This is a genomic window from Anaerostipes butyraticus (genome assembly GCF_016586355.1).
GTDB classification, from domain to species: Bacteria; Bacillota; Clostridia; order Lachnospirales; family Lachnospiraceae; genus Anaerostipes; species Anaerostipes butyraticus.
The window spans coordinates 1-57,671 of the sequence record NZ_BLYI01000035.1 but is presented as its reverse complement, the minus strand read 5'-3'; the positions used below and the strand labels follow the sequence as shown (position 1 = coordinate 57,671).

The following is a 57,671-nucleotide window of genomic DNA, read 5'->3' as shown; positions in this document are numbered from 1 at the left end:
AATTCTATTCTCCGACATCTTTTAAAAGTCATGGAGAGTATGTGTTTCTTCCATCAATTCGGTTGATATTCCAAAGTTTGATGAATAAATATGACAGTTTTTCAACAGATACTGCAATTGGAAATGATGAAATTCTGGATCAGATAGAGGAAAATGTAAGAATAACGGGTTACCGGCTCAGAAGTGTAAAATTCTCTTTGGAGGGAATCCGGATTCCGGCTTTTATGGGGACAATTACCATGTATATAAAGGGACCGCAGCAGCTGGTAAATTTAGTCAGAATGATGGCAGAGTTTGGACAATATTCCGGGATTGGAATAAAAACGTCTCTGGGAATGGGTGCATATAAGATAAAGGAAGGATTTAAGAATGACAAAAGATCAAATCAGAATCGTTGCAGGAGCACTGCTTCATGATATAGGCAAAGTACTGTATCGGAGCAGCGATGGAAGAAATCACAGCGAGAGTGGATATGATTTCTTAAAAAAAGAAATACGAATAGATGATACAGAAATATTAAATCAGATTCGATATCATCACGGGAAAAATCTGGGAGCAGCTTCGATACAGCCGGATTCACTCGCTTATATTACATACATTGCAGATAATATAGCCTCTGCAGCGGATCGGAGAGAGAAAGATCAGGGAGAACGGGGCTTTGACCGGAAAGTGCCTCTGGAAAGTATTTTTAATATTTTGAGAGGCAATCACCAGGATTTTTGTTATCAGCCGCGTATGCTGGGAGATGAAAGCGGTATTAACTATCCAACAGAAGACAAAATTGAATATCGGGAAAATTTTTATACAGAGATTTCTCAAAAAATAAAAGAATGTCTGCAGGAGTTTGCTTACGATAAAAATTATTTAAATTCATTGCTGGAGATCCTGGAGGCAACATTATCGTTTGTACCATCTTCCACATCTCTGCAGGAGAGAGCAGATATTTCGCTGTACGATCATGTCAAGCTGACCGCAGCAGCTGCAAGCTGTATTTATTTATATCTGCAGGAAAAAGGAATCAAGGATTATCAGACCGTTTTATTGAAGGAAGCAGAGCAATTCTATGAAGAAAAAGTCTTTATGATTTACAGCATGGATCTTTCAGGTATTCAGGACTTCATTTATACAATAACCAGTAAAGGTGCATTAAAAGGTTTAAGAGCCAGATCGTTTTATCTTGAAATCATGATGGAACATATGATAGATGAATTGCTAGAGAAAGTTTCTTTGTCAAGAGTTAATCTGCTGTATTCCGGAGGCGGGCACTGTTATTTACTGCTTGCCAATACAGAGGAAACGAAGGGACAGTTAGCAGTATTTGAGAAGGAAGTAAATCAATGGTTTTTGGAAACTTTTCAAACAGATTTATTTGCAGGATGCGGATTTGCAGGATGCAGCGCAGCGGATTTGAAAAATCAGCCGGAAGGAAGCTATCAGAAAATTTTCCGGACAATTACGAGGCGAATATCTGATCAAAAAATGAATCGATATACATATAAGGATTTATTGTATTTGAATCAAAAAGAACAAATTTCGGGAGAAAGAGAATGCAAGATATGTCATAGAACAGATTTGCTGCGGGAGGATAATCAGTGTGAAATATGCTGGTCATTGGAACAAATGGCAGTACAGATTATGGAAAATCAGTTCTTTATTGTATCATCAGAGAAAAAAGGAGTCTCTCTGCCTCTGCCATTGGGACGCTATTTGACAACAGAAAAGAAAGAAGAAGATGTGAGACAGAGGATGAAGGAGGATTCGTCTTATATTCGAACGTATGGGAAGAATAAATTTTATTCAGGATATTCTGTTGCAACAAAATTATGGGTAGGAGATTATCATTATAAAACCGGATGCAGTTTTCAGGATCTGGCGGACTGTGCCCAGGGAATTGAAAGAATTGCAGTTTTACGGGCGGATGTCGATAATTTAGGAGAGGCATTTGTTTCCGGCTTTGCGAATAAGGAAAATCATAACAGATATGTTACATTATCCAGAACATCTACTTTTTCCAGAAAGTTATCTTTGTTTTTTAAATATTACATTAATAACCTTTTGGAGCAGGGATCATTTTATTTGAAGGAAAAAGAAGATAAGAGAAGAGCTGCAGTTATCGTATATTCCGGCGGTGATGATTTGTTTGTTGTGGGAAGCTGGGACGATATAATCGGCTTTGCTGTTGATTTGTACTACAGCCTGAAAAAATATTCGCAGGGGACGCTTACGATATCAGGAGGAATCGGAATCTATCCTCCTAAATTCCCGATTTCTGTAATGGCAAAACAGACAGGAGCATTAGAAGATGCAGCAAAAGAAGTAGAGGGGAAAAATGCGATTACTTTATTTGATGAAAGATATTCCTTCCATTGGAGTGAACTGATTCAGGAAGTCATAGAAGAAAAATTACAGCTGATACAATCTTATCTGGATGAGTTTGCGGCAGAAAGAGGCAAAGCGTTTCTGTATCGGGTATTAGAGTTGGTGAGAGCCAGATGGATGGAGGAAGATGGTAAAATCAACATTGCCAGATTCGCTTATCAATTATCACGGATTGAACCTTCAGAGAATGCTTCGGAGGAACAGAAGGAACTGTATCACAGATTTTCAAAATCTATGTATCAGTGGATACAGGACGAGAAAGATTCCAGACAATTAGAATTGGCAATTTATTTGTATATATATCAGGCAAGGGAGAAGGAAGGAGAATACAATGGCGAAGATTGATAAATTAACGTATGTGGATCAGGCAGAAAAAGTCATAAAAAGCATGAGGGAGAAGAATAGAAATGGAGGATATAGGATAAGCTTGACAACGTCTAAAATCAGAAATATTCTTTCTCTAGTTACAGCGATATATAATCAGGTAATCCATGATCCTAATCCTGAATTATCAGAAGATATTTGTCAGGAAATCCAGTATTTAAGATTAAGGATTATCTATGAAGCAGGAAGAGATGATAAGGATAAAGACGTTATGAAATTTGTGAAAAAAGCAGAGTTAATTGAAAACATACAGAGTATAGGGAAAAGCAGAGAGCAGTTTCTGTTGTTTTGCAGATACATGGAAGCGTTAGTTGCATATCACAGATTTTATGGCGGAAGAGATGCATAGGAGGATAGAAAAATGTATGGTAAGATAAAAATTTCTGGGACAATAACAGTTGAAACTGGGATGCATATTGGAGGATCTTCTCAATTTGCTGCGATCGGAGCAGTGGATTCACCGGTGATTCGGGATCGCCAGAGTGACCTTCCGATGATACCAGGGAGCAGCCTGAAAGGGAAAATGAGGACGTTGCTGGCAAAACAGTATTCAAAGACAGCTATTTTAAAACAACACGATGAGGATCCGGAAATCGTATTAAGGTTGTTTGGAAATTCGAAAAAGGGAGATGGAAAACGAGCAAGCCGGCTGATCTTTTCTGATATGATTTTGAGCAATATGGACGAATTGAGAGAAATGGAGATTCATTCTGCGACAGAAATTAAATTTGAAAATACAATTAATCGTGCAACTGCTATTGCGAATCCAAGGCAGATTGAAAGGGTCATCAGAGGGTCCAAATTTCAATTGGATTTGATTTATGATGTCATGAAAGAAGAGGAAATTACAGAAGATATGGCTGCAATCAAACAGGGATTTGAACTGCTTCAATATGATTATCTGGGAGGAAACGGAACGAGAGGATATGGAAAAATTAAGTTTTCCGATTTATCAGCGAAATGTGTTGTAGGGAATGTATCAGCGGATATTATAAATCAATGCAATGAAATTATGAAAGGTGAATAGAATGAATTTTAAAATATGTAAAATGCATTTTTCCACCGGGCTGCATATCGGCAAAGGACTACTGACAGACGGCGAACCTGTATTCTATGCGGATACGTTATTTTCTGCATTATGCCATGAGGCGTTAAAAATGGCGAGTCTGGCTAGACTGCTGCAGTATTGCGGAGAGGGGCGGTTGAAATTATCCGATGGGATGCCATTTATTCAGGATGAACTGTATCTGCCGAAACCTCTTTTTCGAGTAGAAACAGATGAAGAGGGAAACTCTAAAGTGAAAAAATTATTCAAAAAATTAAAATATATTCCAGTGGGAAAATTTGAGGAATATATCCAGGGAAATTTGGATGTCCAAAAGGAAAAAGAAAAATATGATGGTCTGGGGAAATTTCAGATGACGCAGAAGGTATCTGTGGCTCGCGAAGAAGAGCCGGAGCCTTATTTCGTAGGATCGTATCATTTTCAAAAAGATACAGGATTGTATGTGATAGTTGCTTACGACACGGAAGAAGTTTTTGAATTTCTGATGGAATTGATGAGAGCATTGGAGTATAGTGGAATTGGCGGAAAAAGAACTAGTGGATATGGAAAATTTCAATTGGAATGTTCTGATCTGCCATTGGAGCTGGAAGAACGAATCAATATTGAAAAATATTCTTTGAAAATGCTGGTATCTCTTGCATTACCAAAAGAGGATGAATTAAAAAAGGCGTGCAGCGACGCTAATTTTCAAGTGATAAAAAGAAGCGGGTTTGTCGCATCTGATACATATGCAGAGCATTTACAGCGAAAAAAAGATTTTTATGCTTTTGCAGGCGGATCTTGTTTTCATGACACTTTTGATGGAGATATCTACGATGTTTCTCTGGGTGGAAGTCATCCGGTGTATAAATATGCAGTACCTGTTTTTGTGGGGGTGAAATAATGGGACAATATTTGAAATCCTATAGGGTGATTTTGACAACCAAAAGCCCTGTGTATGTTGGTTCAGGAGAAAAAATAAAGAAAAAACAATATGTTCTGAATCGAAGCGAAAAAAAGATTTATTTGCCGGACATGAAAAAGGTATACAGTGCAATGCAGAGAAAGAAAAAGGGACAAGCTTATGAAAGATATTTGCTGAATCGAAATGAAAAAGATTTTGCAAGATGGATGCAGAAACAGAGGGTTTCAGAGAAGGAATATCTGTCGTGGATGCGGTATCGGTTAGACTGTTCTGATGTAGTATTGACTGATGAAACAAATGATTTGTTATTATGTGTAAAGGATCCTTACGGTATGCCATATATACCAGGCAGTAGTTTAAAGGGAGTGCTACGGACCATTTTACTGGCAGATGAACTGTTGTATGATCCAGATAAGAAAAGAAATGCACAAAGGATTATTAAAAAAGGGTTAAAAGAATCCAGGCCAGGTAAAAGGTATCTGGGAAGAGAAATGAAAGAAATTGAACAGCAGGTGTTTCATTTGCTGGATTATGAGACAGATCAGAGAAATTCTGTCCAGGATATTATGAGGGGTATCATAATCAGTGACAGCAAGCCGCTTTCCTTAAGTGATCTAACCGTTTGTCAGCAAATTGACAGTAATGTCAAAGGCACAAAGAAACGTCTTCCAATCATGAGAGAGTGTATACGTCCGGGGCGGAAAATAGAATTTACCATGACGATTGATGAGAGTATGAATCAGGCTACGGATGAAACGATTCTGACTGCGGTTAATAATTTTCTGGGAATTTACCAAAAGTTTTTGCTTAAATTTAAGATGCAGGACAATGCAGAAAATATGATTTACATTGGCGGAGCAGTCGGATTTGTAAGTAAAACAATTTTATATGATATCTTCGAGCAGGATGAAGCAGGTGAGTATGTGAGTGAGATTTTCGGAAAAACATTGGCAAAATCAATTGCCAGACAGCATAAACACTATTTGGATAGCAGACTGGGAGCATCGCCTCATGCAATACGAGGAACAGAGTGTGAAGGAAGGGAGTGTGAATTTGGAAAATGTGAGATTCAGATGGAAGAATTGTGATTTTGCGCCGATGCCCATAATTAGCGGTCTGGAGACAATTTTGGAAGAAAGTTTGAGAGGCAGACTTCGTTCATTTTGTTTTCAGCCGCAAAATATGGCGGCAGGCGGCGAAAACAGGGAGCTGCAGAGGGCAGGATTTAGATAATTAGAACCCCCGGCAGGGGACGAGAATAAACGTTGTATGGTAACTTTGCACCAGTCCGCACTTATAATTTAGATAATTAGAACCCCCGGCAGGGGACGAGAATCCATCCGGCTGGATCGCTGCATATTATAATAAATTTAGATAATTAGAACCCCCGGCAGGGGACGAGAAACAATTACATAACCGTTACCAGTATCTAACCAGGATTTAGATAATTAGAACCCCCGGCAGGGGACGAGAAGGGAAACAAGGAAACCTTTAAATTCAAATCTATAGTTGATTTAGATAATTAGAACCCCCGGCAGGGGACGAGAACTATACATTATAGTTACTATCTTTATAAGCATACAAATTTAGATAATTAGAACCCCCGGCAGGGGACGAGAACAATTTCATAACCTTCTATTTCTTTGAGATTATCCATAAAATTTAGATAATTAGAACCCCCGGCAGGGGACGAGAACCTGACTTAAAATGATTATACAAAAAAATAAAATGTTATTTAGGTAATTAGAACCCCCGGCAGGGGACGAGAAAATTTTTTGAAACAGTGAACGGGTTAGACAGTACATATTTAGGTAATTAGAACCCCCGGCAGGGGACGAGAACAAATTTTTGAAAAGATTGAAAAAAAGTTGTTGACAAGATTTAGGTAATTAGAACCCCCGGCAGGGGACGAGAACCCTAAAACTAAATTGAATAAAATTGCTCCAAAAATTAATTTAGGTAATTAGAACCCCCGGCAGGGGACGAGAAAAGAATATTTGATCTTATCGATCAATTCATACGTATCCATTTAGGTAATTAGAACCCCCGGCAGGGGACGAGAATGAATTTCCATCATTCCACTGAAAAATACTTTCTACTTATTTAGGTAATTAGAACCCCCGGCAGGGGACGAGAATACTATGTAACCTTTCTTCTCCAGTTTCTTAACTCTATTTAGGTAATTAGAACCCCCGGCAGGGGACGAGAATGTAAAATACCATTATATTTTCCTTTCTGCCTTGCTAGATTTAGGTAATTAGAACCCCCGGCAGGGGACGAGAACAGCCTTTGCTCTTTTAATTCATAGAAGTCTTTCTTTTAGATAATTAGGACCCCCGGCAGGGGACGAGAACTAATAATTCGCAAATCTTTTAAATTCATTCGGATCTTTATTTAGATAATTAGAACCCCGACAGGGGACGAGAACACAACTTCATTCGCATCAGCACATAGAGAAACTTCATAATTTAGATAATTAGAACCCCCGGCAGGGGACGAGAACTCCTTTCTTCCTGATCTCTATATGTAATCGTAAACAATTTAGATAATTAGACCCCCGGCAGGGGACGAAAACTTGCATAAAAATAAGACCCTTTAAGGCCTTGCTCTTATCTATTTAGACAATTAGAACCCCGACAGGGGACGAGAATTGAAATAAAGCATGTAGTGCCTCATATCTTTGTCGATTTAGGTAATTAGAACCCCGACAGGGGACGAGAAGAAATTAATATATTCTCTGACATTTGTATGCATTGTTTTATTTGGGTAATGAAAAACCCGGAAGGGGACGGAATATTTCTTAATGCGAAAAGGAAGAGAGGAATATGGAATCAGATATTTTGTATGCTATCGGTTATATTATTGGGGTTGCTGCAGCTGGATTTCTGATTATAGTAATATTTGGCTTTTTTTGTGTTTGGTGGTGGAGTCAATAAGTCATTGCTTGGAAAATGATAAGGAATGGACACTGGAAATCCCAAAGTGGCAATATTGCACCGCAGAATATGAAATGATAAAATGAATAAGAGGGAGGGGTTATATGACAGCTGTTAGGAAGATAATGACGGATATTATGAGTGAAAGAAATTTGATTTTGGCATATAAGTTGGAGGTATAACTATGTATAAATATGAAGTTATAATCTATTGGAGCCAGGAAGATGATTGCTATATCGCAGAAGTCCCTGAATTGCCGGGATGTATGTCAGATGGGAAAACCCAGATGGAAGCTTTGAAAAATTCTCAGGTTGTTATTTCTGAGTGGATTGAGACAGCCAAAGAGATGGGAAGAGAGATACCAGAACCAAAAGGTAAACGATTATATGCTTAAAATAAAAACTCCTGAATCTGCAGGAGTTTTTGTGTTTATAACAATTAAGAGGAAAGTAAAAAATGCTGTCTGAACGGAGGTGTGCTATGTCTTGCTTATATATTACAGAGAATGGTGCGAAAGTTGGGATTGAAGGTGGCAGATTCAGCGTCAAATGTAAAAATGGAATGGATCGATATATCCCAAAAGAATCGGTGGATTCAATTATAATATTCGGCAATGTAAATTTGACGGTACCATGTCTGCGGGAATGCATGGAAAGAGGAATTTCCGTTTCTTTATTTTCAACCACTGGAAGATATTTTGGAAGAATCGAGTCAACAAGTCATATAAATGCCAGACGTTTAAGAAGACAGGTCCATATGAGTGAGAATGAAGAGGATAAACTGATTTTCTCAAAAAAGATTATAGAGAACAAGATACATAACCAGAGAGTGTTGCTGACTCGTTATGCAAGAAATTCTGACAGTAATATTTCTGATCAGGTTAAAGCAATTAAAATTCATGAGAAAAAGATTCAGCAGTGTTCGAGTATAGAGCAGATTATGGGATATGAGGGAAACGCATCACGGCAGTATTTTTCTGCATTAAGCAATATGATAGCAGATGAATTTAAATTTAAGGGAAGGAGCAAGAGACCACCGAAAGATCCTTTTAATTCTATGATTAGTTTAGGGTATACAATTCTGTTGTATGAAATTATGGGAGAAATTGAAAATAGAGGACTGTCTCCTTATATTGGATTTATGCATAAGGATGCTGAGAATCATCCAACATTAGCCAGTGATTTATTAGAAGAATGGAGAGCTGTCATCGTAGATGCAACGGTAATGAGTTTAATTCAGGGTAATGAAATACAGCTGGAAGAATTTCAAAAAGATCGGGATACCGGTGCCGTCATTATAGGGAAAAAGGGTATTAATATTTTCTTGAAGAAATTAGAAAAGAAACTACAAAGTAATATGAATTATCTGGAATACCTGGAACACCCGGTTAGTTTCCGACGAGCTATCTGGTGGCAGGTCACGAAACTGATTCGTTGTATAGATAATGGAACTTTTGAAGAATATCAGCCAATAAGGATACGATAGATATGGATTTTTTTGAATTTGAAGAAATAGAAGAAGAGAGAAATATAAAATATCTGATTCTTATCATTTATGATATTTCAGATAATAAGCAGCGACTGAAACTCGCGAAGTATTTGGAGAGTTATGGAGTTCGTGTGCAGAAATCAGCGTTTGAAGCCCGTCTGGATAAGAAAAAATATAAACAGCTATTAGAGGGATTAGATAAAATTTTGAACAAAGAAGATAATGTCAGAGTTTATAAGATGAAAGATTATGAAGAAGTGCGAACATATGGTGATGAAGTGTTTGCGGATGATGGAGATTATATTATTATCTAATCCACTACAGATAAGGAAAAATGGGAAAGAAGAACGTCATCATGTGATTATGTCATTTTTTGGAACTGAGACCGCCAAAGAGATAGGAAGATCATATGAAAAGGGAGCCGCTGCTCCATAGATGATATTTCACCTGTTTCGCAGCAGCTCCAATGAAAGGGCTCTATTCATGATGATTTTTTCTACTGTTATGTGTACTCCGGGAATAACGTTCGCCGGAGTTATTTTGTGTGCTCTGGCGGTGATGACCGGAAGAAGTACTTTGCGTGTTTTGATGATGACGGCTGGTTGAGGCAGTATGTGTCTCCTGATGGTGTGTACTGGCCGCAGATGTATTCTGCCTGTTTGTCTGCTGTTCGGAATGATGCTGACCGGATTTATCCTCTTCGCCGGATAAGGAGTGTATGAGATCATGGATCTCTTTCATGGTCATGTCTTTGACCTCTTCTGCTGTGATGTCAGAGCCGAGAGACTGAAGTTTCAGGAAAGCCTGATATTTGCCGGAAGAAAGTCCCAGATGATGGGCTTCCTCTGTATCTTCGTGATCTGCCATGTAACAGTAAGTGTTCTGATTTTCCTTGGCGGAAGTTTCAGCGTGGGAGTATATGCGTCTGCACTGTCTGGTGTTTTTTCCGGATACTGTAATCGTTAGAACTTCATCTCCGGCCAACAAGTCTTTGATACGGTCTGATGCAACAATTTTATCGATGGCATCATCACAATCCATATATTTGACCTCTAGTGAGGAAGCCAGTTCTTTGCCGTCTGAGTTATAACCGGTTACGGATAAAACCCTGTTGAAACGGTTGACACTCAGTTCCAGGGAAGGATTGATATCAATGCTGATGGCTGCGGTAGGAGTGAAATAAAGCCGCCAGCCTCCAAAACCGATCAAAAGGAAAAACAGACAGAAAGAAGCAAGAGCAATATAACGGTATCTGGCTGGTCTCTTTTGAGAAAGAGTTTTCCGCTGTTCCTGAAGGAATGCCTTGGTACCATTTTTCAAAGATTCTTCTGCATGGATCTGCTGGAATGCTTCGTGGATTTTATTCTTCATATTCATCGCCTCCTAACTTAGTTTTCAGTATCTTTTTGGAGCGGGTTAGGAGCGTATAAACGGTATTCACATTTTTCCCAAGAATCTTACTGATCTGAGGCGCTGTATATCCTTCATAAAAATGCAGATAAACTACGTCTTTATATTTTTTTGGAAGAGATAAAACAGCTTCCAGGACATCCCGGTGATCCTGTGCCGCAGGAGCCGGCTGATTGATAACCTGATCTATGGATACAGTTCGTTTACGAAAAAAACTTTTTAGCAGATCTTTACAGGCATTGATCGTTACACGAATCAGCCAGGCTTTTTCATGTTCTCTGTTTTCAAATTCAACAGAACTAAGGGCATATTTCAGGAAAACTGTTTGAAATATGTCCTCAGTGTCTGCGTAGTTTTTCAAATGTAACATGCAAAGCCGCCGGATCATATCAGAATAATCAGCGACTGCCCTGTTGATTTCTGCTTCGCTCCGCATAGTTGTCTGATCCTCTATCTGTGGCATCCTTCACCGGAGTGATGATGCCGGCTGGTGTTATGGTGAGAGTTTGTCTGTTTCTTCTGGGAAGTACAGTGATCACAGATGCCATCGCCATTCTGATCCGTATAGTACTGGCAGCGTCCGGAAGAGGCCTGTTGTTTCTGAGAGACGCAGTGATCGCAGACTCCGTCATGATTTTTATCGGTATAGTATGGACACTGGCTGACAGATTTCTGGCTGGTCCTGGCTGTTGCCTGGCTGGCTGTATCTGTGGAAGCCGCCGGAGCAGCGGTTGTGGCAGCGGCAGTGCTTTCTGTGGATTGTGCCGTTGTGGCAGCGGCAGTGCTTTCCGTGGACTGCGCTGTGGCAGCAGTGCCGAAAGTGTTATCGGAAACCGCAGTAGTCTCATAACTGCCGGTGTCATTATCCGGGGTCTGGCTGAATGCGTAGATGCAGACTGTGCCTAAAGAAAATACAAAGACTGTGATCAAAATTCCCGTTATTAGTTTTTTCATAATGTATCCCTCCATTTGTATTGCTTTATTGGTTGTTTCACTATAAATACGATTGAGAGGGATAAAACCATTCACTTTTTTGAAAAAAATTCATTTGATTGTCTTCTTATTATATCGTAAAAAGAGAGAAGAGAATATGGAGAAATACAAAGAAATGGGAAAAACAGTTGACTCTTCCCTTAGGGCAGAGGCTATACTGAAATCAGATTCGGATCAGACATGTGCAGGGAGGGAGAAAAAGATGCTTTCTATTGGTGAATTTTCGAAAATATGTCAGGTGACAGTAAAGACACTGCGTCATTACGACAGGATCGGACTGCTGAAGCCGGTTTATGTAGACGATATGACAGGATACCGCTACTACAGCCGGGGGCAGATGGAGAAGATGCTTTTGATCCAGAGATTAAAACGTTATGGATTTTCACTGGAAGAGATTAGCAGTATCCTTCACTGTACGGAAAAGGGAGCGCTCCTTTCCAAAATGCTGCAGCAGAAAGACAGACTGAAACAGCAGAAACAGGATATGGAGCTGGCAATCAGTGAATTGACGGCTCATATGCAGAGTTATGAAAGGACGGGAGATCTTATGGATTATCAAAGAGGATACAAAATTGATCTGAAAGAAGCGCCGGAGAGAAATGTGATCGCGTGCCGGCAGAAAATGGGTGTCGATGAATTCGGAAAATATTACAGCACACTATATGAAAGGGTGCCAAAAGAACGGGTGACGCCAAATGGTGTGACAGGAGCCGTATATTACGATAAGGAATTTGACCGGGAGAACTCAGATATTGAGCTGATCGTCGGAATCAGGGAAAGAGAAAAAGCAGACAGGGTTATGAAAGCAGGACTGTGCGCCATGACAGTGCATAAGGGACCATATTCTTCTCTGTCAGAGGCGTATGGCGCCCTGGTGGACTGGATCGCGGAAAATGGCTATGAGTGGAACGGAGTGCCGTATGAGATTTATACAAAGACGCAGTTTGACAGTCTGGCTCCCCAGGATTGGGAAACAGAAGTCTATTTTCCTGTGAGAAAAAAATAAAATTCCGGTACAGACAGATTCTCTGAAATGGGAATGATCAAAATAAAGCCGCAGTCCTGCTGTTTATGGGACTGCGGTTTCGTCTGTGCCGGAGAAATAAAATGGAAACAATTTTATTCCTCTTCTGAGGCGTTTTCTTCATTGATTTCTTCATTTTCAACTTCTGCATTATCTTTGTATTTATCGTTTGATAATAAATTTATGATCTTTTCCATCCGGGTTATTTTTTCTTCCATTTTCCATATTTTCTTTTGCTGATACCATGCGAGGACAGGGAGAAATACAACAAAAATTCCATATGCAAAACCAATGGTCATAATAATTGCAAATAACATGTTCAGATTCCTTCTTTCTTACTTATACCAATGTTATACTATCATTCTCTTTTTGATACATCAAGGAGGAAGATTTAAAAAGAATGGAAAATCAATCAAAGAATTTTCCACTTACAAGTGGTAACTTTGTTCTTCATAAGGTACAATGTCGAGAAGCCCTGGAAACAGGAAAGAAAGTAAAAATTCCAAGAGATTAGGAAGAAGAAACTTGTCTTTTTCTGGAAATCAGATATACTTGTATGTAGGAAAAACAGGAACATAGGAGTATATATGGCAAGCAAATACGTACAAGTTTATACAGATTTGAAGAAAAAGATAGAAAACAGGGAACTGGAAATCGGACAGGCTCTTCCTGCGGAAGCAGAGCTGATGAGCCGGTATCAGGTGTCACGGGATACCATACGCAAGTCTCTGGGAATCCTGGAGAATCAGGGATATATTCAGAAAGCCAGAGGCAGGGTGGCAACAGTTGCCGGCAGGGGGAATTATACATTTCCTTTTGAGCGGATTGCCAGTTTTAAGGAACTGAACGCCCATCTGGACCGGCGGACGGAAACCAAAGTCGAGAATCTGGAGATTATCCTGGATCAGGACAGGATCATGGAGCTGTTTGAGGATGACGAGGAGAAGGAAATCTATGATCTGCTCCGTGTTCGAAGCATTGAGGGAGAAAGGGTGATCATTGACCATGATTACTTTAAAAGGAGCATTGTCCCTAATCTTCCGCTGAGAGCCTGCAGGGATTCTGTTTATGAGTATCTGGAGAAAGAGCAGGGCCTGGAGATCGGATACGCGACAAAGGAAATCTATGTGCAGGAAGCGGATGAGAAAGACCGGAAGTATCTGGATCTGAGGGAATACGGATTTGTTATCGTAACGAAAAGTTATACGTATACGAAGGAGAACCGATTGTTCCAGTATACGGAGTCAAGACATCGCCCAGACCACTTTAGATTTGTAGGAATTGCACAAAGATAGGGCAAAAAACTTATGAAGAACGCCAAAAATGCAATTGGCGTTCTTTTTTTGTGCAAAAAATATTGACTAACAAATACGTATATGATAATTTATAGTCAAACATATACGTATTTGTTAGAAGCGAAGAAAGAAGATTTGAGAGGTGGAAATCATGTCTAAATTTACGAATGACGCCAAAAAGATGCTGGAGTTAGTTGGCGGCAGAGAGAACATTGTATCATTTACTCATTGTGCGACAAGAATGAGATTTGTACTGGCAGATGACAAGAAGGCAGATGTCAAAGGGATTGAGGCGCTTTCCTGTGTCAAAGGAAGTTTTACCCAGGGCGGACAGTTCCAGGTCATCATCGGAAATCAGGTATCTATGTTTTATGATGAATTTTCAGAGATCAGCAACATGGACGGAGTGAACAAACAGGAAGTGAAAAAGGCAGCAAAAGGGAATATGAACCTGCTTCAGAGAGCGGTGGCTAACCTGGCAGAAATTTTTGCTCCGATCATTCCTGCGATCATCGTTGGAGGTCTGATCCTTGGTTTCCGAAATATCATCGGAGATATTAAACTTCTGGAAGACGGAACAAAATCGATTACGGAAGTGTATCAGTTCTGGAAGGGAACTTATGATTTCTTATGGCTGATCGGTGAAGCGATCTTTACCTTCCTTCCGGTAGCGGTTACGTGGTCTGTATGTAAGAAAATGAATGTGGATCAGGTGCTGGGAATCGTGCTTGGTATTACTCTTGTATCTCCACAGCTGATGTCAGCCAGTGATTACGTTTCTGCAGTAGAGGCAGGGAAGGCTGTTCAGTACTGGGATTTTGGAGCTTTTCATATTAACATGGTCGGCTATCAGTCACAGGTAATCCCGGCAATCTTAGTCGGTCTGGTATTTTCTGTGATTTACCGGTTCCTGAAGAAACATGTGCCGGATGTTATTTCGATGATCGTTGTACCGTTCTGTTCTCTGGTGCCGTCTGTACTGCTGGCTCATACCATCATCGGACCATTCGGCCGTATGATCGGCGACGGACTTGCAAACATCATTATGGCAGGATTTAGTTCTTCTGCAGCATGGCTGTTCAGCGGTATTTACGGCTTCCTTTATCCGCTGCTGGTTATTACGGGACTGCATCATTCTATGCTGCCGATTGACCTTCAGACCGCGGCAACGATGGGTGGAATCTATACCTTCCCTGTGGTAGCGTTAAGCAACATCGCCCAGGCAACTGCAGTTATGGCATTTGTATTTGTCAACCGCAAAGACGCACAGATCAAAGAAGTTGGAATTCCATCTTTCATTTCCGGATATCTGGGAGTTACAGAGCCGGCTATGTTCGGTGTCAATCTGAAATATCTGTATCCGTTTATCGGTGCTATGATTGCCAGCGGAATCATGGGAATCGTATCAAGAAGTTTTGGAGTCATCGCCAACAGTGTAGGCGTCGGCGGAATCCCGGCGTTCCTGTCCATGAGGGGAGATAAGATTCCGGCATACATCCTTTGCATTTTAGCGGATATTGTGCTGGCGTTTATCATAACCGTCATATTATCTAGAACGAAACTAAAAGACTACGGCAATAAATAGACATCTGTGACAAGAGGAGAATAACATGAACTTGGGGAATAAAGTAGTATATCAGATTTATCCGAAATCTTTTCAGGATACAAACGAGGATGGAATCGGTGACCTGAAAGGAATTATAGAACATCTGGACTATCTGAAGGAACTGGGAGTGGATTATCTGTGGATATCACCGTTTTTTGTATCACCGCAGAATGACAACGGATATGACATCGCAGATTACAGAGATATTGATCCCATGTATGGAACCATGGAAGATTTTGAGCGCCTGGTGGAAGAGGCGAAAAAGAGAAATATATATCTGATGATGGATATGGTGTTTAATCATTGTTCCACAAAGCACGAATGGTTTCAGAAAGCACTGAAAGGAGATCCATATTACAGAGACTTTTTCATTTTCAGAAAAGGAAGAAACGGTCTGCCGCCGACTAACTGGGAATCCAATTTCGGGGGAAGCGCATGGAATTATCTTCCGGAAACAGATGAATACTATCTGCATCTGTTTCATGAAACCCAGGCGGATCTGAACTGGGAAAATCCGGAAGTAAGAAAAGCATGCTGTGATATTGTGAATTTCTGGATTGATAAAGGCGTGAAAGGATTTCGGTTTGATGTGATCAATCTGATTTCAAAGGAATGCTATGAGGATGATCTGAAAGGGAATGGAAAGCGGTTTTATACGGATGGACCAAGAATCCACGAATTCCTCCATGAATTAAACCGGGAAACCTTTGGAAAATATGATGATATCATTACGGTGGGAGAAATGGCGTCGACAACGCTGGAAAACAGCATCCGGTATTCCAATCCGGATTCAGAAGAGCTGTCCATGATTTTTAATTTCCATCATTTAAGGATTGACTATCCATCCGGAAATAAATGGGAAGTGCAGCCGTTCCGGTTCCATGATTTAAAGAAAAATCTGTTTATGTGGCAGAGAGAAATGGAAAAAGGCGGCGGATGGAACGCATTGTTCTGGTATAATCACGATCAGCCGAGAATTGTCTCCAGAATTGGAGACGAGGGCAGATACCGGAAAGAATCCGCAAAAATGCTGGCTACAACAATGCATGGCCTGCAGGGAACGCCGTATATCTACCAGGGTGAGGAGATCGGCATGACCAACGCTCATTTTACGGATATCAGCCAGTACCGGGATATTGAGACGCTGAATTATTACACGATCCTGAAGCAAAAAGGAAAACCGGAAGAAGAAATCTATGAAAGTTTCCGGAGAAAATCCAGGGATAATTCCAGAACGCCGATGCAGTGGGATGATACAAAAAATGCAGGATTTTCCACAGGAGAGCCATGGATTTCCGTAATCTCCAATTATAAGGAAATCAACACGCTGGACCGGGAAGAGGATGATTCCATTTTCCAGTATTACAGGAAGCTGATCCAGTTAAGGAAAACGGTACCGGTGATTGCGGATGGAACATTTGAAGCGCTGCTGGAAGACCATGACAGAATTCTTGCTTATAAGAGAGAAAATGACAGTCAGCTGCTTTATGTTTTCTGCAATTACTTTGCGGAAGATGTGGATGTGCCGTATGAGGTGCCGGAAGGATGCCGCTGCATCATATCCAACTACAATGAGGATATCAAACCAGAGGAACTGAGACTTCGTCCGTATGAGGCGGTTATGTTTTTGAAAGATAAATAGAGACACAGAAGGAGACCTTTTGCCGGCAAAGACCGCGGGAGGTCTTCTTTACTTTAAAAAGAATGACTTTTATAATAATGGGGAAAAACCAATATCTGCGTCAGGAAAGGAAGTGATCCTATGGATCTGATGGAAATGATCCGAAACCGAAGAAGCGTAAGGACATACAGGAAGGGGGAAATAGAGGAGGAGACCTTGAGGAAAGTTCTGGAAGCAGGGCTTCTGGCACCCAGCGGAAGAAACCGGCAGCCATGGGAGCTGATCGTGGTCCGGGATCCGCAGACCCTGAAACAGCTGTCAGAGTGCCGGGCCGGGGGAGCTGCCAGGATGCTTGCCAGTGCGGCAGCGGCTGTTGTGGTGACGGCGGATTCGGCTAAAACGGATGTATGGACGGAAGATTGTTCCAACGCCATGATGCTCATGCATCTGACAGCAGACGCCATGGGTCTTGGAAGCTGCTGGATCCAGGGAAGGCTCAGGGAAGCGCCGGATGGAAGAACTGCAGAAGAATATGTGAGAGAAATCCTGGGATATCCAGAAGACTTCCGGCTGGAGGCGATACTGTCCCTGGGACTGCCGGAAGAGCATCCGGAAGCAAAAACAGCTGCAAAAGAGCTGGAGAAAAAAGTCCATTGGGAACGGTATGAAGGTCAGGTGGAATGATGGAGAAAAACTATATGGCAGCTATAGCAGCCTGTTCTAATGGTCTGCCGGCAGGGAAGAGACAGGAACTTCAGCGGCTGGACAAACTTTTAGAACAAAATAATATTTCAGTCAGAATGAGCCGGTATTTATATGAAAAATCCGATGGGATCAGCGGAAGCGGACGGGAAAAAGCAGAAGAACTGATGGATTTCTTTGAAAATCCGGGAATCCGCTGTATTTTTGACGTATCCGGCGGGGATATGGCCAACGAGGTGCTGGGTTATCTTGACTATCAGAAGATCAGAGAAAGTCAGGCAGTGTTTTGGGGATACAGTGACCTTACCGTTCTTTTAAATGCTGTCTATGCAAAGACAGGGAAAGAATCCGTTTTGTATCAGGTACGGAATCTTTTGTATGATGATGGGCCGATCCGGCAGAAAGAGTTTTTTGGATGGATAAAAGAGAAAAAGGAAGCTCTTTTTTTGCTGAATGGAAACTTTGTCCAGGGAGACCATCTGGAAGGAACTGTCATCGGCGGAAATATCCGCTGTTTTCTGAAACTTGCAGGAACGCCTTATTTTCCAGATTTCAATGATAAAATTCTGTTTTTGGAGGCAAGAAGCGGACAGGTGCCGCAGATGACGACGTTTTTCAGTCAGCTGCAGCAGACGGGCGCATTCGATAAGATCAAAGGACTGATTCTTGGAACCTTTACACAGATGGAAGCCGCATCCAAAAATATTGTGCCGCTGGCGCTCCGGTATGTAAAAGAAGATCTCCCGGTGTTTTGGACATTGGAGGCAGGGCACGGCACGGACTCCAGAGCAGTGATCATCGGCGGACATGCGGTGACAGTCAGTGAAAGCCGAATCATGACAAAAAATTAAAAAATATTGCATACAAAAGACAGAAAGCCGCTGAAAAATAGGGAAATCTGATTTTTCAGCGGTTTTTCTGCGTCAAAATACCGAAAAATCTGCAATAGATGAATTTTGTTCATGTTTAAGATGAAAAGTGTTCATAGTTTCACTTTACTGTGCTAAATTTTGTAATATAATGGAGAAGACTGAAAAAAGCGAAAGAAGAAAAAGGGAGAGAAAACCATGAGCAATGGATTTGAGATCAGATGGCACGGACGAGGAGGACAAGGTGCCAAGACAGCGGCGCTGCTTCTGGCAGACGCTGCATTTAAAACTGGAAAATATGTGCAGGGCTTTCCGGAATATGGACCGGAGCGTATGGGAGCCCCGATTACTGCCTATAACAGGATCAGTGATCAGCCGATCCGTGTACATTCTAATATTTATACACCGGATTTGGTGGCGGTAGTGGATGAGACACTGCTGCATTCTGTTGATGTAACGGACGGACTTAAAGAGGACGGGGCGGTGATCGTTAATTCACCAAAGAGTCCGGAAGAGATCCGGCCGATGCTGAAAGGTTATAAAGGAAAGGTATATACAGTGGACGCACGTAAGATTTCCGTGGAGGCTCTGGGTAAGTATTTCCCGAATTCTCCGATGCTGGCGGCTGCCGTTGCGGTAAGCGGTATTATGGAACATGATGCGTTCATTTCAGAGATGAGAAATTCTTATCAGCATAAATTTGCCAAGAAACCTGAGGTGATCGATGGCAATATGCTGGCACTGCAGCTGACTTATGACGCACTGAAGGATGTTGTATAAAATGAAAAAGAAGCTGGCAAAAGGAGAAAAAACAATGAGAACAGATATCAGCAGGATAAATGAGCAGACACCTCATCAGGAACTGACAGAAGGTCTGATGGTGTTTGCAGGAGGAACTTCAAAATATTTTGAGACAGGAGAGTGGAGAACAAGGACTCCGATTTTAAATCATGATCTGTGCAGACAGTGTATGGTCTGTTCTATGGTCTGTCCGGATTCCTGTATTCCGTTAAAAGATGGAGAAAGAGTTGAATTTGATTATAAACACTGTAAAGGCTGCGGAATCTGCGCGAAAGCATGTCCGTTTGACGCAATCGAAATGAAGGAGGGAAGATAAAATGGCTGTAAAAGATCGTATGTCAGGAAATGAGGCGGTGGCATTTGCAATCCGTCAGATCAATCCGGATGTTATGCCGGCGTTCCCGATCACACCTTCAACAGAGATTCCGCAGATGGTATCCACCTACATCGCCAATGGAGAGATTGATACGGAATTTATCCCGGTGGAGAGTGAGCATTCTGCCATGAGCGCAGCTATTGGATCTGAGGCGGCAGGAGCAAGAACTCTGACTGCCACGTCATCTGCCGGACTGGCTTATATGTGGGAAGAACTGCTGCTGGCGGCTTCCAACAGGATGCCGGTCGCGCTTGCTCTGGTTAACAGGGCGCTGTCAGGACCGATCAACATTAACTGTGACCATTCTGATGGTATGGGAGCGCGAGATACCGGATGGATCCAGATTTACGCAGAGAATAATCAGGAAGTCTATGATAACTTTATACAGGCGTATCCGATCGCGGAGGACCCGCAGGTTCACCTTCCGATCATGATCTGCCAGGATGGATTTATCACCAGCCATGCAGTAGAGAATATCGAACTGCTGGAAGACGGGGACGTAAAGGAATTTGTCGGAGAGTATGAGCCGGAAGAATTCCTTTTAAACCCGGGGAAACCGATTGCGGTAGGACCTTATTCTGTGACGAATTACGCAATGGAGGCGAAAAAGAATCAGGCAGACGCCCTGAAACGTTCCAAGGAAGTTATTTTAAAAGTGGCAGAGGAGTTTGAGAAAATCTCCGGCAGAAAATACGGGCTTTTTGAGGAATACCGCACAGAGGACGCAGATTATATTATGCTGATCATGGGTTCTGCGGCGGGAACCGCAAAACAGGCGGTGGATGACCTGAGGGAACAGGGAAAGAAAGCCGGAGTTATTAAACTTCGTGTATTCCGTCCGTTTCCGGCGGATGAACTGGCAGAAGCCTTAAAAGGAGCAAAAGCTGTAGCAGTCATGGACAGAACAGAAAGTTACAATGGAAACGGCGGACCTCTTGGAAGTGAAGTGACGGCGGGGCTGTATCGGAAGAAGATCATGGTTGAGACAGTCAATTATATCTATGGTCTTGGCGGCCGCGACTTTACCGTTCAGGAAGTTTATGACATCTTTGGAGAGCTGGAAGATTTCATAGAAAACGGAAAAGCACCAGAACAGTTTCAATATATCGGATTACGGAAATAGGAGGACTGCTGTGAGTAGTTATAATGTAAAAGAAATGATGAGTAAGAAGGATCGTCTGGCGCCAGGGCACAGAATGTGCGCAGGATGCGGGGCGACCATAGGAGTAAGAGCTGTTTTAAGAGCGCTGCATGAGGAGGATCATGCGGTGATCGCCAATGCCACCGGATGTCTGGAAGTATCTTCTTTCATGTATCCGTACACCGCATGGGAAGACAGCTATATCCATAATGCATTTGAAAATGCAGGGGCAACTTTAAGCGGAGTGGAAACGGCATATAAGGTTCTGAAGAAGAAAGGGAAACTGCCGGAAGATGAACATTTTAAATTCATTGCGTTTGGAGGGGACGGCGGAACCTATGATATCGGATTTCAGTCCTTATCCGGGGCAATGGAACGGGGCCATGATATGGTCTATGTCTGTTATGATAACGGAGCATATATGAATACCGGAATCCAAAGGTCTTCCGCAACGCCGAGATTTGCGGATACGACAACGACACCGGCTGGAAAATGTTCCGATGGAAAGATGCAGAACAGAAAAGATCTTGCAAGTATTATCGCGGATCATGATGTGGCTTATGTAGGGCAGAGCACTTTCACTTTAAACTTTAACGACCTGCATCAGAAGGCGGAAAAAGCGATTTATACAGAAGGAGCCAGCTTCCTGAATATTATGACGCCATGCCCGAGAGGATGGAGATATCCGACGGAGGATATTATGGAAATCTGCCGTCTTGCGGTGGAAACATGCTACTGGCCGATGTTTGAAGTAGAACATGGAAAGTGGAGACTGACCTATGAGCCGAAAAAGAAACTTCCAATTGAAGATTTCTTAAGACCACAGGGACGGTTCAAACATTTATTCAAACCTGGAAATGAGCATCTGATCGAGCAGTTCCAGGCAGAGGTGGATCGAAGATGGGAAGATCTGCTGTATAAGTGCAATCGGTAAAAAGAGAGGATATATATGACATTATTGACATACCAGGTGTTTAAGACGATCGCAGAAGCGGGAAGCTTTCAAAAAGCAGCCGACCGTCTGGGATTAACGCCATCAGCAATCAGCCATACAATCTCATCCATGGAAAATGAACTTGGATTTTCCGTACTGACCAGAAGCAAATCAGGAGTTTCTCTTACCAATTATGGGGAGAAACTCCTGCCCTATGTAAATGGGGTGTTAAACAGCGATGAAAGTCTGCAGCAGATGATTGCGGATTTGAATGGTTTAAAACAGGGGAAAGTGAAAATCGGAGTATTTTCCAGTGTATGTACCAGCTGGCTTCCTGAGATTCTTCATTCGTTTCGGAGAAAATATGAGAAAATCGAGATGGAAGTGTTTCAGGGAACCTATGAGGACGTGTTTTTATGGATGAAGCGGGGCGTGGTGGATCTGGGATTTTTGTCAGTATCCAGCGCGAAGGATATTCCGATCGTTCCGCTGTACCGGGATCCCCTGCTGTGTGTACTGCCGAAGGGAGCGAAAAAAGAAAGTCCGGGGGAATCCATAGGAATCGAGGAGATGAAGCATCACCAGTTTGTAACCCAGAGGGACAGTACGGATGCGGATATACAGAATTTCCTTAAAGAGAATTCTCTTCGGGTGCAGTCGAATTATCATGTGGTGGACGATCTGTCCACGGTAGCCCTTGTAGAGAAAGGATTCGGAATCTGTCTGATGCCGGAACTGGTCATGAGAGATATTCCATATGATGTGGACTGTTATCTGACGGAACCAAGAGCCAGCCGGATCATCGGCCTTGCGGTAATGAATCCGGAATTTATGGCTCCGGCGGTCCGGACAATGTACAATCATATTATAAAAAATTATCAGGAAGAAGAATTCAGAAACTGATCTTCAGTTGTCGACATAATGGTGGATTTTCTTTCTTCCTAAGCGAAACTGCTCAAGGGACATGGCGATCTTTCCTTTTTGTGTGGAGATGATGCCGTCTTCCTTGAGTTTTTTTATGGTACGGTTCAGTGTTTTAACAGTGATGCCGCATTCTTCGTAGAGTTCCTGCCGCGTCTTGCGGATGACCACTTGTTTTTTGTGTTCGATGTCCAGTGTATGGGCAGCTTTTAAAATGTAGTCCAGCAGAATAAACTGAGGAGGATAGAAAAGTCTGGCGCCCCGGTTATAGGATGAGCGGTATAGTTTAAAGGCGACCTTCCGGGAAACAAGGCGGAGAAAATGAATATCCTGTTCAATCCACTCTTCAAAATCTTTTCTTGAAAAATAGATGACCGTGGTTTCCGTCAGTGTTTCAATGGTAACGGAGGTTTTTTCCATGCCCGCAAGGATGGTTACTTCCCCGACAAAATCAATCGGTTCATTTTTCTCTATCATATATACATTTCCATTTTGAAATTCATTGATTACCCGGTGTTCCCCTTTGGCAATGATTCCAAAAGACTCCAGCCTGAAGTCCTTTTGATGGATGATCGTTCCGGGAGGATAAACCCGAATCGTATATCTCGTCCATAATTTTTCCGGCATATTGCGAAGATAGGTTTCCAGATCCGGAACTTCCCGGATCAAATCCTGCAGCGTCATGTATGATTCCTCCTTTTTCTTTCCCATTATATTATATATTGAAAAAAATATCGAAAAAAGTCCCATTTGTCCTTTTTTTGCGATACAAAAGCCGATACAATACGAAAACGAGTCTGAAGTATTTAAATTATGAAAAAGGAAGAGGAGGAAATCATGGGTGATTATGTATATCCATCCCTGAAAAGCCGGATTAAGACAGAATATAAAATTTATCTTCTGGCTTTGCTTTTTATTGCAGCTGCGGATTCCATCGGACAGATTCAGATTCCGCTGGGTCCCGGAAAATTTATTTTGTTTCCTATTTTCTATTCTCTGATCCTGGGCATTTTATCAGGACCTCAGGTGACGAAGATCATAGGATCCAGGCAGGTAAAGGCGGCTTCCAAGCTGGTTATCGTGGCAATCTGCCCGTTTATCGCAAAGCTTGGTATTAATGCAGGCGCAAGTCTGGAAGTCGTACTGTCCGCAGGACCGGCGCTGATCCTGCAGGAATTTGGAAATCTTGGAACGATTCTTCTGGCAATGCCGCTGGCACTGCTGCTTGGATTAAAAAGAGAGTCTGTTGGAGCAACGCATTCCATTAACCGGGAATCCAATCTTGCGCTGATTACAGATATGTATGGACCGGATTCACCGGAGGCAAGAGGAAGTCTTTCTATTTATATTGTCGGCGGAATGGTAGGAACCATCTATTTTGGATTTATGGTTTCTGTTATTGCGGTTCTTGGAATTTTCCATCCGTATGCTCTCGGAATGGCGTCCGGAGTAGGAGCCGGAATCATGATGGCAAGCGCAACGGCGTCTCTGGCAGAAATTTATCCGGCAATGGCGGATCAGATTTCCGCGCTGGCCAGTGCCAGTGAGACCATATCGGGAATTGATGGTATTTATATGACGATTTTCCTGGGAATACCATTATGTAATTTTCTGTATCGGAAACTGGAACCAAAACTGGGAAGAATCGCAGATCAGAGAGTGGAAAAGAGAGCAAAAGGAAAGGGAGATAGATCATGAGATACGTAGAGTGGATTTTTTTGTTCCTGTTGTCAGGGCTTGGAATCGCGTTGGCGAATTTTGTCGGATTTGATGTCGGGTTTATGGATTCCCTTCCGGGAATCGGAGTGCTGCTCCTGATTTCTGTCCTCGGTGTTGCAGTGCATAAACTGGTGCCTCTGCAGCTTCCGATCGTTGCCTATGTGTCTTTGATCGGTCTGCTGGCTGCATGCCCGATTTCACCTGCCAGAGAATTTGTCATTGAGGCAGCAGGAAAAATCAATTTTACAGCGCCGTTGACAATGGTAGGAGCTTATGCGGGAATGTCCATCAGCGGACAGATCAAATCTTTTCTGAAACAGGGATGGAAAATGATCCTGATCGGAATTTTCGTTATGACAGGAACTTTTCTGGGATCTGCGCTGATCGCTCAGATCGTCATGAAAATAACGGGAACGATATAATCAGGAGGAATTGATATGAAGAATTTGATGGTTGCGGATGCGTCTGTACTGATGCCGGATATGACGATCAGAGAACATCAGACGATTCAGACAGCAGACGGGAAGATCGTGGAAATCCGGCCGTTCCAGAAAGAGGACAGAAATGCCGAAGGGAAAGAATGGATCGATGGAAGCGGGAAACTTCTGATGCCGGGACTGGCAGACTGCCATATGCATACAGGGCAGCAGCTGCTGAAGGGAAAAATCCTGGATGAGCTTCCGATGATCTGGACCAGGATCATGCTCCCGTTTGAAAGCACCCTCACCGATGAAAAAATGGAATTAAGCGCAAAACTGGCTGCGCTGGAAATGATAAAATCAGGAACAACGGCGTTTATGGACGCAGGAAGCTATCATATGGAAGCGGCAGCCGAAGTATATGCGGCATCCGGATTAAGAGGAATTCTTTCCGCCTCGACCATGGATGAAAAAGGTCTTCCAGACAGTATTGAGCATACAATGGAAGAAGCTGTCAGGCAGACCGACCGTCTGTATGATGGATACAATGGAAAAGGAAATTTGAAGGTCGCTTATTCCCTGCGGTCACTGATTTCCTGTTCAGAAGATCTGATTCTGAAAGCGGCAGAGCGTTCCAGAGAAAGAGGAACTCTTCTGCAGGCGCATATGAACGAATATCCTAATGAGATCAATGTTTATCTGCAGAAAAAACAGATGCGTCCTTTGGAATATCTGGAATCACTGGGAATCCTGAATGAACATTTTATCAGCGCGCACAGTATTCTTTTATCGGAAAATGAAAAAGATATTTTAGAGAGAAATCAGGTCAGAGTGTGCCACTGCCCGTTCAGCAACTGTGGAAAAGGCGTACCGGATACGACAGCCTTGCTGCAGAGAAAGATCTGTGTGGGACTGGGAACTGACGGAGCGGCCCACGGGGGACTGAGTCTTTGGAATGAAATGAAGATTTTCCGGTCTGTGATGAATGCTGCCTGGGGAGTGCCGGTTCAGAATCCGGCGGTTATGCCGGCAAAAACCATTCTTTCTATGGCAACAGAACAAGGATATCGTCTGATGGATGAGAATGGCGGAAAGATAGAACAAGGATCAAAAGCAGATTTTATTACCATTCGTCTGATGCAGCCGCATCTTTATCCGACCGGAAATCTGGTTAATACCCTTCTGGAATGCGCAGCAGCCGGAGATGTGTGCGACTGTGTCGTGGAAGGACAGATCCTAATGAAAGACCGTCAGGTGCTGACTCTGGATGAGGAGAAAATCCTGGCAGAAGCGGCAGCCTATATGGAAAGGAAGGATACCGCAGGATGTTGATATTAACAGCAGCAGTAAATTTACTGGTAGGAATCTGTATCGGATTGACAGGGATCGCAGGATTTCTTCTGCCTATGTTTTATACAGGATTTATGGGGATGCCGGCGGTGGAAGCCCTTGCCTTAAGTTTCACGGCATTTCTTGTTTCCGGAGTCCTGGGATCGGTTTCCTATTATAAAAACGGGAAACTGGAAGTGGCAGCAGCGGCAGTTTTGTCCATAGGCAGTTTTGCGGGAGCCCTGGCAGGAGTGCGGATCAATCTTCTGATCCCTGAGGAGATGATCAAGATCATCCTGTATGTGGTGGTTTTGCTGTCCGGAATTTCCATTCTTCTCAGAAAGGAGTCCAAAGAGAAAACAGCCCGGCGCAGGAATACAGGAAAAAGCAGAAGCCGGTGGATCGGATATCTGCTTTTAGGAGCGGTAACCGGAGCTGTATGTGCCGCGTCCGGAGCGGGCGGCCCGGTGCTCGTTATGCCCCTTCTGACCCTGATGGGATTTCCGCCGCATACGGCTGTGGGAATGTCGCTGTTTAATTCGATTTTTATTGCGGTTCCATCGGCGGCAGGGTATCTTGCCAATACAGATTCCATGGATCATATGGCTGTGATGCTGGCAGTGATTGTCATAAGCCATGGCATTGGAGTGATCTTTGGAAGCAGGAATGCGGTGAAGATTAACCAGACGCTGCTGAAACGGATCGTAGCGGCAGGTTCCATAGGAATTGCATGTATAAAGCTGTTTATTGTATAGATAACAAAATATATAGAAAAATATTGTTTGAAAACAAATTGTTCGGAAACTAAATTTATCAATGACAAATAAAATATAGTATGATATGATTAGAAAACATTCCATTTGCTGAGGCCTTATGAGGCGTCGGCAGACAGGGATGTTTTTTAAACGAAAATAGTATGAAAAGGAGGAGTCAAAATCAGATGATCAAAACATTACTGAGAGAAGTAAAAGAGTTTAAAAAACCATCGATCCTGACCCCTTTCTTCATGATCCTGGAAGTTCTGATGGAGACGATCATACCGTTTCTGATGGCTTCCATTATTGATGAGGGAGTAGAGGCAGGTGATATCGGTCATATTTACCGGGTTGGAGCGGTTATGATCGCCGCCGCGGTCATCGGACTTTTTGCAGGGCTTGCAGGAGGAAGGACCGGGGCTCTTGCGTCCGCCGGACTTGCAAAGAATCTGAGGGACGGAATGTTCCATAACATTCAGAGTTTTTCATTTTCCAATATTGACAAATTCAGCACTGCTGGACTTGTAACACGTCTGACAACAGATGTTACCAACATCCAGAATGCTTATCAGATGATCCTTCGAATGTTCACAAGAGCGCCGGCCAGCATGCTTTGTGCTATGGTCATGGCGTTTTCTATCAATGTGAGACTGGCAAGCATTTATCTGATCGCCGTTATTGTTCTTGGAACTATTTTGATTTTTATTATGAACCATGCGACAAAATATTTTCAGCAGGCATTTCCGAAGTATGATGATATGAATGCGTCTGTACAGGAAAATATCGCAGGGATCCGTGTGGTAAAAGCGTACGTGAGAGAACAGCAGGAGACAGACAAATTTAAGAAGGCCAGTTCCAATATTTACCGCATTTTTAAGAAGGCAGAATGTAATCTGATCTATAATGCGCCGCTGATGCAGTTTACTGTATATGGATGTATTCTTCTGATCAGCTGGCTTGGCGCGAAAATGATCGTATCGGACAGCCTGACCACAGGGGAGCTTATGAGTCTTCTGACTTACTGCATGAATATCCTTATGAGTCTTATGATGATGTCCATGGTATTTGTTATGGTATCCATGAGTTCTGCCAGCGCAAAACGTATTTCAGAGATTCTGACAGAAGAAAGTGATCTGAAGAATCCGGAACATCCTGTATATGATCTTGAGGATGGAAGCATTGCTTTCCATCATGTAGATTTTGCGTATCAGAAGGACAGCAGGGAGCCGGTGCTGAAAGATATTAATCTGGAGATTTCGTCTGGAGAAACGATCGGAATCATTGGAGGGACCGGAAGTGCAAAAACCAGTCTGGTGAATCTGATCAGCCGTCTGTATGATGTAACAGGCGGAGAGGTTCTGGTAGGCGGAAGAAATGTCAAAGAATATGATATGGAAACCCTGAGAAACCAGGTAGCGGTCGTTCTGCAGAAGAACGTTCTGTTCTCCGGAACAATTCTGGAAAATCTGCGGTGGGGAGATAAAAACGCGACGGATGAGGAGTGCATGGAAGCATGCCGTCTTGCCTGTGCAGATGAATTCATCCAGAGATTTCCAAACAAATATGACACGTATATTGAGCAGGGGGGAAGCAATGTATCCGGAGGACAGAAACAGAGACTCTGTATTGCCCGTGCTCTGCTGAAAAAACCAAAGATTCTGATTCTGGATGACAGTACCAGCGCGGTAGATACCGCGACCGATGCCCAGATCCGGAAAGCATTCCTTGAAGAGATTCCGGATACAACGAAACTGATCATTGCCCAGAGGATTTCCAGCGTTCAGGATGCGGACCGCATCATTGTAATGGAAGAAGGAAGAATCAATGGAATCGGAACTCATGAACAGCTGCTTTCAGACAATAAGATTTATCGGGAAGTTTATGAAGCTCAGACAAAGGGCGGAGGAGATTTTGATGAGAACGGAGGTGAGCAGTAATGGCAGGGAAAAACAGAAAGGAAAATATTCAGATCCAGCATCCGCTGAAACAGCTGAAGCGTCTGATGTCTTATGTTTTCCGGGATTATGGAATTCACTGCATCGCGGTGCTGATTCTGATCGTTATCAGTGTTCTTGCCAATGTACAGGGAACGATGTTTACAAGAACCCTGATTGATGAATACATCCAGCCGCTGCTTTTATCTGATCGTCCGGATTTTGCGCCGCTGCTCCACGCCATCATCCGGGTGGCTGCGTTTTACGGTATTGGAATCGTCTCAACATATACTTATAACCGCCTGATGGTGGAAGTTACCCAGGGAACTTTAAGGAATATGAGGAACGATCTGTTTGAGCGGATGGAACGTCTGCCGATCCAGTATTTTGATACGCATACTCACGGAGATATCATGTCTATCTATACCAATGATATCGATACCCTTCGTCAGATGATCAGCCAGAGTGTGCCGCAGTTTATTAACAGTGCGATCACCATTGTAAGTGTGCTGGTCAGCATGATCATCTTAAATATCCCGCTGACAGTTGTTACGCTGATCATGGTAGGGATCATGGTTGTCTGTTCCAGGACAGCGGCGGGAACCAGCGGCCGGTATTTTGTGGAACAGCAGATCAATATCGGTAAGGTAAACGGATATATTGAAGAAATGATGGAAGGCCAGAAGATCATCAAGGTGTTCTGTCATGAAGAGGAAACAGAGGAAAAATTCCGTCAGCTGAATCACAAACTGTTTGTCAGCGCAGACCGGGCGAATGCGTTTGCCAATTATCTTGGACCGATCAATGCCCAGCTTGGAAATGTAAGCTATGTGCTTTGTGCAATCGTTGGAGGAATGCTGGCGCTGAATAAGATCGGCAGATTTACTCTGGGCGGTCTTGCCAGTTTCCTGGCATTTAACCGCAGTTTTGCCATGCCGATCAACCAGATCAGCATGCAGCTGAATGCGGTTGTCATGGCTATGGCAGGAGCGGAGCGTATTTTCCGTCTGATGGATGAAACAGAAGAAACCGATGAGGGATATGTAACCCTTGTAAATGTGACGGAAAGCGCCGATGGAACACTGACAGAGAGTGACCGAAGAACCGGGAAATGGGCATGGAAACATGTGCATCAGGCAGACCAGTCCGTAGATTATATCAAGCTGGAAGGCGATGTGGTATTTGATGATGTGGACTTTGGATATACCGAAGAAAAGATCGTACTCCATGATATCAAACTGGAAGCGCGTCCGGGGCAGAAGATTGCCTTTGTAGGATCTACCGGAGCCGGAAAGACGACGATTACGAACCTGATCAATCGTTTCTATGATATTCAGGATGGTAAGATCCGATATGATGGAATTAATATTAAGAAGATTAAAAAAGCGGATCTTAGAAGATCTCTTGGAATCGTTCTCCAGGATACCTGTCTGTTTACAGGAACTGTAAAGGATAACATCCGCTACGGAAAACTGGATGCTAATGATGAAGAAATCTACGCGGCAGCAAAACTTGCCAATGCTGATGGATTCATTCAGAGACTGCCTCAGGGATATGATACGATGCTGACCGGAGGCGGAGCCGGACTGAGTCAGGGGCAGAGACAGCTTCTGGCCATTGCACGTGCGGCAGTAGCGGATCCGCCGGTGCTGATCCTGGATGAAGCCACCAGCTCCATTGATACGAGAACGGAACAGATCGTGCAGGATGGAATGGATAAACTGATGCACGGAAGAACAACGTTCGTGATTGCCCACAGACTGTCCACAGTGCAGAATTCTGACTGCATTATGGTCCTGGAACAGGGCCGTATCATCGAGAGAGGAACTCACGATGAACTGGTTCGGAAAAAAGGCAGATATTATCAGCTGTACACCGGAAATCAGATTGGTGAGGCGTAAGAGAATGAAAGGAAGACCTCCCGGGGGAGATAATTTCCCCCAGGAGGTTTTTATATTTTCAGGATGCTTGACATTTTCTGTGAAAAGAATAAACTGATTAAAGGTTTACAAGTAAACGAAAAGAGGTGGAAAGATGGAATTCACACAGACCATGGAGCATGTCATAAAAGAACTTGCCGTAATCCGAAAAGTTTATGCAAAGGCCTTTTCAGAGTCTTTTGTCCAGGAAAGTTTTTCGCCTAATGAGGTGAATATCCTGATTTTTCTTGCCAGGAATCCGTCTCTTAATACAGGAAGAGATTTAAGTATTTGTCTGGATGTATCCAAGGGTCTGATCTGCCGGAGTGTGGACGCGCTGATAAAAAAGGAGATGATCACTGCCCGGGATGATCCGGATGACCGGAGGATCCAGAGGCTTGTGCTGACGAAAAAGGCAGATCCGGTGATTCAGGAGATTTTCAAAGTAAATCAGGAAATCTCCAAAGATATTTTTCAGGGTATTCCGGAAGAGGAAATTGTACAGATGGAAAAGACCCTGAGAAAGATCATTCAGAAATTTCATGAAAGGTTGGAGATAATATGAAAATATCAAGAGAAGTAGATTTAGGAAAAGAGCCGATCGGGCGTCTGCTCCTGGTTTTGGCGATACCGACCATAGCGTCGCAGGTGATCAATGCTCTGTATAATATGGTGGACCGGATGTATATCGGACATATCCCGGAAATCGGAGCCGCTGCGCTGACGGGGGTCGGAGTCAGCTTTCCTATTATTATGATCGTATCAGCTTTTGCGGCTCTGGTAGGTATGGGAGGAGCGCCTCAGGCCAGCATTGCCATGGGAAGGAAAGATCATGACAAAGCGGAGAAGATTCTTGGCAACTGTTTTACATCGCTGGCAGTGGTGGCAGTAATTCTGACAATCATAGTTCTTGTTTTTAAGACTCCACTTTTGTATTTATTTGGAGCCAGTTCCAATACTATTTCTTATGCGGAAGATTATATTGAGATTTACGCAGTGGGAACGATTTTTGTTCAGATGACACTGGGACTGAATATGTTTATTTCTGCTCAGGGATTTTCTATGATCAGCATGCTGACGGTTGTGATCGGAGCGGTCACTAATATTATCCTGGATCCGGTTTTCATTTTTGGTTTCCATATGGGAGTTCAGGGAGCGGCTGTTGCCACTGTCCTGTCCCAGGCATTAAGTGCTGTTTGGGCAGTGAAGTTTCTGACAGGAAAAAGTACAGTGCTTCATCTGAAGAAGAAATACATGAAGATTGAGTGGAAGGTTATGGCGCCCTGCGTCGCTCTGGGAGTTGCCCCGTTTATCATGCAGTCAACAGAGAGTGTGCTGGTTTTATGCTTTAATTCTTCTTTGCTGAAATATGGAGGAGATATGGCGGTAGGAGCCATGACGATCCTGTCCAGCATCATGCAGTTTGCCATGCTTCCGCTGCAGGGGCTTACTCAGGGAGGACAGCCGATCATCAGTTATAATTACGGCGCCCGGAACGTGGAGCGTGTAAAGAAAGGATTTAAACTGCTGCTCATTGCCTGTCTGTGTTATTCTACTCTGATGTGGGCGGCAGCACAGCTGGTGCCGCAGCTGCTTGTGATGATCTTTACCAATGATCCGCAGCTGATGAAACTTGCCGTATGGGCTCTTAGAATCTATATGGCCGGCGTCCTTCTAATGGGAGCGCAGGTTGCCTGCCAGCAGACATTTATTGCCTTTGGCAATGCGAAAATATCTACATTCCTTGCGATTTTCCGCAAGATCATTGTACTGATTCCGATGATCTATATCCTTCCAGTGTTTATGAAAGACAAAGTACTGGGAGTCTTCATGGCAGAGCCGATTGCGGATACGATCGCGGTATGTACTACATGCGTTATGTTCTTTATAAGTTTTAAGAAACTGATCAAAGAAATGAAAAAAGAAAATTAAAAAAAGGGAACAGACCAAATCTGCGGTCTGTTCCCTTCTGTTTCTATTCTTTTCCATCCCAGCAGTAAGTGCAGAGTCTGCTCCGGTCTAATCCCACGGATTCAATCATATCGTCCAGACGATGATAGCGAAGAGAAGTAAAATTCAGCTGCTTGCAGATCTCATCGATCATAGCCTGATACTCCGGTGTATCTGGATCAGAGAAAAGTTCCAGATGCACATGTTTGTAGTCTCTTGTGATTTCTTTGATGACTCTGCGGGTGATCAGGTCCATTTCAGAGGAAGATCTGGAGAAATTCAGATACTTGCATCCGTAAAGGATCGGAGGACAGGCAGGCCGCACATGAACTTCCTTTGCGCCGCTCTGATATAGAAATTCTGTGGTTTCCCGAAGCTGTGTTCCGCGGACAATGGAGTCGTCAATCAGCAGAAGGCTCTTATCCTGGATCAGTTCATGCACAGGAATCAGTTTCATCTTGGCGATCAGGTTTCTCCTGCTTTGGATGGTCGGCATAAAAGAGCGAGGCCAGGTCGGAGTATATTTGATAAAAGGCCGGGAAAAAGGAATCCCGGATTCATTGGCATATCCGATGGCGTGAGCAGTTCCTGAGTCAGGAACACCGGCCACAGTATCCGGAGAAGCATTATCTCTCTGAGCCAGCTTCTGACCGCAGCGGTACCGCATTTCTTCGACGCTGATCCCCTCATAAGAGGAAGAAGGATATCCATAATAAACCCATAAAAAGGTACAGATTTTCATATCTTTTCCTGGTTTAACGAGGGTTTTAACGCCTTCCGGAGTCATAACGATGATCTCGCCGGGACCCAGTTCACGGTCTGCCGTATAACCCAGGTTCAGATACGCAAAGCTTTCAAAAGAAATACAGAAGCCGTCTTCCTTTTGGCCGACTGCCACAGGGGTCCGGCCAAGTTTATCTCTTGCGGCGTAGATGCCCTTCGGGGTCATCAGTACGATGGTCATGGAGCCGTCGATGGTATCCTGTGCATACTGGATTCCTTCAATCAGGTTGTCCTGCTGATTAATCAGCGCGGCAACCAGTTCGGTGGCATTGATGTCTCCGCCGCTCATTTCCAGAAAATGTGTATGTCCGGACCGGAACATATGCTGGATAATATCGTCCAGGTTATTGATCTTTCCTACGGTCATAATCGCATAGGTTCCGTGATGGGAACGAACGATCAGCGGCTGAGGCTCGTAATCAGAGATACAGCCGATTCCCATATAACCATGCATGATATTGACGTCTTTATCAAATTTTGTACGGAAAGGGGCATTTTCAATGTTATGAATCGCCCGGTCAAAACCGTCCTCCTTATTATAGACGGCCATGCCGGCACGCCTGGTTCCCAGATGTGAATGATAGTCTGTCCCGAAATATAAGTCAAACACGCAGTCTTGTTTTGAAGCTACACCAAAAAATCCGCCCATAAAATCCTCCAATCAATTTTTTTATCATGTTATATTTATTATAACCAAACCGGATGATCCAAACAAGGCGTGATCATAAAGAACCTATGCAGCAGGAAAATGAATTGATTTCATCAGTTAAAATGAGTATAATGGTACTGTTATAGAATATACTTCAGGGGGAGCTGGCGTCAGGCCGGCTGAGAGTAAGGCAGAGAGCGCCTTAGACCCTTTTACCTGATTCGGATAATGCCGGCGTGGGATAGAAAAGGAACAAAAAAGGAACCATTGTCCCGTCGGATCTGCCGGCGGGATTTTATTTTCCGCAGGCAGGATCCGTCTCGGGAAAGAAGATGCACAATAAAAGGAGGAAATGAAAATGAACGCAAGTGTAGCAATTCAGTCTCTTCCGGAGGCTGCCAATGATGAGGAACTGATCCGTATTGTCGATGAGGTAATCGATTATATTAAAAGTACGGGACTGAACTATTATGTGGGACCGTTTGAGACAGCCATAGAAGGAGACTATGATGAGCTGATGGATATTGTCAAAGAATGCCAGCATATTGCTATCCGCGCAGGAGCTCCGTCTGTAGCGGCATATATCAAAGTAACCTACAAACCGGAAGGCGAGGTACTGACGATTGACAAAAAAGTTACAAAACATCACCAGTAAAGCCTGGTCTCTCGCTGCAGTTATCGCAATCCTGATCATCTGGCAGATTGCAAGCAGCACCGGTCTGGTCCTGGAATTTATGCTTCCTGCTCCAACGGCGGTGGTCAAAGCCTTTTTTGAGGATTTTCCGGCGCTGATGACGAATGCAAGAGTGACGCTGCTCGAAGCCTTTGCCGGGCTTTTGCTTGGTGTGGCCATTGGATTTATCATGGCAGTTTTGATGGACCGTTTCCGGCATTTATATCAGGCATTTTACCCGCTGATCGTACTGACCCAGACGATTCCAACGGTGGCTATTGCGCCGCTTCTGGTGCTCTGGTTTGGATATGAGATGATGCCGAAGATCATACTGATCGTGATCGTGACATTCTTTCCGGTGACTGTCAGTCTTCTGGAAGGATTCCGCTCAGCAGATCAGGATACGATCCAGCTGCTTCGTTCCATGGGAGCGTCCCAGGTTCAGATTTTCAGATATGTAAAATTTCCGGGAGCCTTAAACCGGTTTTTCTCAAGTCTCCGCATTGCAGTGTCCTATGCGGTCGTAGGAGCCGTAATTTCAGAATGGCTGGGAGGATTTGAAGGACTGGGCGTTTACATGACCAGGGTAAAACAGGCATTTGCCTTTGATAAAATGTTTGCCGTGATTTTTCTGATCTCGGCCATAAGTCTGATTTTAATGTGGCTGGTGGACCGGATCCAGAAATGGTGTATGCCGTGGGAAAAGGCAGAAAAGTAAAAACAGGAGGATAAAAAAGAAGATGAAAAAAAGAATCTTAGCGGCAGTTCTTACTGCGCTGGTGGTATTTGGCATGACCGGATGCGGATCCGGCAAAAAGGAATCATCGGATCAGAAAGATCTGAAGAAGATAACTTTTGTGCTGGACTGGACGCCGAATACCAATCATACAGGAATTTACGTAGCAAAAGAAAAGGGCTATTTTGAAGACGCCGGACTGGACGTAGACATTGTACAGCCGCCGGAGGATGGAGCGGAAGTTCTGGTGGGATCTGGAAAGGCACAGTTTGGAATTTCTTTCCAGGATACCATGGCATCCGCGCTGACAGGGGATGACGCCCTTCCGATCGAGGCAGTGGCAGCTGTGCTGCAGCATAATACATCCGGCATCATTTCCCGTAAAGGAGAAGGAATGGACCGCCCGAAGGGACTGGAAGGAAAGAAGTATGCCACATGGGATGCGCCGATCGAGAAGGCAACGTTAAAACAGGTAGTGGAAGCAGACGGAGGAGATTTTGATAAAGTCAAGATGATTCCAAGTACGGTAACGGATGAGGTTTCTGCGCTGAAGAGCAAATCGGTTGATGCGATCTGGATTTTTTACGGCTGGGCAGGAATCGCCGCAGAGAATGCTGGTCTGAAAACAGATTATTTTGCGTTTAAAGATATTGATGATGTCTTTGACTATTATACTCCGGTGATCATAGGAAACAGCAGCTGGCTGAAGAAAAACCCGGAAACCGCAAAGAAATTTTTATCGGCGGCAAAGAAAGGTTATGAGGATGCCATCAAAGATCCGGAAGGAGCTGCAAAAATCCTTTGTGAAGCCGCACCGGAACTGGACAAAGATCTGGTGGTAAACAGTCAGAAATATATGAAAGATCAGTACAAAGCGGAAGTGGATCAGTGGGGATATATCGACCCTGAGCGCTGGAATGCTTTTTATAACTGGCTGAATGAGAAGAAACTGGTAGAGACTCAGATACCGGAAAATACAGGATTTACCAACGATTATCTGGAGTAGAAAAATGTCAGAATTGATTGTGGAAGATGTATCATTTGCATATGAAAAAGAAAATATCATAGAAGATATTCAGATAGAACTTCATGACCATGAACTCGTTTCGCTTCTGGGAGCCAGCGGCGGAGGAAAAACGACGCTGTTTCATGTGATTTCGGGACTTGCGAAACCGGGGAAAGGAAGGGTTCTTCTGGATGGGAAAGATATCACAGGACAGCCGGGACATGTAAGCTATATGCTGCAAAAGGATCTGCTTCTTCCGTACCGCACCATTGAAGATAACGTGGCGCTGCCTATGGAAATCAAGGGAATGAAGAAAAAAGAGGCCCGGAAGAGAGCGGGAGAGTTTTTTAAGGAATTTGGGCTGGAAGGAACTCAGAAAAAATATCCAAGACAGCTGTCTGGCGGGATGCGCCAGAGAGCGGCGCTGCTGCGGACCTATATGTTTTCCAAAAATGTCGCGCTTCTGGATGAACCGTTCAGCGCGCTGGATACACTGACGAAGCATGACATGCATGAATGGTATCTGAAGGTAATGGACAAGATCAAAATGTCGACATTGTTTATTACTCATGATATTGAGGAGGCTATTTTATTGTCAGACCGTATTTATCTTTTGACTGGAAAACCGGGAAGAATTACGGAAGAAATTGTGATCAGGGAACCAAAGCCCCGCAGGAAAGACTTTAATCTGACCAGAGAGTTTTTAGAATACAAAAAAAGAATCCTGGCAAAACTGTAACAGAGCAATGCCGCAGGAAACGGAAGAAATTTCCGGCACCCTGCGGCATTTTTGTTGTTGTATATGTGAAATAAAATGAAATTACATGCTCTGATGGAAGGTTCTGCTGATGACTTCTTCCTGCTGTTCTCTGGATAAGCGGTTAAAGTTTACGGCATATCCGGAAACGCGGATCGTAAGTGTCGGATATTTTTCAGGATGATCCATTGCATCGATCAGAGTTTCACGGTTTAATACGTTAACATTCAGATGATGGGCTCCCTGTACGAAATATCCGTCTAAGATCGCGGTTAAGTTGCTTTCCCTCTGATTCTGATCTTTACCAAGAGCATCCGGTACAATGGAGAATGTATTGGAGACTCCATCCTGGCAGACATCCCGGTAAGGAATTTTGGCAACAGAGTTTAAGGAAGCCAGAGCGCCGTTCTTATCGCGTCCATGCATTGGGTTTGCACCAGGGGCAAGAGGTTCTCCAAGTTTTCTTCCGTCTGGAGTAGAACCGGTCTTTTTGCCGTACATAACGTTTGACGTAATGGTCAGAGCGGATAATGTATGGATGGCGTTTCGGTAAACCGGATGTTTCTTTAACTCATTGGAGAATGTGGTGACAATATCTACCGCAATATCATCGGCGCGGTTGTCATCATTTCCGTATTTCGGGAAATCACCGGTTGTCTCGAAGTCAACGGCGATGCCCTGTTCATTGCGGATTGGTTTTACCCTGGCGTACCGGATGGCAGACAGAGAATCTGCGGCAATGGATAATCCGGCAATGCCGTATGCTGCAATCCTTTCCAGATGTGTGTCATGGAAAGCAAACTGGCTGGCTTCATAGGCATATTTGTCGTGCATATAGTGGATGATGTTTACCGTATCTACATATAATTCTGCCACATAAGCCATGACTTTTTTGTAATTTGCCATAACTTTATCGTAATCCAGGATTTCATCTGTAATCGGCTCGATGCCAGGGACAACTTCTGTGCCGTAGCGCTCATCAACTCCTCCATTGATAGCGTAGAGCAGTGATTTTGCCAGGTTGCATCTTGCTCCGAAAAGCTGTGTCTGTTTTCCGACTTTCATGGCGGAAACACAGCATGCGATGGCGTAGTCGTCACCGTAGATCGGACGCATAACATCATCATTCTCATACTGGATGGAATCCGTATCAATGGATACCTTGGAGCAGAAACGTTTGAAGTTTGCCGGAAGTTTTTCAGACCATAAAACAGTCAGGTTTGGTTCCGGGGCAGTTCCCAGGTTATATAATGTGTGAAGGTAACGGAAAGAGTTTTTCGTTACCAGAGGTTTTCCGTTGATGCCAACGCCGCCGATGGATTCGGTTACCCATGTAGGATCTCCGCCGAATAACTCATTGTATTCCGGAGTTCTTAAGTGGCGGACAAGGCGCAGCTTAATGATAAACTGATCGATCAGCTCCTGAGCTTCCGCTTCTGTGATAACGCCGTTTTTCAGGTCGCGCTCAATATAAATATCCAGGAATGTAGAAGTACGTCCCAGAGAAGTTGCAGCTCCGTTGTTTTCCTTGATGCCGGCCAGATATGCCATGTAGGTCGCCTGAACGGCTTCTCTTGCGTTAGAAGCAGGTTTGGAAATGTCAACGCCGTAAGATGCAGCCATTTCCTTGACAGCGCCAAGAGCGCGGATCTGTTCAGAAACCTCTTCTCTTAAGCGGATTCTGTCTTCTGTCATCGGCCCGTCCAGTTCAGCCAGATCTTTTTTCTTTTCTTCTACAAGGAAATCAATTCCGTAGAGGGCGGCACGGCGGTAGTCACCGATGATACGTCCACGGCCGTAAGCGTCCGGAAGACCGGTGAGGAGACCTGCATGTCTTGCTTTTCTTGTTCTTTCCGGATAAGCATCGAATACTCCTTCGTTGTGAGTCTTGCGGTATTCGTTAAAATGCTGATCGATTTCTTCATTTAATTTATATCCATACTGCTCCAGGGAGCTTTTTGCCATACGTTTTCCGCCGTATAAGTTTACCATACGTTTTAGCGGAGCGTCAGTCTGAAGTCCTACGATAACTTCATTCTCTTTGTCAATATAGCCGGGAGCGAAATTAGTGACGCCGGAGATGATATTAGTCTCCACATCCAGGACTCCTCCCTTTTTCAATTCTTCCAGAATCAGTTCTTCACACCGGTTCCAGACTTTCTTTGTTTTTTCAGTTGGATCTTCCAGGAATGATTCATCGCCTTCGTATAAGGTATAGTTTTTCTGGATAAAATTTCTTACATTGATTTCTTTTGTCCATTCTCCTTCGTTAAATCCATTCCATTCTTTAAACATGATCATATCCTCCAAAAAATTCTTTTTGCAAATTTGCTGTTTCGTCTTTGTCCATGGCAGGAACACCGCAGAGCGGGTAAGGGATTCCCATAACTTCATACTTATTGGCACCCAGCAGATGATATGGCAGCAGCTCAACTTTTTCTACATTGGGAATATTGTCCACATAGCGTTTCAGCTGTTCCATGTAATCTCTGGAATCAGTCATTCCCGGGATTACCACCTGGCGGATCCAGATCGGAGTTCCATGGTCTTTGAGTGCCTGGAGAAACTGGTTAAAGTGATCCATGGACCGGCCTGTCATATGCCGGTAAGCTTCTTCTTCCACCTGTTTGATATCCAGCAGAACAAGATCTGTATACTTTAAGATCTCATCATAATTGCCGGTGCCGCATCCTGCGGTATCGATACAGGTGTGGATGCCTTCTTTCTTACAGAGTCTCAGCGTCTCAGATAAGAATTCCGGCTGCATCAAAGGCTCTCCTCCGGAAAAGGTTACGCCTCCGTTATCTTTGAAGTAAGGACGGAACCGGGCGATCTTTTGTACCAGTTCCTGTGGTTCTATTGTTTCCCCTCCATCAAAATCCCATGTATCAGGATTGTGACAGAATCTGCAGCGGAGAGAACATCCCTGCAGAAAGATGACAGTGCGGATACCTGGTCCGTCTACCAGTCCCATCGATTCCATAGAGTGAATTTTGCCAGCTGCCATGATCGGCCTCCCTTTTTGTAATCTGTTGTTTTCCTGCGAAAAATGATGCCTGCCTGAAAAGAAAGAAGGCTTCCTGGAATAAAAAAAGCCGCACCATCCAGGCAGATTGCCCAGACGGTCGGCTTTTACTATGATCATACTTCCTTGTGGTTGATTCCACGGTTTCCGTCAGTCATATGACCTTGTGCTTCTAAAATACTACAGGAAGAGGAGATTCGTCAAGAGGGAATTTTTAAAAATCTTAGCTGTTTCTTTACCGGAATCATGCTACAATTATGCATTATGACAGGAGGGAGGGCTGCATGGAGTACTTAAAAAAATGTGCGAGGAATCTTCTGCTTCCGGTTTTTATCCTGGCAGTATCTTTCGGAATCAGTCTGGTGATCCAGACGATATTTCATACGGATACTCTGATTCCTACGATTTTTGTCCTGGCGGTCTTTTTGATCGCTATGACGGCAGAAGGATATGTGCTTCCGATCATAGCCTCTTTGTTCAGTGTGCTTGCGGTTACGTTCGCATTTACGTTTCCATATTTTACATTTAATTTTTCTGTGCCGGAAAGTATTTTCTCGGCGGTGATCATGCTGATCATTACCATTTTAACCAGCACGCTGACGACCAAAGTAAAGAAAGAAAAGAAAATACGGGCTGAAAGCGAGAAGGAACGGATGAGGGCAAACCTTCTCCGGGCGGTTTCCCACGATCTCCGGACGCCGCTGACCACCATATATGGCGCCAGTTCCGCCCTGATGGAGAATTATGATGATCTGAGCAGGGATCAGCAGAAAGAACTTTTAAAAGAAATGAAAGAAGATTCCGAATGGCTGATCCGGATGGTGGAGAATCTTTTGTCTATTACGAAGATTGGCGATGAGAATGTGAAAATCGTAAAGATGCCTACCGTCATTGAAGAACTGCTGGATACGGTTCTGGTCAAATTTTCAAAACGTTACCCGGAAACAGAAGTAGCGATTGAAATGTCGGAAGAATTCATTACGGTTCCCATGGATGCCATGCTGATCGAGCAGGTGTTTTTAAATCTTCTGGAGAATGCGGTTCAGCATGCACAGGGAATGACAGAATTGTTAATTCGTGTTAAGCTGGAAGGAGAGAAAGCAGTGTTTTCTATAGCGGATAACGGATGTGGGATTCCGAAAGAACAGATCAATGATCTGTTTACCGGATATCTGGACCGGAAAGGAACCAGAGCTGACTGCAAAAAAAGCAATATGGGAATCGGACTTTCCGTATGTGCGGCAATCGTAAAAGCTCATGGCGGCAGCATTACCGCAGCCAACCGGGAAAATGGAGGAGCGGAGTTCCGTTTTGATTTGAGTATGGAGGGATAATAACGGGAAATGAGCAACAACAAATATAAGATACTGATCATAGAGGATGAATCCAATATTCGAAGTTTTATCAAAACCATATTAGAGGCCAATGGATACCAGGTGCTGGACTCTAAAAACGGCACCCAGGGAAAACTGATGTTTTCTTCCTATTATCCGGATCTGATCATTCTGGATCTGGGACTTCCGGATTTTGACGGAACAGAATTTATAAAGGAAATTCGAAAAGCGCATACGGTGCCAATCATTGTCTTGTCTGCGAGAACGCAGGAAAAAGATAAAGTACAGGCACTGGATCTGGGCGCGAATGACTATGTAACGAAACCTTTTGGAACGGAAGAACTTCTGGCAAGAGTAAGGGCGGCTCTGCGAAACAGCCGCCATGGAAATGAAACAGAGACGGACGGACAAAGTCGGTTTGTCTTAAAAGATCTGGCCATCGACTATGAAAGCCGGTCAGTGACAATGAAGGAGAAGCCAGTGAAGCTGACGCAGACAGAATATAATATCGTGGCGCTGTTATCGGAACATGCCGGGAAAGTGATGACATATTCTGCCATCATACAGGCGATCTGGGGTTCTTCAGACCGGGGAAGCGTAAAAAAACTCCAGGTCAATATGGCAAATATACGGAAAAAACTTGGGATCAAACCAGGGGCTAACCAGTATATTTCCAATGAATTAGGTGTAGGATATCGAATGTATAATGAATAAGGAGACTGAACATGAATCTTTTACAGAAATTGAAACGGCAGCCGCCGGGACGAATCATTGCTCTCGGATTTGCCCTTGTAATTTTGATTGGATCCGGTCTTTTGATGCTGCCATGCAGCATTCAGGACGGAGTAACGGTACATTATATTGACGCGCTGTATACTTCTACCAGCGCTGTGTGTGTAACCGGACTGATTGCTATTGACGCGGGGGATACGTTTACTCCCCTGGGACAGTTTTTCCTTGGCGGACTGATCCAGATCGGGGGTCTTGGAGTTACTGCCGTAGGAGCAGGAATTATTATCGCCATAGGAAAGAAAGTAAATCTGAAAGGCAGAAAGCTGATCAAGGAAGCCATGAACCTGGATTCAGGAAAAGGACTGATCCGGTTTGTAAAAAGTGTATTTTTAACAACCCTTGTATTTGAAGGAATTGGGGCCTTATTAAGTTTTACCGTGTTTATCCACCGCTATCATCCGCTGAAAGCGGCAGGGGTCAGCCTGTTTCACTCAGTAGCGGCATTTAATAACTCAGGGTTTGATATCCTGGGAGGGGGAACGAATCTGATTCCCTACCAGGATAATATTATGCTGAACCTTGTGACCTGCGGGCTGATCGTGTTTGGAGGAATCGGATTCCTGGTTATCCGGGAGCTGGTAGATGCGAGATTACGATGGAAAAAGCTGTCCATGCACGCAAAAGTGGTTATCAGCGTAAGTGCTGTTTTGATCCTCAGCGGAGCTGTTATGCTGAAGCTGACGGAAAATATTTCATGGATGGGAGCGTTTTTCAACAGTATATCAGCCAGAACGGCAGGATTTTCTACATATCCGCTGAAAGAATTTACCACGCCGGGACTGCTTGTGCTGATCGTACTGATGTTTATCGGAGCATCTCCGGGATCTACCGGAGGCGGTATTAAGACAAGCACATTTTTTGTGCTGCTGCAGGGACTGAAATCCGCAGCAACCAACAGCGGAGAAAAAGCCTTCCATTATGCGGTGCCAAAAGACTCTTTCCGCAAAGCGTCCGTTATCACATTTTTAGCGCTGGGAGTCGTGATCGGAGGAACTTATCTTATGATGGTTATGGATCCGGGAGTGGCGCTTAGAGACGCGCTGTTTGAGGTGACGAGCGCATTTGGTACGGTAGGGCTGTCAACGGGAATCACGCCGGATTTGTCCATAGGGAGCAAACTGCTGTCTATCCTGATTATGTACATTGGACGTCTGGGACCGCTTACCATCGCAACTTTATGGCATTTCTCTGTAGGTGACAGAGTAAGATATTCAGAAGGAAATATTGCAATTGGATAAAAATGCAGGAGGAGAAGGAACATGTTTGGAAAGCAGAAAAAAAAAGCAACGACTTATGGAGTCATAGGACTTGGAAGATTTGGATTTGCCCTGACAGAAGAACTGGCGGAATCAGGTGCAGAGATCATGGTGCTGGACCGGGATGAGGATAAAATCCGTAAGATCCGGGAACTGACGGAAAACGCTCTTGTGGTCAATTCTCTGGACAAAGAGGTTCTGCTGGATACAGGAATCCAGAATTGCGATGTAGTCATTGTCTGTATCGGAACCCATATGGAGTCTTCTATTCTGACGACACTGAACCTGGTAGGAATGGGAATTCCAAGGGTAATTTCAAAAGCAACCAGTCCGGAACATGGAGAAATTTTGAAACGTCTGGGCGCGGAAGTCGTATATCCGGAGCAGGATATGGCGATCCGCCTGGCAAATTGTCTGGAATCTTCCGGAGTGATCGATTTTATTAAATTAAGTGAAAAGATCAATATTTCGAAGCTGACGGTTCCGGAAGCTCTGCTTGGAAAATCTGTACAGGAAGTTAATTTCCGTGCCAGATTCGGGCTGAATATCATTGCGATTGAAAATAACAATGAGGTTATGGAATATGTGAATCCGGATTATGTATTCCGGGAAGAGGATGTGCTGATCATTTCCGGAAGCAGTGAGGGAATCATCAAACTTACTGAGTGGCAAAAATAAAAGAGAAAAGGGAAGGAAAGAGCTTTCTGCCTGAGGATGGCAGAAGGCTCTTTGTTTTTTTGGGGAAATGAGGGGCTGGAGGAATCTAAATTTTATCTGGTGTTTTGAAAAGAGATATAGTAGAATGTAAAAAATCAGGTACAGCTGATTTGCAAAAAGAAGAAAGAAAGGAATTTATATGAAAAATGACAAAAGTATCATCAGAAGGATGATATATTATATGAATCCCAGAAGGATCCATCCAAAGATGGTGAAGCTTTGGACTTTTTTCCTGACTTTGAATGTGGTGTTTTTTCTTCTGCCAAGAGATGTGGTAGAAGGAAGCATTTTAATTCTGGCTCCTCTGGCAGGACTGTTTGTCTATGCGCTTGTGACAAAAGATGTAATGAGCAGTCTTTTGCTGGGAACATTTTCCATGTATATTCTCTGGTATAAGACAGCGGCGGTACAGGGATTTTTTGGAGATCTGCAGATGGTGCTGGCAGATTCGGAAAATATTGAGATGTATATGTCGTTTTTTCTTTCCGGAGGGATCATCATCGCTCTGAGAAGGAGTGGAAGCACCAAAGCTTTTGCAGATTTTGTGACTTCCAGATTCGGGAAAAGCGAGCATGCGGTGCTGGGAACAGCCGGGCTTTATGCAGGGGCTGCATCAATTGATGACTATGTTTCTACACTGACTTCCGGAGCTTCGTTTTCTCCGCTGATCGACGCAATTCAGAAACCGAGACTGGCTCTTGCCTATGTGATCCGGACGTTCAGTATTTGTGTGTCTGCAATTCTGCCATTTGGCGCATGGGGATATTTTATTATTTATCAGATCGCGGCAGCAGATAATGTAAAAAACAGGGCAGAAGCAGTCAGTATCTTCCTTCATTCGATTCCATTTATGTTTTACGCAGTCATTGCCTGCGTTGTAGCGTTTTTATTTGCCATTGGCATTTTTCCGAAAATCGGGCCGATGAAGAAAGCCTACGCCATGGCGGAAGAAGGAAAACAGATGGGAGGCCTGGCGGCTGGAGAGATTGATGAGAATGGGGAAGATGAGGAGGATGAAGATGATTTTGATGAAAGTGATCCGAGGAAACAAAATGTCAGCATTCTGAATCTGATCCTGCCGATTGCATCGATTATGGCTGCATTGATCGCAACCGGTCTGGATTGTTACATGGCATTTGGGATTGCGGCAATTTTCACGGGGATGCTGCTGATTTTTCAGGGAATTATGACTGTAGCGGAATATATGCAGTGTATCGTAGACGGATTTCTGGATATGATGGATATGGTAATTATCCTGATGCTCGGATACAGCATTCAGGAAGTGATGTATACCATGGGAATGGAAGCGTTCGTAGAGTCTGTGTGCAGTGCCATTCCGTTTGCAACGCTTCTTCCGGTATTGATTTTTATATTTTTCAGCTGCAGTGAATATCTGTACAGTCTCAATTATACATTGTATCAGATTGCGATCCCGATCCTTATGGTGGTGCTTCCGAAAGTGGGGGCCAATGTGCCGCTGTGTCTGGGAGCACTGATTTCCGCCGGATTGTTCGGTGCGAATGCCTGTGTGATCTCAGATCTGGGAGTGTTGTCCGCAAGGGCATGCCGGGTCAAGGTGTATGAGCAGTATATTACGTCTCAGCCGTATTTTATTATTTCGGGAGTGATAGCCGCGGCAGGATATCTGGCGGCAGGATTTTTATTTCAATAAACAAAGAAAGACAGCAGGGAGTTTCTTGGTTTTAAGAAACTCCCTGCTGTTCCATGTCGGAAAGCGCTTCGTGATAGAAAACATCGAGAAAACCTTTATAGTCTTTCTTCCATGGCTTATTTTTTCCGTAATAATGGACAATGACGGTGTTCTGCCGGATCCAGTCCAGGGAGATATCGGTCATCTGTCCGGTCATTTTATGGGTGATGAGATAGGTCTCTCCAAGATTGTAGAGGGACGCATCCGCAATTTTGGTTTTTTGTCCGTAAAGAGCGGTAAAGACATCCTGATCGGGAAGCAGCAGTTTGCGGCGGTTTTCGCGGATATAAGATCGTATGGCATCTCCGCTGTGCTCTTTTCGCAGGACTTCCAGATTCATAAGAAGAACACCGGTATTGATATAAGGAGTGTTTTCTTCCAGATTCAGCCGGTGCGCATTAAATTTTCGGAAGAATTTTTGGACATGGGTGGCGGCGATAAAGGAACTGCCTTCAAAGTCCATGGAATACAGATCAGAAAGAGAATTGATAACAACCAGATCCGGATCCAGATAAAGAATGCGGTCCAGGCTGTCAGGGAGCAGTTCCGGGGCAAACAGTCGGAAATACATTTCTTTTGGATATCGTTTGGATGTAGGGCATTGGGATAAAAGAGAATCCGGAAATGGAAGAAATGTGATTTTATCGTGAGCGTATCGGCGAAGAGTCTCGCGGCTGTCTTTGGAAAGATTCTCATAAATGACATAAAATGATATATCAGCAGACCGGTTTGCTGACAAAACAGAGTGCATCATCACGGTACAGGGCTGAAGATAGTGGTCGTCCAGTGTCATTAAAAGATTCATTTGAAAAAACCTCCTGCTTTTATTTCATACAAAGAATGTCTATATTATAGCACTGATCCATAAAAATAATATGAATAAAAAATAAAAGAAGTGGGAAGTCTCTGGATATGAAAGTGAAATATATCCAGAGGGTTGTTTTTGCGGCGGCGGTGATCATGGTTTTGCTGGCTGCGCCGCAAAATAGAATTTCTGCCGGAATACAGAAAAATCTAAGAGATCAGGTTCTTCGGTTTCATGTGAGGGCTAACAGTGACAGCAGGGAAGATCAGAGACAAAAACTTTTAGTCAGAGATGCAGTCATTGATTATGTCAGTCCTTTTATGGAAAAGGCAGAGTCAAAGGAAGAAGCGGTAAAAATATTGAAAGAGAAAAAAGAAGGAATCAAAAGGACAGCGGAGCAGGTCCTGGCGGATCAGGGGAATCCCCGGAAGGTAAGAGTGTCCTTTACCACAGAATCTTTTCCGGAAAAAGAATACGGAGATTATGTTTTTCCGGAAGGAATTTATGATGCTGTGCGGGTAGATTTAGGAAACGCAGCAGGACATAACTGGTGGTGTGTCATGTTTCCGGACCTGTGTATTACAAAAGACGAAAAGCAAAAGATCAATGAGAAAGCCGAGGAGAAGATGAAAGAACTTCTGGGAGAAGAAACAGTTCGTTCTATCAGAAAGAATAAATATTTTCGCTGGGCGTTCTGGCCGGAAATATAAAAAAAGCGCCATTTTACTGTTCCATGAGGTAAAATAAAGAAAGGAAGAAAAAGAATGGGTATGTCAGGAGAAGAATATGATATTGGAACAGTTAAGAGAAGCCAGGGATTTTACCGGAAGTGAGCAGATGATCGCGGAGTATGTATTAAAACATACCGACAGTCTGGAACAGCTGACAGCTGCGGATCTGGCGAAGAAAGCCTTTACAAGCAAAGCCACAGTCATACGGCTTTGTAAGAAACTTGGAACAAAAGGATACCGGGATTTTAACCGGAAAGTAGGAATGGAAGCTTTGGAAGAAAAGCGCGTGAATGCGCTTCTGGAAGCGGAGCCTTTTAATGAAAATAGTTCCTATGAGGATATTGTGCAGAAGCTTCCTTCCATTTATGACAGCGCGGTTGCCAATACCAGGCTTTCCCTGGACCGGAATGTGATCCGGAGAGTGGTAAACCGGATCCGCCAGGCAGACAAGGTAGAATTTTATGGAATGGGGATCACTTATACAACGGCGAGAGCGGCCGCCTTTAAGCTGATGACCATAGGGATTGAAAGTTCTGCCTGCAACGGACTGAACGAGCACAATATCATTGTTAGTAAAAAGAAAAAGAAGCGTGTGGCGGTTATTTTGTCTTTTACAGGAAGCAACCCCGGCATGGTTTCCGCGGCAGAATTTCTGAGAGAACAGGGAGTTTATGTAGTTGGAATGGGAGGCGGGAAAGAAGAACTGAGAGCATACTGCAATGAATTTATCCCAATCTATACGGCGAAACAGATCATGAGCATGGAGGTGATCATATCGATCACATCAGCAAATTATATTCTGGACGTGATCTTTATATCTCTGATCGTGGATAATTATCAGGAAAATGTGGATGCCGCAGTTGCCATCTATAAGATGAGACATGGAGCGGAAGAAGAGCAGGAAGGCCGGAGTTTGAAAAAATCTGGACCAAAAATTCAAAACAGGAAAAGAATAAAAAGTCAATTGTGGACCAGTGGACCAACTGGTCCTTTTTTTGTGGAAAAACCATAAGAAATCCGATATTTTATGAACATAGAGAACAGAAACAGTCAGCCGGCCGATATATTACAGCGTTTCTGGGATACAAGTTGACAGAGAAAATAACAGGAGGATAAGAATGGATTTTGAGAAATTAGCAGAGACTCTGGTTTCCCTGGTGGGAGGCGCCGGAAACATTTCGAACCTGACCCACTGCGCTGCAAGGCTCCGTTTTACGCTGAAAGATGAGAGCAAAGCGGATGAGGAACAGATTAAGAAGACAAAAGGCGTTCTGGGAGTTGCCAGAAGCGGCGGTCAGTTCCAGATTATTATCGGACAGAGAGTGCCGGACGCTTATAAAGCAATTGAGAAGCATCTGGGCGGCGCCATCGGAGAAACAGGAGAGGAAGGACCGAAAGAAAAGAAAAAAGTTTCCGAAGTGATTTTTGATTTCGTGGCGTCTATCTTTACGCCGATCCTTCCGGCTATCATAGGAGCGGGATTGATTAAATCTTTCCTGTCTCTGGCGGTACTTCTTGGCATGGATGCGGAAGGTTCTACCTATCTGTTCATTAACGTGCTGGGAGACGCTCCGCTTTATTTCCTGCCGCTGCTGCTGGCAGTGACATGTTCTAAAAAATTAGGAACCAATACATTTCTGAATGTGGCTCTGGCAGGAGCGCTGGTGCATCCCAATTATACCGCGCTGCTTACAGATGCTTTTAATATTCATTTCAGTTCGGCGTTTGGAATTCCTGTAACGCTGGCCACTTACAGTTCCACAGTGATTCCGGTGATTTTAATGTCCATCGCTCTTAAATACATTGATGGATTTTTTGACAAAGTGATACCGAAGATCGTGAAGTTTTTCTTTAAATCGGTTTTAACCCTGCTGGCAGTTGGAATGCTGACTTTTATTGTACTGGGACCGATTGGATTTGTTGTCGGTGTGGGAATCAGTACAGCGCTGAATACTTTAAGCACCCATGTCGGATGGCTGGTGCCGGTAATCATCGGAGGTGTATTCCCATTGATGGTAACTACGGGAATGCATTATGGAATCGTACCGTTTATGCTTCAGTCTATTGCATCAGTCGGGTATGAGCAGATCTGCTGTCCGGGAAATCTGCCAAGCAACATTGCTCAGGGGGCGGCTTCTCTGGCAGTTGGTTTTCGAACAAAGAAATCAGAATTGAAACAGCTTGCCCTGACTTCGGGAGTGACGGCTCTTCTGGGAACAACAGAACCGGCTTTGTTTGGAGTGACTTTAAGATATAAAAAAGTATTGTCCTGTGTCATGATCGGAGGTGCGGCCGGCGGTCTTTATGCAGGAATTACAGGAGTAAAATGTTTCAGTTTCTGTTCTCCGGGGCTGCTGGCGCTGGTTGCCTTTATCGGTCCGGATGGATTTACGAATATCATCAACGCATGTATTTCCATGGTCATTGCTTTTATTGTGATATTTGTTCTGGTATGGCTCTATGGTTATCAGGATGTGGCAAAACAGGAAACGGAGGGAAAAGCAGAAGAGGTCGAAACAGCAGCGGAAATTCCGGCAGATCATCATGGAGCCGAAGAAAAAGAAGAAATCGTATCCATTGCAGATGGAAATATCATTCCTTTATCTGAAGTACCGGATCCGACTTTTGCAGGAGAGATTCTTGGAAAAGGAGCGGCAGTTCAGCTGGAAAGTGATGAGATTTACTCTCCGGTCGATGGAACAGTAGCCAGTGTATTTCCAACAAAACATGCCATTGGACTGCTCAGCGATGACGGAGTAGAAGTCCTGATTCATGTGGGAATTGATACAGTACAGCTGGAAGGGAGACATTATGATGTAAAAGTGGAAGCCGGACAGAAGGTGAAGAAAGGAGATCTGCTTCTTGTGTGTGACAGAGAAGCCATTGAAAAAGAAGGATATCAGACGGTAACACCGATCATCATATCTAATACGGCGGATTTTGATGAGGTACAGCAGATCGAAAACGGCAAAGTGAAAAAAGGAACCCCGGTGATCAGGGTAAAATAATGGAGTGTGAGAATATGAAAGCAGAAAAAGTATATTTCCCGGATGATTTTTTGTGGGGCGGCGCAGTTGCGGCCAATCAGTGTGAAGGAGCTGTTCTGGAGGATGGCAAGGGATACAGCACGGCAGATGCGCTGACGACCGGCGTGTTCGCGGAACCGCAGATTCCGCCTAAAGGATTTTATCTGAAAGAAGAGGCGTCAGATTGTTATCACCGGTACAAAGAGGATATTGCCATGTTTGCGGAGATGGGTTTTAAAGCGTTCCGTATGTCCATTGCCTGGAGCCGGATCTTCCCGAAGGGAGATGAGGAAGAACCTAACGAGGCAGGGCTGAAGTTCTATGATGATGTGTTTGATGAACTTCTGAAGCACGGCATTCAGCCGGTAGTTACCCTGTCCCACTATGAAATGCCGCTGCATCTGGCAGTGAAATACGGGGGATGGGCAGACCGGAGAATGATTCAGTTTTTCGCTCATTATGCAGAAACCGTCTATCAAAGATATAAAGAAAAAGTGAAATTGTGGCTGATGTTTAATGAGATCAATATGATGCTTCATGCGCCGTTTAATGGAGGCGGAATCAATAAAAAAGCAGAGGAAATGGAACCGTCTGAATTGTATCAGGCAATTCATTATCAGCTGGTGGCGTCAGCGCTGGCAGTTAAGATCGGACATGAGATCAATCCGGAATTTAAGATTGGATGTATGATTGCGGGAAGTCCTCATTATCCGCTGACCTGCCGGCCGGACGATGTGCTGGAGGCCCAGAAAAAAGACAGGGAATCATTGTTCTTTGCGGATGTGCATGTAAGAGGGGAATATCCGGGCTATATGAAGAGGCTGTTTCGGGAACAGGGAATTCATTTTGAAATTACAGACGAAGACCGGATGCTCTTGAAGCATACAGTGGATTTCATTTCCATCAGTTACTATATGAGTTACTGTGCTACGGCAGATCCGGAAAAGAACATACTTGCTCAGGGAAATATTATGAGCGCGGTAAAGAATCCGTATCTGGAAGAGTCAGAATGGGGATGGCAGATTGATCCGGAAGGTCTTCGCTACATTCTGAATCAGTATTATGACAGATATCAGCTTCCTATTTTTATTGTGGAAAATGGTCTGGGGGCGAAAGATCAGCTGGTAGAACAGGATGGAACTTATACAGTAGAAGACGGATACCGAATCGATTATCTGAAAAAGCACCTGCTGCAGGTGTCTGAAGCAATCGCGGACGGTGTTCCGGTAATGGGATACACTGCATGGGGATGCATTGATCTGATTGCCAATACATCAGCGGCAATTTCGAAACGATACGGCATGATTTATGTAGACCGTAATGATGATGGGACAGGAACAATGAAGCGATATAAAAAACAGAGTTTTTACTGGTACCGGGATGTGATTGCATCTAACGGAGCCGCGCTGCTGGAAAATTAAAAAGCAGGGCAGGCAGAAATTATATTTCTGTCTGTCCTGCAGATGACTGAGCCAGTTTTTTTCCGGATACCAGGAGAAGCTGTTTTTTCTTGTATACACGGAATTTGGTCAGTCCGGCATTTTTAAAATAATCTAAAACTTCGTAAGTTGAATGATATTTATTTTTTCGGGAAGGAATCAGATAAGATGGCAGATTCGCAAGAATCCGGACCGGCTCCGGAAGAGCAGCTTCTGCGATGTACAGCCGTCCGCCGGGAGTCAGGACTCTGGCAGCTTCTGAAACAAATTTTTCTGGATCCTTAAATGTATGGAAATCATCGCATACGGTAATGATGCGGAACGTATTGTCATCATATGGAAGGAAGTCACTGTATCCTGTTTCCAGATGAAGTTCCGGATGAGCATCACCTGCCTGACGTATGACATCTTCAGAAGGATCGATTCCGTATCCCTCGGCATCACGCCACTGAATCAGTTCTGTAAGCAGAGTTCCGTCACCGCAGCCCACATCAAGGATTTTATCCCCATCTCTAACGCATATTTTTTTTAACATTTCTTTTCGTAAAGATTTTTTCATAAGAAACTCCTTTCGCATATTGCTTAAGTTTCAAACCTCTTCGGAATTATAGCATATTAAGCTGGTTTGTCAAATTATACCGGTTTTTCAGTTTTCTGGTAACCCAGCTGCTGAGCCAGGAGGTCCATGATTTTTTTCTGATCGTCAGAAGCCAGAAAATTCAGCCGTTCGCTAAAGTGGAAGAAGTTGGAAAGCAGCTCTTTTCTTGGAATTCCAAGTTCTTCAATGGCGATGTGATCAGAAGCCCTTAAGATCGGATGGATCAAAAGGTAAGGCTTGGGAAGTTCTCCATGGATATCGACCGTAGAGAGGATATAGTCAACTTCATGCCAGTTCGGATAGGAAGGAACTTTATAAAGCGGTATGACATCCGTGATTTCTATCTGGTATTCACTTAATAAAGCTTCCCGCAGCATGACAGACGCCCCATATCCCTGTCCGCAGATCAGGAGGATTTTTTTGCAGGGAATACTGCCGATGCGTTTCATGCTGGCAAGGAAATATATGGCAAAATGGACAAATTCATCTTCATTTTCAATCTGGTCGAAGGGCTCTGTCTCGAGACATATTTTTTTGATCTGTTCATAGGTATCCATTTCTTCCGGTCCGAGAATATCAATCATGTTTTCGCAGAGAGAAACATGAGATTTGATCCGTCCGAGAAGAGGAACAACATGTCCCAGAAGTCCGTCTGTCAGAATTTTATCTTTTTCAAATGGAAGGGAGAAAATCTGGGATGCCCTGGAGATCAGGGTGTGTACCAGAGACTCTACATAAGCGGGATCCATGGGCTGGTTCAAATTGGAGTATGTCCGGGTATATTCCAGATAGTAAAGCATGGTAGAAATATGTGCGTCACTAATCGGACATCCGATGATATCGGATAAAGAAGCCTGAATTTTGCGCATGGAATGGCTGTCCAGGACAGGAGTGGATACCAGGGTCAGCGGATAAGGCTTCTTGTGGATAATAAACCAGAGGAGACACAGAATATTGGACAGATACCATCGATAGGAAGAATCTGTCAGTATGTATCCCATCTTCTCTAAAAGTTCATTGATGCAAACAAGTACCTGAGGAATGGAAATTCCTTTGAATGAAGTATGGATAATGTGGATGCTGTGGTATTCGAAGGCATTAAAATTAATGGGAGGATTGATCAGAAGATCAATATATTTGTTAAATTCCCGGTTCATCAATGAGGCTCTTTTTTTTTCAGGGCCGGAAAGGAAAAAGTGATCGGTGTATTCAATAGAAAGACCATCTTTTTCCAGAGATTTGGAAAGTTCATTCATATCGTTTTTGATCGTGGAACGGGAAACCTGAAGTTCATTTCCAATCTGGCTGATTTTAAAATTTTCATTGCGGATCAGCAGATTCAGAAGCAGAAGAGAAATCCGTTCAGAACTGGTATAAAGAAAGTCATTGTTCTCAGAGACTTCTTCCAGAGACAGATTTTCAGGAAATTTCAGAACCCCTTTGGAGCATTTCTCAATCTGAGGTTTGTTTTCCATGGAAAGACTGTCATTGATGCGATTGATATCATACCGCACGCTTCGCTCCTTTATATTCAGGTCATTTGCAATTTCTTTGTATGAAGTTGTTCCTTTGATCTGGATATATTGAATTACATTCAGCATTCTGCCGCTTAACATGCTCATAATCCTTTCTAATTGCTGCTCTTGTTTCTTCCTTTTTCCCTCAGCTCTTTTTCGGTAAAAAATTAAATCCTTTTCTATATTTTATAATTGTTTAAAAGTTAATTCAATTTCTTTTTTTGTAAAAATTGATCGGAAATACTGAAAATTGTAATTTTACGTTTTACCCGGGGAGAAGTGGAATCCTTTGCGTTATCAAAGGTTTTCTATACTTTCCAGCATCAATTATATCATAACAGCAGGTAAACCACACAGACATATCCACTCATGTGCCTGGCAAAGAACCCAATTTATTTTTGGATAGAGAAAAAGCCCGGGATTTCCGGGCTTTTTCTGAAAATCATATGTAGATTTTTTTCTTATAATAATCCCACTACATGTCCTGCGATACCTACGATGAACAGGGCGATGATGATAACGATCGGGGATACGTTCTTCTTTAACAGCCACATGCACAGCAGCGTCAGCAGCAATGGCACGAATCCCGGGATCAGGGAATTTAAGTTATCCTGCAGGGTCGTTACCTTCTCCGGTGTCAGGGACAGTCCGGATGCGTACTGCTGTAATGCTGTCTGGATTCCTTCTGCTCCGGATGGGAGACTGTTCCAGTCGATGTATGCTCCATCACTCAGCTGTACGGTTGATACTACCGGCGTAAAGTTGATGCTTACCCACCGCTCGATCAACGCTCCAAGGACGAACATACCAAGGATAGACGCTCCTTTTGTTACCTTCTGCAGAAGTCCTCCGGAAAGGTCTTCTGTGATCTTGGTTCCTACTCTGTATCCAAATTCCTGTGTATACCACATGAATGCCCAGCGGATCACGTTCCACAATACGAAGAACAGGATCGGTCCGAGGATGCTTCCTCCCATTGCCAGGGATGCTCCCAGCGCTCCCAGGATCGGTCGTACCGTATACCAGAATACCGGATCTCCGACTCCGGCTAACGGTCCCATCATTCCGACTTTGACACCCTGGATCGCCGCGTCATCTACCGGCGCTCCGTTGGCTTTATCTTCTTCCAGCGCCAGGGTAACTCCGATGACCGGTGACGCTACATATGGATGTGTGTTGAAGAATTCCAGATGTCTCTTTAATGCCGCGATCTGGTCTTCTTTGTTTGTATATAACTTCTTGATCGCCGGGATCAGCGCGAATACCCAGCCTCCGTTCTGCATACGCTCGTAGTTCCAGGATCCCTGAAGGAAAGTAGAACGCCATGCCACGGATAATCGATCTTTTTTACTTAATGTAACTTTTTCTGCCATTTCTTCTTACCTCCCTTAGAATCAATAATCGTTCAGAATGTCACCCAATGGATCGCCTGTATTGCTTCCTCCTCCACTGGATGATCCGCCGCTCTCTGACAGGGTCAGATAGATCAGCGCCATGGACAGTCCGATCGCTCCAAGGGCGATCAGTGTCAGGTCTGAGATCGCTGCCAGGCAGAATCCGATCGCGAAGAACGGCCATACTTCTCTGGTCGCCATCATGTTGATGACCATTGCGTATCCTACGGCTACGACCATTCCTCCGCCGATGCTCATTCCATCAGTCAGCCATGCCGGCATGGACTCTAAGAATCCCTGGACTGTGGATGTCGGGATCGCAAGCAGTGCCGCTGCCGGGATCGCGATACGCAGTCCCTGCATGCAGATCGCGATGATATGCCATGCTTCTACGCCTCCAAAGCTTCCTTTGGCTGCCGCTGCGTCCATCCTGTGGACACATGCTACGGAAAGGGTACGTACTACCATCGTAAGGAACAGTCCGGCTACTGCCAGCGGGATCGCTACCGCGATCGCTGTGTCGACTCCGGCTTCTCCCTGTCCGCCCATCACAAGGATGATCGCGGACGCTATGGATGCCAGTGCGGCATCAGGCGCTACAGCCGCTCCGATGTTCGCCCATCCTAAGGCGATCATCTGGAGAGTTCCTCCTAAGATGACACAAGGTACGAGCTGTCCGGATACTAATCCGATCAGGGTACAAGCTACCAGCGGCTGATGGAATTGGAATTCATCCAGGATTCCTTCCATTCCAGCCAGGAAGGCAACTACAACTATTAATATCACTGAAATAAAAGACATTATAATTCCTCCTCTGCAATTCTATCGATCGTCCGCCGCGCTATGACAGCTCGGCTTTCGCTTTGTTGATGATGTCGTCCATGTTCTCTCTGGAATCGCTCGGTACTTTGCGGACATCGAACTTGATGCCTTTTGCCTTGAGCTTCTCAAATGTCTCTACATCTTCTTTTCCGAGAGAGAGCACTTTGTTCACGGCTACTTTTCCTACGGAATGTGCCATGGATCCGACGTTCAGCTCTTTGATATCCACTCCGCCTTCGATGGCGCGCAGGGCATCCTGCGGAGTCTCGAACAGCAGGAGCGCTTTGGTCTCACCGAAACGAGGGTCTTTGGATACCTGGATCATCTTGTCGATCGGAACAACGTTTGCGTGGACTCCCGGAGGCGCTGCCTCGATGATCAGCTTCTTACGAAGGTCATCATGGGATACCGCGTCAGATACAACGATGATACGGTTCGGCTGTGTCGTCTTGGTCCATGCGGTAGCGACCTGTCCATGGAGCAGTCTGGAATCGATACGGGCGAGTACGAACTTGATGTGTCCGTCTCCCAATACCGTTCCTTCCGGGATCGCTCCCTGCGGAGCGGCTGCCTGTACAGGAGCTGCTTCCTCTTTCTTTGGTTCTAAGGATTCCGGATAGATCTTCACTCCGTCTTTTCCGCTTCCGGAGATCTGAACTGCGATCTCGTGAGCCGTTTCCATCGTCATCCTGGAAGCGTAAGCGTCGATCAGCATCGGAAGGTTCAGTCCGGCAACGATGGCCCATGTGTCCTCGTGGCCGTCGATCAGGCCGTTGGCCTGGTTGAATGGTGTTCCGCCCCATAAGTCTACCATGATCAGAACCTGGTCAGGGTCGTCAAAAGAAGCAACGGCTTCTTCCATCTTGGCACGGATATCCGCCGGTCCTTCACTCGGCTGTAATGTAACAGCCGCAACATTCGGCTGATCACCGAAGATCATGGATCCTGACTGAAGGATTCCCTTGGCGAAATCACCATGTGTAGCAAGAATAATTCCTACCATTTTTCATATTCCTCCTTTTCTT

General features: G+C 44.1%; 55 protein-coding genes, 1 CRISPR repeat array and 2 riboswitches (1 of these 58 running past the window's edge). Of the genes, 41 read left to right on the top strand and 14 right to left on the bottom strand.

Annotated features, from left to right (window positions below):
- The 9 genes from cas6 to cas2 all read left to right on the top strand — a co-directional run.
- A protein-coding gene (gene cas6 / locus JMF81_RS08695; protein ID WP_201311066.1) for a CRISPR-associated endoribonuclease Cas6 crosses the window boundary here: on the top strand, positions 1–416 show its 3' portion. 376 nt of this gene lie to the left of the window's left edge; the window shows 416 of its 792 coding nt (coding positions 377–792); its start codon lies off the left edge, out of view; its stop codon occupies positions 414–416.
- Positions 370–2,724 (top strand): type III-A CRISPR-associated protein Cas10/Csm1, encoded by a 2,355-nt coding sequence (gene cas10 / locus JMF81_RS08690; protein ID WP_201311065.1) that lies wholly within the window; start codon positions 370–372, stop codon positions 2,722–2,724. Before cas6 ends, cas10 begins: the two co-directional genes overlap by 47 nt.
- Complete coding sequence (gene csm2, locus JMF81_RS08685; protein WP_201311064.1) at positions 2,711–3,112, top strand: type III-A CRISPR-associated protein Csm2; 402 nt, start codon at positions 2,711–2,713, stop codon at positions 3,110–3,112. Before cas10 ends, csm2 begins: the two co-directional genes overlap by 14 nt.
- Before the next feature lie 12 nt (positions 3,113–3,124).
- Positions 3,125–3,790 (top strand): type III-A CRISPR-associated RAMP protein Csm3, encoded by a 666-nt coding sequence (csm3, locus tag JMF81_RS08680; RefSeq protein ID WP_201311063.1) that lies wholly within the window; start codon positions 3,125–3,127, stop codon positions 3,788–3,790.
- A 1-nt stretch (position 3,791) separates the two neighbouring features.
- Positions 3,792–4,712 (top strand): type III-A CRISPR-associated RAMP protein Csm4, encoded by a 921-nt coding sequence (csm4, locus tag JMF81_RS08675; RefSeq protein WP_201311062.1) that lies wholly within the window; start codon positions 3,792–3,794, stop codon positions 4,710–4,712.
- Positions 4,712–5,821 carry a type III-A CRISPR-associated RAMP protein Csm5 gene (gene csm5, locus JMF81_RS08670; protein WP_201311061.1) on the top strand — a complete coding sequence of 370 codons (1,110 nt, stop codon included), beginning with the start codon at positions 4,712–4,714 and terminating at the stop codon, positions 5,819–5,821. Before csm4 ends, csm5 begins: the two co-directional genes overlap by 1 nt.
- 135 nt (positions 5,822–5,956) lie before the next feature.
- Positions 5,957–7,086: direct repeats of the CRISPR family, unit length 36 nt; unit sequence ATTTAGGTAATTAGAACCCCCGGCAGGGGACGAGAA.
- 767 nt (positions 7,087–7,853) lie between these two features.
- Entirely contained in the window at positions 7,854–8,063 is a 210-nt protein-coding gene (locus tag JMF81_RS08665; RefSeq protein ID WP_201311060.1) for a type II toxin-antitoxin system HicB family antitoxin, read from the top strand.
- Positions 8,064–8,149: 86 nt separating this feature from the next.
- Positions 8,150–9,154 (top strand): CRISPR-associated endonuclease Cas1, encoded by a 1,005-nt coding sequence (gene cas1 / locus JMF81_RS08660; protein WP_201311059.1) that lies wholly within the window; start codon positions 8,150–8,152, stop codon positions 9,152–9,154.
- Positions 9,155–9,156: 2 nt separating this feature from the next.
- On the top strand, positions 9,157–9,471 hold the full coding sequence (cas2, locus tag JMF81_RS08655) for a CRISPR-associated endonuclease Cas2 (protein WP_201311058.1): 315 nt from the start codon (positions 9,157–9,159) through the stop codon (positions 9,469–9,471).
- A 163-nt stretch (positions 9,472–9,634) separates the two neighbouring features.
- Here cas2 and JMF81_RS08650 read toward each other — a convergent pair whose 3' ends face one another.
- From JMF81_RS08650 to JMF81_RS08640, 3 genes are read right to left on the bottom strand one after another with little or no spacing between them, the layout of a single operon-like run.
- Positions 9,635–10,528: an anti-sigma-I factor RsgI family protein gene (locus JMF81_RS08650; RefSeq protein WP_201311057.1), complete on the bottom strand. Its 894-nt coding sequence runs from the start codon at positions 10,526–10,528 to the stop codon at positions 9,635–9,637.
- Positions 10,518–11,003 (bottom strand): RNA polymerase sigma factor, encoded by a 486-nt coding sequence (locus JMF81_RS08645; protein WP_201311078.1) that lies wholly within the window; start codon positions 11,001–11,003, stop codon positions 10,518–10,520. The genes JMF81_RS08650 and JMF81_RS08645 overlap by 11 nt, the downstream gene beginning before the upstream one ends.
- A 14-nt stretch (positions 11,004–11,017) precedes the next feature.
- Positions 11,018–11,521: a hypothetical protein gene (locus JMF81_RS08640; protein ID WP_201311056.1), complete on the bottom strand. Its 504-nt coding sequence runs from the start codon at positions 11,519–11,521 to the stop codon at positions 11,018–11,020.
- Between the two features lie 241 nt (positions 11,522–11,762).
- Between JMF81_RS08640 and JMF81_RS08635 the strand changes: the two genes are divergently transcribed.
- Positions 11,763–12,566, top strand: a complete 804-nt coding sequence (locus tag JMF81_RS08635) for a MerR family transcriptional regulator (protein WP_201311055.1) — start codon at positions 11,763–11,765, stop codon at positions 12,564–12,566.
- Between the two features lie 113 nt (positions 12,567–12,679).
- On the opposite strand, the gene JMF81_RS08630 is transcribed toward JMF81_RS08635, so the two are convergent.
- Positions 12,680–12,901 (bottom strand): hypothetical protein, encoded by a 222-nt coding sequence (locus JMF81_RS08630; protein ID WP_201311054.1) that lies wholly within the window; start codon positions 12,899–12,901, stop codon positions 12,680–12,682.
- Positions 12,902–13,171: 270 nt separating this feature from the next.
- On the opposite strand from JMF81_RS08630, the gene treR reads away from it, so the two are divergent.
- From treR to JMF81_RS08580, 10 genes are all read left to right on the top strand, one after another.
- Positions 13,172–13,879, top strand: coding sequence for a trehalose operon repressor (gene treR / locus JMF81_RS08625; protein WP_201311053.1), 708 nt, complete (start codon positions 13,172–13,174; stop codon positions 13,877–13,879).
- Between the two features lie 151 nt (positions 13,880–14,030).
- On the top strand, positions 14,031–15,464 hold the full coding sequence (gene treP, locus JMF81_RS08620) for a PTS system trehalose-specific EIIBC component (RefSeq protein WP_201311052.1): 1,434 nt from the start codon (positions 14,031–14,033) through the stop codon (positions 15,462–15,464).
- 25 nt (positions 15,465–15,489) lie between these two features.
- On the top strand, positions 15,490–17,127 hold the full coding sequence (treC, locus tag JMF81_RS08615) for an alpha,alpha-phosphotrehalase (protein ID WP_201311051.1): 1,638 nt from the start codon (positions 15,490–15,492) through the stop codon (positions 17,125–17,127).
- Between the two features lie 120 nt (positions 17,128–17,247).
- Positions 17,248–17,790 (top strand): nitroreductase family protein, encoded by a 543-nt coding sequence (locus JMF81_RS08610; protein WP_201311050.1) that lies wholly within the window; start codon positions 17,248–17,250, stop codon positions 17,788–17,790.
- Between the two features lie 14 nt (positions 17,791–17,804).
- A complete protein-coding gene (locus tag JMF81_RS08605) occupies positions 17,805–18,659 on the top strand; it encodes an LD-carboxypeptidase (RefSeq protein WP_201311049.1) in 855 nt (284 codons plus the stop codon).
- A gap of 216 nt (positions 18,660–18,875) precedes the next feature.
- Positions 18,876–19,457: a 2-oxoacid:acceptor oxidoreductase family protein gene (locus tag JMF81_RS08600; RefSeq protein ID WP_201311048.1), complete on the top strand. Its 582-nt coding sequence runs from the start codon at positions 18,876–18,878 to the stop codon at positions 19,455–19,457.
- 1 nt (position 19,458) lies between these two features.
- Entirely contained in the window at positions 19,459–19,794 is a 336-nt protein-coding gene (locus JMF81_RS08595) for a 4Fe-4S binding protein (RefSeq protein ID WP_330597462.1), read from the top strand.
- Position 19,795: 1 nt separating this feature from the next.
- The gene (locus JMF81_RS08590) at positions 19,796–20,977 is read left to right on the top strand and encodes a transketolase C-terminal domain-containing protein (protein WP_201311047.1); all 1,182 of its coding nucleotides are present in this window, start codon (positions 19,796–19,798) and stop codon (positions 20,975–20,977) included.
- 34 nt (positions 20,978–21,011) lie between these two features.
- Positions 21,012–21,929 (top strand): thiamine pyrophosphate-dependent enzyme, encoded by a 918-nt coding sequence (locus tag JMF81_RS08585; protein WP_201311076.1) that lies wholly within the window; start codon positions 21,012–21,014, stop codon positions 21,927–21,929.
- A 15-nt stretch (positions 21,930–21,944) separates the two neighbouring features.
- Positions 21,945–22,832 (top strand): LysR family transcriptional regulator, encoded by an 888-nt coding sequence (locus JMF81_RS08580; protein WP_201311046.1) that lies wholly within the window; start codon positions 21,945–21,947, stop codon positions 22,830–22,832.
- Between the two features lie 3 nt (positions 22,833–22,835).
- Here JMF81_RS08580 and JMF81_RS08575 read toward each other — a convergent pair whose 3' ends face one another.
- Complete coding sequence (locus JMF81_RS08575) at positions 22,836–23,534, bottom strand: Crp/Fnr family transcriptional regulator (protein ID WP_201311045.1); 699 nt, start codon at positions 23,532–23,534, stop codon at positions 22,836–22,838.
- A 153-nt stretch (positions 23,535–23,687) separates the two neighbouring features.
- Here JMF81_RS08575 and JMF81_RS08570 point away from each other — a divergent pair, with 153 nt between their 5' ends.
- The 8 genes from JMF81_RS08570 (at position 23,688) to JMF81_RS08535 (ending at position 32,857) form a co-directional block, all read left to right on the top strand.
- The gene (locus tag JMF81_RS08570; RefSeq protein WP_243282590.1) at positions 23,688–24,548 is read left to right on the top strand and encodes a DUF3100 domain-containing protein; all 861 of its coding nucleotides are present in this window, start codon (positions 23,688–23,690) and stop codon (positions 24,546–24,548) included.
- Positions 24,545–24,991 (top strand): hypothetical protein, encoded by a 447-nt coding sequence (locus tag JMF81_RS08565; protein WP_201311043.1) that lies wholly within the window; start codon positions 24,545–24,547, stop codon positions 24,989–24,991. Before JMF81_RS08570 ends, JMF81_RS08565 begins: the two co-directional genes overlap by 4 nt.
- A 15-nt stretch (positions 24,992–25,006) precedes the next feature.
- On the top strand, positions 25,007–26,320 hold the full coding sequence (locus JMF81_RS08560) for an amidohydrolase family protein (RefSeq protein WP_330611500.1): 1,314 nt from the start codon (positions 25,007–25,009) through the stop codon (positions 26,318–26,320).
- Positions 26,314–27,072 (top strand): sulfite exporter TauE/SafE family protein, encoded by a 759-nt coding sequence (locus JMF81_RS08555; protein WP_201311042.1) that lies wholly within the window; start codon positions 26,314–26,316, stop codon positions 27,070–27,072. Before JMF81_RS08560 ends, JMF81_RS08555 begins: the two co-directional genes overlap by 7 nt.
- Before the next feature lie 185 nt (positions 27,073–27,257).
- Positions 27,258–29,009, top strand: coding sequence for an ABC transporter ATP-binding protein (locus JMF81_RS08550; protein ID WP_201311041.1), 1,752 nt, complete (start codon positions 27,258–27,260; stop codon positions 29,007–29,009).
- Positions 29,009–30,907, top strand: coding sequence for an ABC transporter ATP-binding protein (locus JMF81_RS08545; RefSeq protein WP_201311040.1), 1,899 nt, complete (start codon positions 29,009–29,011; stop codon positions 30,905–30,907). Before JMF81_RS08550 ends, JMF81_RS08545 begins: the two co-directional genes overlap by 1 nt.
- A 133-nt stretch (positions 30,908–31,040) precedes the next feature.
- Positions 31,041–31,490, top strand: a complete 450-nt coding sequence (locus tag JMF81_RS08540) for a MarR family winged helix-turn-helix transcriptional regulator (RefSeq protein WP_201311039.1) — start codon at positions 31,041–31,043, stop codon at positions 31,488–31,490.
- Positions 31,487–32,857: an MATE family efflux transporter gene (locus tag JMF81_RS08535; protein WP_201311038.1), complete on the top strand. Its 1,371-nt coding sequence runs from the start codon at positions 31,487–31,489 to the stop codon at positions 32,855–32,857. Before JMF81_RS08540 ends, JMF81_RS08535 begins: the two co-directional genes overlap by 4 nt.
- Positions 32,858–32,900: 43 nt before the next feature.
- Here the strand turns inward: JMF81_RS08535 and JMF81_RS08530 are convergent, their stop codons facing one another.
- Positions 32,901–34,307 (bottom strand): amidophosphoribosyltransferase, encoded by a 1,407-nt coding sequence (locus tag JMF81_RS08530; protein ID WP_201311037.1) that lies wholly within the window; start codon positions 34,305–34,307, stop codon positions 32,901–32,903.
- 147 nt (positions 34,308–34,454) lie between these two features.
- A riboswitch (TPP riboswitch) is annotated at positions 34,455–34,567 on the top strand.
- A 98-nt stretch (positions 34,568–34,665) separates the two neighbouring features.
- Here JMF81_RS08530 and JMF81_RS08525 point away from each other — a divergent pair.
- Genes JMF81_RS08525 through JMF81_RS08510 form a run of 4 tightly spaced genes read left to right on the top strand, consistent with a single transcriptional unit; the run spans position 34,666 to position 37,461 of the window.
- Positions 34,666–34,962, top strand: coding sequence for a thiamine-binding protein (locus JMF81_RS08525; protein WP_201311036.1), 297 nt, complete (start codon positions 34,666–34,668; stop codon positions 34,960–34,962).
- Positions 34,931–35,698 carry an ABC transporter permease gene (locus JMF81_RS08520; protein ID WP_201311035.1) on the top strand — a complete coding sequence of 256 codons (768 nt, stop codon included), beginning with the start codon at positions 34,931–34,933 and terminating at the stop codon, positions 35,696–35,698. The genes JMF81_RS08525 and JMF81_RS08520 overlap by 32 nt, the downstream gene beginning before the upstream one ends.
- Positions 35,699–35,720: 22 nt before the next feature.
- Positions 35,721–36,722, top strand: a complete 1,002-nt coding sequence (locus JMF81_RS08515) for an ABC transporter substrate-binding protein (protein ID WP_201311034.1) — start codon at positions 35,721–35,723, stop codon at positions 36,720–36,722.
- Between the two features lie 4 nt (positions 36,723–36,726).
- Positions 36,727–37,461, top strand: coding sequence for an ABC transporter ATP-binding protein (locus tag JMF81_RS08510; RefSeq protein WP_201311033.1), 735 nt, complete (start codon positions 36,727–36,729; stop codon positions 37,459–37,461).
- A gap of 81 nt (positions 37,462–37,542) precedes the next feature.
- Here JMF81_RS08510 and pflB read toward each other — a convergent pair whose 3' ends face one another.
- Together pflB and pflA are read right to left on the bottom strand one after the other, a co-directional pair.
- Entirely contained in the window at positions 37,543–39,774 is a 2,232-nt protein-coding gene (gene pflB / locus JMF81_RS08505) for a formate C-acetyltransferase (protein ID WP_201311032.1), read from the bottom strand.
- Positions 39,767–40,486 carry a pyruvate formate-lyase-activating protein gene (pflA, locus tag JMF81_RS08500; protein ID WP_201311031.1) on the bottom strand — a complete coding sequence of 240 codons (720 nt, stop codon included), beginning with the start codon at positions 40,484–40,486 and terminating at the stop codon, positions 39,767–39,769. The genes pflB and pflA overlap by 8 nt, the downstream gene beginning before the upstream one ends.
- A 101-nt stretch (positions 40,487–40,587) precedes the next feature.
- Positions 40,588–40,672, bottom strand: a riboswitch (ZMP/ZTP riboswitch).
- A gap of 116 nt (positions 40,673–40,788) precedes the next feature.
- On the opposite strand from pflA, the gene JMF81_RS08495 reads away from it, so the two are divergent.
- From JMF81_RS08495 to JMF81_RS08475, 5 genes are all read left to right on the top strand, one after another.
- The gene (locus tag JMF81_RS08495; RefSeq protein WP_201311030.1) at positions 40,789–41,838 is read left to right on the top strand and encodes a sensor histidine kinase; all 1,050 of its coding nucleotides are present in this window, start codon (positions 40,789–40,791) and stop codon (positions 41,836–41,838) included.
- Positions 41,839–41,847: 9 nt separating this feature from the next.
- Positions 41,848–42,552: a response regulator transcription factor gene (locus JMF81_RS08490; RefSeq protein ID WP_201311029.1), complete on the top strand. Its 705-nt coding sequence runs from the start codon at positions 41,848–41,850 to the stop codon at positions 42,550–42,552.
- 11 nt (positions 42,553–42,563) lie between these two features.
- Positions 42,564–43,868, top strand: coding sequence for a TrkH family potassium uptake protein (locus JMF81_RS08485; protein WP_201311028.1), 1,305 nt, complete (start codon positions 42,564–42,566; stop codon positions 43,866–43,868).
- 21 nt (positions 43,869–43,889) lie between these two features.
- On the top strand, positions 43,890–44,564 hold the full coding sequence (locus tag JMF81_RS08480) for a potassium channel family protein (protein WP_201311027.1): 675 nt from the start codon (positions 43,890–43,892) through the stop codon (positions 44,562–44,564).
- A 220-nt stretch (positions 44,565–44,784) separates the two neighbouring features.
- A complete protein-coding gene (locus tag JMF81_RS08475) occupies positions 44,785–46,275 on the top strand; it encodes a Na+/H+ antiporter NhaC family protein (protein WP_201311026.1) in 1,491 nt (496 codons plus the stop codon).
- Positions 46,276–46,306: 31 nt separating this feature from the next.
- On the opposite strand, the gene JMF81_RS08470 is transcribed toward JMF81_RS08475, so the two are convergent.
- Positions 46,307–47,119, bottom strand: coding sequence for a glycosyltransferase family 8 protein (locus JMF81_RS08470; protein ID WP_201311025.1), 813 nt, complete (start codon positions 47,117–47,119; stop codon positions 46,307–46,309).
- 107 nt (positions 47,120–47,226) lie between these two features.
- Between JMF81_RS08470 and spoIIR the strand changes: the two genes are divergently transcribed.
- The 4 genes from spoIIR to JMF81_RS08450 all read left to right on the top strand — a co-directional run bounded on the left by spoIIR (position 47,227) and on the right by JMF81_RS08450 (position 52,297).
- Positions 47,227–47,829, top strand: a complete 603-nt coding sequence (gene spoIIR, locus JMF81_RS08465) for a stage II sporulation protein R (RefSeq protein ID WP_201311024.1) — start codon at positions 47,227–47,229, stop codon at positions 47,827–47,829.
- A 76-nt stretch (positions 47,830–47,905) separates the two neighbouring features.
- On the top strand, positions 47,906–48,862 hold the full coding sequence (locus JMF81_RS08460) for a MurR/RpiR family transcriptional regulator (protein ID WP_201311023.1): 957 nt from the start codon (positions 47,906–47,908) through the stop codon (positions 48,860–48,862).
- A 106-nt stretch (positions 48,863–48,968) separates the two neighbouring features.
- Positions 48,969–50,858: a beta-glucoside-specific PTS transporter subunit IIABC gene (locus JMF81_RS08455; protein WP_201311022.1), complete on the top strand. Its 1,890-nt coding sequence runs from the start codon at positions 48,969–48,971 to the stop codon at positions 50,856–50,858.
- Between the two features lie 14 nt (positions 50,859–50,872).
- Entirely contained in the window at positions 50,873–52,297 is a 1,425-nt protein-coding gene (locus tag JMF81_RS08450) for a glycoside hydrolase family 1 protein (RefSeq protein ID WP_201311021.1), read from the top strand.
- Positions 52,298–52,316: 19 nt separating this feature from the next.
- Here JMF81_RS08450 and JMF81_RS08445 read toward each other — a convergent pair whose 3' ends face one another.
- The 5 genes from JMF81_RS08445 to JMF81_RS08425 form a co-directional block, all read right to left on the bottom strand.
- Complete coding sequence (locus JMF81_RS08445) at positions 52,317–52,874, bottom strand: class I SAM-dependent methyltransferase (RefSeq protein WP_201311020.1); 558 nt, start codon at positions 52,872–52,874, stop codon at positions 52,317–52,319.
- A 74-nt stretch (positions 52,875–52,948) separates the two neighbouring features.
- Positions 52,949–54,535: a BglG family transcription antiterminator gene (locus JMF81_RS08440; RefSeq protein WP_201311019.1), complete on the bottom strand. Its 1,587-nt coding sequence runs from the start codon at positions 54,533–54,535 to the stop codon at positions 52,949–52,951.
- Positions 54,536–54,891: 356 nt separating this feature from the next.
- Positions 54,892–55,803: a PTS system mannose/fructose/sorbose family transporter subunit IID gene (locus tag JMF81_RS08435; protein ID WP_201311018.1), complete on the bottom strand. Its 912-nt coding sequence runs from the start codon at positions 55,801–55,803 to the stop codon at positions 54,892–54,894.
- A 21-nt stretch (positions 55,804–55,824) separates the two neighbouring features.
- Positions 55,825–56,625 carry a PTS mannose/fructose/sorbose transporter subunit IIC gene (locus JMF81_RS08430; RefSeq protein WP_201311017.1) on the bottom strand — a complete coding sequence of 267 codons (801 nt, stop codon included), beginning with the start codon at positions 56,623–56,625 and terminating at the stop codon, positions 55,825–55,827.
- 40 nt (positions 56,626–56,665) lie between these two features.
- A complete protein-coding gene (locus tag JMF81_RS08425; RefSeq protein ID WP_201311016.1) occupies positions 56,666–57,649 on the bottom strand; it encodes a PTS sugar transporter subunit IIB in 984 nt (327 codons plus the stop codon).
- Positions 57,650–57,671: the final 22 nt, after the last annotated feature.

Coding starts and splice junctions, on each gene's coding strand:
- JMF81_RS08540 (WP_201311039.1), top strand. CDS start 31,041: ATGGAATTCACACAGACCATGGAGCATGTCATAAAAGAACTTGCCGTA.
- JMF81_RS08630 (WP_201311054.1), bottom strand. CDS start 12,901: ATGTTATTTGCAATTATTATGACCATTGGTTTTGCATATGGAATTTTT.
- JMF81_RS08605 (WP_201311049.1), top strand. CDS start 17,805: ATGGCAGCTATAGCAGCCTGTTCTAATGGTCTGCCGGCAGGGAAGAGA.
- JMF81_RS08565 (WP_201311043.1), top strand. CDS start 24,545: ATGAGATACGTAGAGTGGATTTTTTTGTTCCTGTTGTCAGGGCTTGGA.
- JMF81_RS08445 (WP_201311020.1), bottom strand. CDS start 52,874: ATGAAAAAATCTTTACGAAAAGAAATGTTAAAAAAAATATGCGTTAGA.
- treR (WP_201311053.1), top strand. CDS start 13,172: ATGGCAAGCAAATACGTACAAGTTTATACAGATTTGAAGAAAAAGATA.
- pflB (WP_201311032.1), bottom strand. CDS start 39,774: ATGTTTAAAGAATGGAATGGATTTAACGAAGGAGAATGGACAAAAGAA.
- JMF81_RS08595 (WP_330597462.1), top strand. CDS start 19,459: ATGAAAAAGAAGCTGGCAAAAGGAGAAAAAACAATGAGAACAGATATC.
- JMF81_RS08440 (WP_201311019.1), bottom strand. CDS start 54,535: ATGAGCATGTTAAGCGGCAGAATGCTGAATGTAATTCAATATATCCAG.
- JMF81_RS08590 (WP_201311047.1), top strand. CDS start 19,796: ATGGCTGTAAAAGATCGTATGTCAGGAAATGAGGCGGTGGCATTTGCA.
- JMF81_RS08585 (WP_201311076.1), top strand. CDS start 21,012: ATGATGAGTAAGAAGGATCGTCTGGCGCCAGGGCACAGAATGTGCGCA.
- cas1 (WP_201311059.1), top strand. CDS start 8,150: ATGTCTTGCTTATATATTACAGAGAATGGTGCGAAAGTTGGGATTGAA.
- JMF81_RS08610 (WP_201311050.1), top strand. CDS start 17,248: ATGGATCTGATGGAAATGATCCGAAACCGAAGAAGCGTAAGGACATAC.
- JMF81_RS08480 (WP_201311027.1), top strand. CDS start 43,890: ATGTTTGGAAAGCAGAAAAAAAAAGCAACGACTTATGGAGTCATAGGA.
- JMF81_RS08435 (WP_201311018.1), bottom strand. CDS start 55,803: ATGGCAGAAAAAGTTACATTAAGTAAAAAAGATCGATTATCCGTGGCA.
- JMF81_RS08490 (WP_201311029.1), top strand. CDS start 41,848: ATGAGCAACAACAAATATAAGATACTGATCATAGAGGATGAATCCAAT.
- JMF81_RS08665 (WP_201311060.1), top strand. CDS start 7,854: ATGTATAAATATGAAGTTATAATCTATTGGAGCCAGGAAGATGATTGC.
- JMF81_RS08475 (WP_201311026.1), top strand. CDS start 44,785: ATGAATCCCAGAAGGATCCATCCAAAGATGGTGAAGCTTTGGACTTTT.
- JMF81_RS08430 (WP_201311017.1), bottom strand. CDS start 56,625: ATGTCTTTTATTTCAGTGATATTAATAGTTGTAGTTGCCTTCCTGGCT.
- JMF81_RS08575 (WP_201311045.1), bottom strand. CDS start 23,534: ATGACGCTGCAGGATTTGATCCGGGAAGTTCCGGATCTGGAAACCTAT.
- JMF81_RS08470 (WP_201311025.1), bottom strand. CDS start 47,119: ATGAATCTTTTAATGACACTGGACGACCACTATCTTCAGCCCTGTACC.
- JMF81_RS08525 (WP_201311036.1), top strand. CDS start 34,666: ATGAACGCAAGTGTAGCAATTCAGTCTCTTCCGGAGGCTGCCAATGAT.
- JMF81_RS08555 (WP_201311042.1), top strand. CDS start 26,314: ATGTTGATATTAACAGCAGCAGTAAATTTACTGGTAGGAATCTGTATC.
- cas10 (WP_201311065.1), top strand. CDS start 370: ATGACAAAAGATCAAATCAGAATCGTTGCAGGAGCACTGCTTCATGAT.
- csm5 (WP_201311061.1), top strand. CDS start 4,712: ATGGGACAATATTTGAAATCCTATAGGGTGATTTTGACAACCAAAAGC.
- JMF81_RS08495 (WP_201311030.1), top strand. CDS start 40,789: ATGGAGTACTTAAAAAAATGTGCGAGGAATCTTCTGCTTCCGGTTTTT.
- JMF81_RS08425 (WP_201311016.1), bottom strand. CDS start 57,649: ATGGTAGGAATTATTCTTGCTACACATGGTGATTTCGCCAAGGGAATC.
- csm3 (WP_201311063.1), top strand. CDS start 3,125: ATGTATGGTAAGATAAAAATTTCTGGGACAATAACAGTTGAAACTGGG.
- JMF81_RS08640 (WP_201311056.1), bottom strand. CDS start 11,521: ATGAAAAAACTAATAACGGGAATTTTGATCACAGTCTTTGTATTTTCT.
- csm4 (WP_201311062.1), top strand. CDS start 3,792: ATGAATTTTAAAATATGTAAAATGCATTTTTCCACCGGGCTGCATATC.
- JMF81_RS08600 (WP_201311048.1), top strand. CDS start 18,876: ATGAGCAATGGATTTGAGATCAGATGGCACGGACGAGGAGGACAAGGT.
- JMF81_RS08455 (WP_201311022.1), top strand. CDS start 48,969: ATGGATTTTGAGAAATTAGCAGAGACTCTGGTTTCCCTGGTGGGAGGC.
- JMF81_RS08545 (WP_201311040.1), top strand. CDS start 29,009: ATGGCAGGGAAAAACAGAAAGGAAAATATTCAGATCCAGCATCCGCTG.
- JMF81_RS08635 (WP_201311055.1), top strand. CDS start 11,763: ATGCTTTCTATTGGTGAATTTTCGAAAATATGTCAGGTGACAGTAAAG.
- JMF81_RS08645 (WP_201311078.1), bottom strand. CDS start 11,003: ATGCGGAGCGAAGCAGAAATCAACAGGGCAGTCGCTGATTATTCTGAT.
- JMF81_RS08535 (WP_201311038.1), top strand. CDS start 31,487: ATGAAAATATCAAGAGAAGTAGATTTAGGAAAAGAGCCGATCGGGCGT.
- treC (WP_201311051.1), top strand. CDS start 15,490: ATGAACTTGGGGAATAAAGTAGTATATCAGATTTATCCGAAATCTTTT.
- JMF81_RS08485 (WP_201311028.1), top strand. CDS start 42,564: ATGAATCTTTTACAGAAATTGAAACGGCAGCCGCCGGGACGAATCATT.
- JMF81_RS08460 (WP_201311023.1), top strand. CDS start 47,906: ATGATATTGGAACAGTTAAGAGAAGCCAGGGATTTTACCGGAAGTGAG.
- spoIIR (WP_201311024.1), top strand. CDS start 47,227: ATGAAAGTGAAATATATCCAGAGGGTTGTTTTTGCGGCGGCGGTGATC.
- JMF81_RS08580 (WP_201311046.1), top strand. CDS start 21,945: ATGACATTATTGACATACCAGGTGTTTAAGACGATCGCAGAAGCGGGA.
- pflA (WP_201311031.1), bottom strand. CDS start 40,486: ATGGCAGCTGGCAAAATTCACTCTATGGAATCGATGGGACTGGTAGAC.
- JMF81_RS08550 (WP_201311041.1), top strand. CDS start 27,258: ATGATCAAAACATTACTGAGAGAAGTAAAAGAGTTTAAAAAACCATCG.
- JMF81_RS08510 (WP_201311033.1), top strand. CDS start 36,727: ATGTCAGAATTGATTGTGGAAGATGTATCATTTGCATATGAAAAAGAA.
- JMF81_RS08450 (WP_201311021.1), top strand. CDS start 50,873: ATGAAAGCAGAAAAAGTATATTTCCCGGATGATTTTTTGTGGGGCGGC.
- JMF81_RS08570 (WP_243282590.1), top strand. CDS start 23,688: ATGGGTGATTATGTATATCCATCCCTGAAAAGCCGGATTAAGACAGAA.
- JMF81_RS08515 (WP_201311034.1), top strand. CDS start 35,721: ATGAAAAAAAGAATCTTAGCGGCAGTTCTTACTGCGCTGGTGGTATTT.
- cas2 (WP_201311058.1), top strand. CDS start 9,157: ATGGATTTTTTTGAATTTGAAGAAATAGAAGAAGAGAGAAATATAAAA.
- treP (WP_201311052.1), top strand. CDS start 14,031: ATGTCTAAATTTACGAATGACGCCAAAAAGATGCTGGAGTTAGTTGGC.
- JMF81_RS08650 (WP_201311057.1), bottom strand. CDS start 10,528: ATGAAGAATAAAATCCACGAAGCATTCCAGCAGATCCATGCAGAAGAA.
- JMF81_RS08560 (WP_330611500.1), top strand. CDS start 25,007: ATGAAGAATTTGATGGTTGCGGATGCGTCTGTACTGATGCCGGATATG.
- JMF81_RS08530 (WP_201311037.1), bottom strand. CDS start 34,307: ATGGGCGGATTTTTTGGTGTAGCTTCAAAACAAGACTGCGTGTTTGAC.
- csm2 (WP_201311064.1), top strand. CDS start 2,711: ATGGCGAAGATTGATAAATTAACGTATGTGGATCAGGCAGAAAAAGTC.